This is a genomic window from Bacillus paramobilis, from assembly GCF_038096195.1.
GTDB lineage: Bacteria > Bacillota > Bacilli > Bacillales > Bacillaceae_G > Bacillus_A > Bacillus_A mobilis.
Genome location: NZ_CP151108.1, coordinates 4,901,029 through 4,958,699 on the forward strand (window position 1 = coordinate 4,901,029; position 57,671 = coordinate 4,958,699).

The 57,671-nt window shown below is 36.8% G+C and carries 51 protein-coding genes and 2 riboswitches (2 of these 53 only partly in view); of the genes, 19 read left to right on the forward strand and 32 right to left on the reverse strand.

The window, feature by feature from the left end:
• Nucleotides 1-500, forward strand: the 3' portion of a protein-coding gene (locus tag AABL52_RS25060; protein ID WP_341518656.1) for a FecCD family ABC transporter permease. 541 nt of this gene lie to the left of the window's left edge; only the last 500 of its 1,041 coding nucleotides appear in the window; its start codon lies beyond the left edge, outside the window; the stop codon is at nucleotides 498-500.
• A complete protein-coding gene (locus tag AABL52_RS25065) occupies nucleotides 497-1,504 on the forward strand; it encodes an iron chelate uptake ABC transporter family permease subunit (protein ID WP_144565283.1) in 1,008 nt (335 codons plus the stop codon). Before AABL52_RS25060 ends, AABL52_RS25065 begins: the two co-directional genes overlap by 4 nt.
• 45 nt (nucleotides 1,505-1,549) lie before the next feature.
• Here AABL52_RS25065 and AABL52_RS25070 read toward each other — a convergent pair whose 3' ends face one another.
• The 3 genes from AABL52_RS25070 to mtnK are packed head-to-tail and all read right to left on the reverse strand — an operon-like array spanning nucleotide 1,550 to nucleotide 4,531.
• A complete protein-coding gene (locus AABL52_RS25070; protein ID WP_000926556.1) occupies nucleotides 1,550-2,191 on the reverse strand; it encodes an L-fuculose-phosphate aldolase in 642 nt (213 codons plus the stop codon).
• A 54-nt stretch (nucleotides 2,192-2,245) separates the two neighbouring features.
• Nucleotides 2,246-3,289, reverse strand: a complete 1,044-nt coding sequence (gene mtnA, locus AABL52_RS25075) for an S-methyl-5-thioribose-1-phosphate isomerase (protein WP_341518657.1) — start codon at nucleotides 3,287-3,289, stop codon at nucleotides 2,246-2,248.
• 12 nt (nucleotides 3,290-3,301) lie between these two features.
• Nucleotides 3,302-4,531: an S-methyl-5-thioribose kinase gene (mtnK, locus tag AABL52_RS25080; protein ID WP_341518658.1), complete on the reverse strand. Its 1,230-nt coding sequence runs from the start codon at nucleotides 4,529-4,531 to the stop codon at nucleotides 3,302-3,304.
• Nucleotides 4,532-5,119: 588 nt separating this feature from the next.
• On the opposite strand from mtnK, the gene ahpC reads away from it, so the two are divergent.
• Entirely contained in the window at nucleotides 5,120-5,683 is a 564-nt protein-coding gene (ahpC, locus tag AABL52_RS25085) for an alkyl hydroperoxide reductase subunit C (RefSeq protein WP_000924420.1), read from the forward strand.
• Nucleotides 5,684-5,697: 14 nt separating this feature from the next.
• Complete coding sequence (gene ahpF, locus AABL52_RS25090) at nucleotides 5,698-7,224, forward strand: alkyl hydroperoxide reductase subunit F (RefSeq protein WP_341518659.1); 1,527 nt, start codon at nucleotides 5,698-5,700, stop codon at nucleotides 7,222-7,224.
• A gap of 48 nt (nucleotides 7,225-7,272) precedes the next feature.
• Here ahpF and AABL52_RS25095 read toward each other — a convergent pair whose 3' ends face one another.
• Complete coding sequence (locus AABL52_RS25095; protein ID WP_341518660.1) at nucleotides 7,273-7,881, reverse strand: SAM-dependent methyltransferase; 609 nt, start codon at nucleotides 7,879-7,881, stop codon at nucleotides 7,273-7,275.
• A gap of 214 nt (nucleotides 7,882-8,095) precedes the next feature.
• Nucleotides 8,096-9,211 carry a M20 peptidase aminoacylase family protein gene (locus tag AABL52_RS25100; RefSeq protein ID WP_341518661.1) on the reverse strand — a complete coding sequence of 372 codons (1,116 nt, stop codon included), beginning with the start codon at nucleotides 9,209-9,211 and terminating at the stop codon, nucleotides 8,096-8,098.
• Between the two features lie 276 nt (nucleotides 9,212-9,487).
• On the opposite strand from AABL52_RS25100, the gene nhaC reads away from it, so the two are divergent.
• Nucleotides 9,488-10,909, forward strand: a complete 1,422-nt coding sequence (gene nhaC / locus AABL52_RS25105; protein ID WP_000711531.1) for a Na+/H+ antiporter NhaC — start codon at nucleotides 9,488-9,490, stop codon at nucleotides 10,907-10,909.
• On the opposite strand, the gene AABL52_RS25110 is transcribed toward nhaC, so the two are convergent.
• A complete protein-coding gene (locus AABL52_RS25110; protein WP_341518662.1) occupies nucleotides 10,898-12,169 on the reverse strand; it encodes a transcriptional regulator in 1,272 nt (423 codons plus the stop codon). The two genes, nhaC and AABL52_RS25110, sit on opposite strands and share 12 nt — an antisense overlap.
• Before the next feature lie 92 nt (nucleotides 12,170-12,261).
• Between AABL52_RS25110 and AABL52_RS25115 the strand changes: the two genes are divergently transcribed.
• The gene (locus AABL52_RS25115) at nucleotides 12,262-13,371 is read left to right on the forward strand and encodes a mandelate racemase/muconate lactonizing enzyme family protein (RefSeq protein ID WP_098872616.1); all 1,110 of its coding nucleotides are present in this window, start codon (nucleotides 12,262-12,264) and stop codon (nucleotides 13,369-13,371) included.
• A gap of 14 nt (nucleotides 13,372-13,385) precedes the next feature.
• Nucleotides 13,386-14,081: an N-acetyltransferase gene (locus tag AABL52_RS25120; protein WP_098872617.1), complete on the forward strand. Its 696-nt coding sequence runs from the start codon at nucleotides 13,386-13,388 to the stop codon at nucleotides 14,079-14,081.
• Between the two features lie 160 nt (nucleotides 14,082-14,241).
• On the opposite strand, the gene AABL52_RS25125 is transcribed toward AABL52_RS25120, so the two are convergent.
• Both AABL52_RS25125 and AABL52_RS25130 read right to left on the reverse strand, forming a co-directional pair.
• Nucleotides 14,242-14,949 (reverse strand): M48 family metallopeptidase, encoded by a 708-nt coding sequence (locus AABL52_RS25125; protein ID WP_341518663.1) that lies wholly within the window; start codon nucleotides 14,947-14,949, stop codon nucleotides 14,242-14,244.
• 94 nt (nucleotides 14,950-15,043) lie between these two features.
• Nucleotides 15,044-15,562 carry a DUF1456 family protein gene (locus AABL52_RS25130; protein WP_001251724.1) on the reverse strand — a complete coding sequence of 173 codons (519 nt, stop codon included), beginning with the start codon at nucleotides 15,560-15,562 and terminating at the stop codon, nucleotides 15,044-15,046.
• Nucleotides 15,563-15,922: 360 nt separating this feature from the next.
• On the opposite strand from AABL52_RS25130, the gene AABL52_RS25135 reads away from it, so the two are divergent.
• Nucleotides 15,923-16,552: a hypothetical protein gene (locus tag AABL52_RS25135; protein WP_340422585.1), complete on the forward strand. Its 630-nt coding sequence runs from the start codon at nucleotides 15,923-15,925 to the stop codon at nucleotides 16,550-16,552.
• Between the two features lie 56 nt (nucleotides 16,553-16,608).
• Here AABL52_RS25135 and AABL52_RS25140 read toward each other — a convergent pair whose 3' ends face one another.
• The 4 genes from AABL52_RS25140 to rlmD all read right to left on the reverse strand — a co-directional run bounded on the left by AABL52_RS25140 (nucleotide 16,609) and on the right by rlmD (nucleotide 24,100).
• Nucleotides 16,609-18,249 carry a thiamine pyrophosphate-binding protein gene (locus AABL52_RS25140; RefSeq protein ID WP_341518664.1) on the reverse strand — a complete coding sequence of 547 codons (1,641 nt, stop codon included), beginning with the start codon at nucleotides 18,247-18,249 and terminating at the stop codon, nucleotides 16,609-16,611.
• A 13-nt stretch (nucleotides 18,250-18,262) separates the two neighbouring features.
• Nucleotides 18,263-21,061 carry a bifunctional diguanylate cyclase/phosphodiesterase gene (locus AABL52_RS25145; protein WP_340422589.1) on the reverse strand — a complete coding sequence of 933 codons (2,799 nt, stop codon included), beginning with the start codon at nucleotides 21,059-21,061 and terminating at the stop codon, nucleotides 18,263-18,265.
• A 576-nt stretch (nucleotides 21,062-21,637) separates the two neighbouring features.
• Nucleotides 21,638-22,627: a tRNA dihydrouridine synthase gene (locus tag AABL52_RS25150; protein ID WP_341518665.1), complete on the reverse strand. Its 990-nt coding sequence runs from the start codon at nucleotides 22,625-22,627 to the stop codon at nucleotides 21,638-21,640.
• 96 nt (nucleotides 22,628-22,723) lie between these two features.
• Nucleotides 22,724-24,100, reverse strand: coding sequence for a 23S rRNA (uracil(1939)-C(5))-methyltransferase RlmD (rlmD, locus tag AABL52_RS25155; protein WP_341518666.1), 1,377 nt, complete (start codon nucleotides 24,098-24,100; stop codon nucleotides 22,724-22,726).
• Nucleotides 24,101-24,221: 121 nt separating this feature from the next.
• A riboswitch (purine riboswitch) is annotated at nucleotides 24,222-24,323 on the forward strand.
• Between the two features lie 202 nt (nucleotides 24,324-24,525).
• Here rlmD and AABL52_RS25160 point away from each other — a divergent pair.
• The 4 genes from AABL52_RS25160 (at nucleotide 24,526) to AABL52_RS25175 (ending at nucleotide 29,817) form a co-directional block, all read left to right on the forward strand.
• The gene (locus tag AABL52_RS25160) at nucleotides 24,526-25,722 is read left to right on the forward strand and encodes a NupC/NupG family nucleoside CNT transporter (RefSeq protein ID WP_001200509.1); all 1,197 of its coding nucleotides are present in this window, start codon (nucleotides 24,526-24,528) and stop codon (nucleotides 25,720-25,722) included.
• A gap of 281 nt (nucleotides 25,723-26,003) precedes the next feature.
• On the forward strand, nucleotides 26,004-27,083 hold the full coding sequence (locus AABL52_RS25165; RefSeq protein WP_341518667.1) for a polysaccharide deacetylase family protein: 1,080 nt from the start codon (nucleotides 26,004-26,006) through the stop codon (nucleotides 27,081-27,083).
• Between the two features lie 305 nt (nucleotides 27,084-27,388).
• Nucleotides 27,389-28,471, forward strand: a complete 1,083-nt coding sequence (locus tag AABL52_RS25170) for a polysaccharide deacetylase family protein (protein ID WP_341518668.1) — start codon at nucleotides 27,389-27,391, stop codon at nucleotides 28,469-28,471.
• A 116-nt stretch (nucleotides 28,472-28,587) separates the two neighbouring features.
• Nucleotides 28,588-29,817 carry an aminopeptidase gene (locus tag AABL52_RS25175; protein WP_000007353.1) on the forward strand — a complete coding sequence of 410 codons (1,230 nt, stop codon included), beginning with the start codon at nucleotides 28,588-28,590 and terminating at the stop codon, nucleotides 29,815-29,817.
• 40 nt (nucleotides 29,818-29,857) lie between these two features.
• Here the strand turns inward: AABL52_RS25175 and AABL52_RS25180 are convergent, their stop codons facing one another.
• From AABL52_RS25180 to AABL52_RS25225, 10 genes are all read right to left on the reverse strand, one after another.
• Nucleotides 29,858-30,181, reverse strand: coding sequence for a DMT family transporter (locus AABL52_RS25180; RefSeq protein ID WP_000263259.1), 324 nt, complete (start codon nucleotides 30,179-30,181; stop codon nucleotides 29,858-29,860).
• A gap of 47 nt (nucleotides 30,182-30,228) precedes the next feature.
• Nucleotides 30,229-31,680, reverse strand: a complete 1,452-nt coding sequence (gabD, locus tag AABL52_RS25185; protein WP_000358097.1) for an NADP-dependent succinate-semialdehyde dehydrogenase — start codon at nucleotides 31,678-31,680, stop codon at nucleotides 30,229-30,231.
• Nucleotides 31,673-33,040: a sigma-54 interaction domain-containing protein gene (locus tag AABL52_RS25190; protein ID WP_000225128.1), complete on the reverse strand. Its 1,368-nt coding sequence runs from the start codon at nucleotides 33,038-33,040 to the stop codon at nucleotides 31,673-31,675. Before AABL52_RS25190 ends, gabD begins: the two co-directional genes overlap by 8 nt.
• A gap of 115 nt (nucleotides 33,041-33,155) precedes the next feature.
• Nucleotides 33,156-34,520 carry a 4-aminobutyrate--2-oxoglutarate transaminase gene (gene gabT, locus AABL52_RS25195; RefSeq protein ID WP_033656286.1) on the reverse strand — a complete coding sequence of 455 codons (1,365 nt, stop codon included), beginning with the start codon at nucleotides 34,518-34,520 and terminating at the stop codon, nucleotides 33,156-33,158.
• A gap of 154 nt (nucleotides 34,521-34,674) precedes the next feature.
• Nucleotides 34,675-35,421: an HAD family hydrolase gene (locus tag AABL52_RS25200; protein WP_341518669.1), complete on the reverse strand. Its 747-nt coding sequence runs from the start codon at nucleotides 35,419-35,421 to the stop codon at nucleotides 34,675-34,677.
• A 137-nt stretch (nucleotides 35,422-35,558) separates the two neighbouring features.
• Nucleotides 35,559-36,464 carry a diacylglycerol kinase gene (locus AABL52_RS25205; protein WP_000977668.1) on the reverse strand — a complete coding sequence of 302 codons (906 nt, stop codon included), beginning with the start codon at nucleotides 36,462-36,464 and terminating at the stop codon, nucleotides 35,559-35,561.
• 470 nt (nucleotides 36,465-36,934) lie between these two features.
• Entirely contained in the window at nucleotides 36,935-38,362 is a 1,428-nt protein-coding gene (gatB, locus tag AABL52_RS25210; protein WP_046958896.1) for an Asp-tRNA(Asn)/Glu-tRNA(Gln) amidotransferase subunit GatB, read from the reverse strand.
• A 14-nt stretch (nucleotides 38,363-38,376) separates the two neighbouring features.
• Nucleotides 38,377-39,834 (reverse strand): Asp-tRNA(Asn)/Glu-tRNA(Gln) amidotransferase subunit GatA, encoded by a 1,458-nt coding sequence (gene gatA / locus AABL52_RS25215; RefSeq protein ID WP_000051449.1) that lies wholly within the window; start codon nucleotides 39,832-39,834, stop codon nucleotides 38,377-38,379.
• A gap of 15 nt (nucleotides 39,835-39,849) precedes the next feature.
• Nucleotides 39,850-40,140, reverse strand: coding sequence for an Asp-tRNA(Asn)/Glu-tRNA(Gln) amidotransferase subunit GatC (gatC, locus tag AABL52_RS25220; RefSeq protein WP_000086999.1), 291 nt, complete (start codon nucleotides 40,138-40,140; stop codon nucleotides 39,850-39,852).
• A 141-nt stretch (nucleotides 40,141-40,281) separates the two neighbouring features.
• Nucleotides 40,282-40,518: a YiaA/YiaB family inner membrane protein gene (locus tag AABL52_RS25225; RefSeq protein WP_001254393.1), complete on the reverse strand. Its 237-nt coding sequence runs from the start codon at nucleotides 40,516-40,518 to the stop codon at nucleotides 40,282-40,284.
• 231 nt (nucleotides 40,519-40,749) lie between these two features.
• Here AABL52_RS25225 and AABL52_RS25230 point away from each other — a divergent pair, with 231 nt between their 5' ends.
• The 4 genes from AABL52_RS25230 to AABL52_RS25245 all read left to right on the forward strand — a co-directional run bounded on the left by AABL52_RS25230 (nucleotide 40,750) and on the right by AABL52_RS25245 (nucleotide 43,203).
• Nucleotides 40,750-41,232, forward strand: coding sequence for a MarR family winged helix-turn-helix transcriptional regulator (locus tag AABL52_RS25230; RefSeq protein ID WP_000942464.1), 483 nt, complete (start codon nucleotides 40,750-40,752; stop codon nucleotides 41,230-41,232).
• A gap of 76 nt (nucleotides 41,233-41,308) precedes the next feature.
• Entirely contained in the window at nucleotides 41,309-42,490 is a 1,182-nt protein-coding gene (locus AABL52_RS25235) for an ArsA family ATPase (RefSeq protein ID WP_098258340.1), read from the forward strand.
• Nucleotides 42,483-42,674: a DUF3926 domain-containing protein gene (locus AABL52_RS25240; RefSeq protein WP_001206439.1), complete on the forward strand. Its 192-nt coding sequence runs from the start codon at nucleotides 42,483-42,485 to the stop codon at nucleotides 42,672-42,674. The genes AABL52_RS25235 and AABL52_RS25240 overlap by 8 nt, the downstream gene beginning before the upstream one ends.
• Before the next feature lie 58 nt (nucleotides 42,675-42,732).
• Complete coding sequence (locus AABL52_RS25245) at nucleotides 42,733-43,203, forward strand: HXXEE domain-containing protein (protein WP_097844157.1); 471 nt, start codon at nucleotides 42,733-42,735, stop codon at nucleotides 43,201-43,203.
• A gap of 167 nt (nucleotides 43,204-43,370) precedes the next feature.
• Here AABL52_RS25245 and AABL52_RS25250 read toward each other — a convergent pair whose 3' ends face one another.
• Genes AABL52_RS25250 through AABL52_RS25260 form a run of 3 tightly spaced genes read right to left on the reverse strand, consistent with a single transcriptional unit; the run spans nucleotide 43,371 to nucleotide 45,909 of the window.
• On the reverse strand, nucleotides 43,371-44,213 hold the full coding sequence (locus tag AABL52_RS25250) for a MetQ/NlpA family ABC transporter substrate-binding protein (RefSeq protein WP_341518670.1): 843 nt from the start codon (nucleotides 44,211-44,213) through the stop codon (nucleotides 43,371-43,373).
• Between the two features lie 21 nt (nucleotides 44,214-44,234).
• On the reverse strand, nucleotides 44,235-44,900 hold the full coding sequence (locus AABL52_RS25255) for a methionine ABC transporter permease (protein ID WP_001261881.1): 666 nt from the start codon (nucleotides 44,898-44,900) through the stop codon (nucleotides 44,235-44,237).
• On the reverse strand, nucleotides 44,890-45,909 hold the full coding sequence (locus tag AABL52_RS25260; RefSeq protein ID WP_000622990.1) for a methionine ABC transporter ATP-binding protein: 1,020 nt from the start codon (nucleotides 45,907-45,909) through the stop codon (nucleotides 44,890-44,892). Before AABL52_RS25260 ends, AABL52_RS25255 begins: the two co-directional genes overlap by 11 nt.
• A 123-nt stretch (nucleotides 45,910-46,032) precedes the next feature.
• A riboswitch (SAM riboswitch) is annotated at nucleotides 46,033-46,137 on the reverse strand.
• A gap of 392 nt (nucleotides 46,138-46,529) precedes the next feature.
• Between AABL52_RS25260 and AABL52_RS25265 the strand changes: the two genes are divergently transcribed.
• On the forward strand, nucleotides 46,530-47,093 hold the full coding sequence (locus tag AABL52_RS25265; RefSeq protein WP_097844158.1) for a cysteine hydrolase family protein: 564 nt from the start codon (nucleotides 46,530-46,532) through the stop codon (nucleotides 47,091-47,093).
• Nucleotides 47,094-47,325: 232 nt separating this feature from the next.
• Here AABL52_RS25265 and AABL52_RS25270 read toward each other — a convergent pair whose 3' ends face one another.
• The 7 genes from AABL52_RS25270 to AABL52_RS25300 all read right to left on the reverse strand — a co-directional run bounded on the left by AABL52_RS25270 (nucleotide 47,326) and on the right by AABL52_RS25300 (nucleotide 56,415).
• Entirely contained in the window at nucleotides 47,326-47,475 is a 150-nt protein-coding gene (locus tag AABL52_RS25270; RefSeq protein ID WP_000521652.1) for a hypothetical protein, read from the reverse strand.
• Nucleotides 47,476-47,661: 186 nt separating this feature from the next.
• Nucleotides 47,662-49,209 (reverse strand): L-glutamate gamma-semialdehyde dehydrogenase, encoded by a 1,548-nt coding sequence (pruA, locus tag AABL52_RS25275; protein ID WP_000259556.1) that lies wholly within the window; start codon nucleotides 49,207-49,209, stop codon nucleotides 47,662-47,664.
• A gap of 152 nt (nucleotides 49,210-49,361) precedes the next feature.
• Complete coding sequence (locus AABL52_RS25280) at nucleotides 49,362-50,132, reverse strand: TSUP family transporter (protein ID WP_098258197.1); 771 nt, start codon at nucleotides 50,130-50,132, stop codon at nucleotides 49,362-49,364.
• Nucleotides 50,133-50,228: 96 nt separating this feature from the next.
• Nucleotides 50,229-51,422, reverse strand: a complete 1,194-nt coding sequence (locus AABL52_RS25285; protein WP_120449394.1) for a CamS family sex pheromone protein — start codon at nucleotides 51,420-51,422, stop codon at nucleotides 50,229-50,231.
• Between the two features lie 16 nt (nucleotides 51,423-51,438).
• A complete protein-coding gene (gene ligA, locus AABL52_RS25290; protein WP_000031462.1) occupies nucleotides 51,439-53,448 on the reverse strand; it encodes an NAD-dependent DNA ligase LigA in 2,010 nt (669 codons plus the stop codon).
• A 15-nt stretch (nucleotides 53,449-53,463) separates the two neighbouring features.
• Nucleotides 53,464-55,713 (reverse strand): DNA helicase PcrA, encoded by a 2,250-nt coding sequence (gene pcrA / locus AABL52_RS25295; protein ID WP_341518671.1) that lies wholly within the window; start codon nucleotides 55,711-55,713, stop codon nucleotides 53,464-53,466.
• Between the two features lie 12 nt (nucleotides 55,714-55,725).
• The gene (locus tag AABL52_RS25300; RefSeq protein ID WP_000272095.1) at nucleotides 55,726-56,415 is read right to left on the reverse strand and encodes a heptaprenylglyceryl phosphate synthase; all 690 of its coding nucleotides are present in this window, start codon (nucleotides 56,413-56,415) and stop codon (nucleotides 55,726-55,728) included.
• A gap of 338 nt (nucleotides 56,416-56,753) precedes the next feature.
• Here AABL52_RS25300 and AABL52_RS25305 point away from each other — a divergent pair, with 338 nt between their 5' ends.
• Both AABL52_RS25305 and AABL52_RS25310 read left to right on the forward strand, forming a co-directional pair.
• A complete protein-coding gene (locus AABL52_RS25305; RefSeq protein ID WP_000812333.1) occupies nucleotides 56,754-57,131 on the forward strand; it encodes a YgaP family membrane protein in 378 nt (125 codons plus the stop codon).
• A gap of 220 nt (nucleotides 57,132-57,351) precedes the next feature.
• Nucleotides 57,352-57,671 carry the beginning of an SPFH domain-containing protein gene (locus AABL52_RS25310; protein ID WP_000660678.1) on the forward strand. Its footprint extends 526 nt past the window's final position, so 320 of the gene's 846 nt are visible here — the first part of the coding sequence; the start codon lies at nucleotides 57,352-57,354; its stop codon lies beyond the right edge, outside the window.

Genomic DNA, 57,671 nt, shown 5'->3' on the forward strand with positions numbered 1-57,671 from the left:
TCGGCATTTATTTTAAAATTTCACAAGAGGTATCACTTTGGACTGCTGGGGGCGTAATTGGAACAACTTGGGGCCAATTAAAAATTATTATTCCAGTCATTTCAATTAGTATCTTTATCGCTATCTTATTTGCAAGAAAATTGACAGTACTTAGTTTCAGTGAAGAAGTTGCTGTTGGGCTAGGTCAAAAAATTATTGTTATTAAAACCATTCTCTTTATCATTATTATCTTACTTGCTGGTGCTTCTGTAGCTCTTGTCGGAAATATGGCATTTATCGGTTTAATGGTGCCTCATATGGTACGTCCAATTGTTGGGCCGGACTACCGATTTGTTATACCGATGTCAGCAATTGCTGGAGCTTCCTTTATGCTACTTGCAGATACAGTCGGACGTACTATTAACGCTCCGTACGAAACACCAGTTGCCGCTATTGTCGCAATTGTTGGACTGCCATTCTTCCTATTCGTTGTAAGTAAAGGAGGAAAAACATTCTCATGATGCAATCTATTCTAAGAAAACAACGTCTTATTATACTCGCTTTACTAATACTGACCATCACCACCATTGTAGTTGGAATGGGACTTGGTTCAGCATCTTTATCTTATGATCGACTACTCCCAACATTAATGGGACAAGGGACTTTTAAAGAGGAGTTTGTTTTATACTCTTTACGACTACCTAGAATTATTATTACATTATTAGCTGGTATGGCTCTCGCTTTATCAGGTGCTATCCTGCAAGGTATTACCCGAAATGATTTAGCGGAACCTGGTATTCTCGGAATCAACTCCGGGGCTGGTGTTGCTGTTGCTATTTTCTTTTTATACTTTCCAATAGATGTAGGTTCATTTCTTTACTTACTACCTGTTGTTGGATTTATCGGCGCATTTCTGACAGCTGTTCTAATTTACGTATTTTCTTATAGTAAATCAACTGGACTTCAGCCAATCCGACTAACATTAACTGGTATTGGTTTTTCATTTGCACTATCTGGAATGATGATTGTCCTTATTTCATCCGCTGATCGTATGAAAGTGGACTTTATCGCCAAATGGATTGCCGGAAATATTTGGGGAGATGACTGGGTCTTCGTTTTAGCAATGCTCCCATGGTTAATCGTATTAATTCCGTTCGTTTTCTATAAAGCAAATCGATTAAACATTCTAGCATTAAACGAACCAGTCGCAATCGGCGTTGGAATTGAAATTGAAAAAGAACGCCGATACTTATTAGTTGCAGCCGTTGCGCTTGCTGCTGCAGCTGTTTCCGTAACAGGAGGAATTAGCTTTGTCGGACTAATGGCTCCTCATATCGCAAAATCTTTAGTAGGTCCAAGACATCAAATTTTCATGCCGATTGCTCTTTTAATCGGCGGATGGCTATTGTTATTAGCAGACACAATTGGCCGAAACATCGTTGAACCTAATGGCATCCCAGCAGGTATTGTTGTTGCTTTAATTGGCGCTCCTTACTTTATGTATTTGTTGCTTAAAAAGGCGTAAGAAACACCCCCAAGATTTTTTCTTGAGGGTGTTTTTTATTTCATTCTACTGCTGCCCATATCCTTCAAACTTCTTCGCCAAATTCGCCATCTCATCTTCTGGCAATAGCTTCGGCTCTCCGACGCTTTTCGTTTGATAATAAATTTGCGCACAAAACTCAATTTCTTCGGCAACAGTAAACGCCATTTTTATGTTATTTGCACCTGCAATTAAACCGTGGTTCTCAAGTAAAACGGCACGACGATCAATCATGCCTTCAAAAGCAGCATCTGCTAATTGCTTCGTACCAAATGTTTCATACGGTGCACAGCGTACATTCGGGCCTGCGAAAGCAATTAAATACGATACTGCAGGAAGTTCCCATCCTAATGATGCAATCGTCTTCGCGTAAGGAGAGTGTGTATGCACAAGCGCATTTATATCTTCACGCTTTCTATAATAAATAAGGTGCATATCGAGCTCACTTGATGGTTTTCTCTCTCCCTCTACCACTTCTCCATCTAAGTTTAATATAACTACATCTTCAGGTTTTGTTTCATAATACTCTAAACCACTTGGGCTAATTGCAACAAGACCTTGCTCGCGATTGAAAATACTAATATTGCCGCCTGTCCCCTTTGTTAAACCGCTAGAAATCATTTTCTTTCCATACGCTACAATTTCTTCTCTTTCTTTTTGTAATAACATATACATCCCCCTAAGTATGAAGCTTATGATGACTGACTTTTTAAATCTACCTACTTATTGAAATAGATTTTTTAAGTTCTCCGTAAACGATGCTTTTACAATCCCTTTTTCCGTAATAATCGCTGTTACATTTTCATGTGGTGTGACATCAAATGCCGGATTATATACTTTACTTTCTTTTGGAGCAGAATATTGTCCGAAACGATCAATCACTTCAGAGGCATCTCTTTCCTCAATCGGAATTTCTTTTCCTGTCGGTGTTTTTAAGTCGATTGTCGGTGTTGGTGCTGCTACATAAAACGGAATGTTGTAGTATTTCGCCAAAATAGATACGCCTAATGTCCCAATTTTATTTGCTACATCACCATTTGCTGCCACACGGTCGCATCCAACAATCACCGCATCAATCTTTCCTTGTGACATGACCATAGCTGCCATATTATCCGTAATAACAGTAACATCAATCCCTGCTCGCTGTAGTTCTAATGCTGTTAACGTTGAACCTTGTAATCTAGGGCGTGTTTCATCTGAATAGATTTTTAAGTCCCAGCCTTTTTCTTTCGCTAAGTACATTGGAGCTGTCGCAGTACCATACTTAGTCGTCGCTAACGCACCAGCATTACAATGTGTTAATACCCCCATTCCATCATGGAATAATGTTAGTGCATGTTCTCCAATTTGACGGTTAATTTCTTCATCTTCTCTATGAATCTCTTTTGCCTCTTCTAGCAATCTATCTTTCAACTGGGCGATTGATAAGTGTGCGTTCTCTGTCGCGACTGCCTCCATTCTTTCAAGTGCCCAAAATAAGTTTACTGCTGTCGGTCTTGATGTTGCTAAGTATGCACATACCTTTTTTACTTCCTCTATCAATTCTTCCACTGTATTTTGAGTAACTTCCTTGGCTCCTAAATACACACCATAAGCTGCCGAAACACCAATCGCTGGCGCCCCTCTTACTTTCATTACTTGAATGGCATCCCACACACTTTCAGCTGTCTTGAAAGATTCATAGACAATCTCATTCGGTAGTAATGTTTGATCTAATAAAACTAAAGCATCATCTTTCCACTGAATTGGTATTAATTGTTCTTCCATCATCTTCTCCCCTTACTTCGCATAGTGCATTGACTGTTCTTTTAACGTTTCTACAAAGCTTGTGCCTGTTTTATATTGATTCGCCTGTAAAATGAATTTCTTCGCTACTTGAAGACAAATGCGTTCTGCTCTAGCACGTGCTTCCTCATTCTCAATACAAGTAATATCTTTTACTTTCGCTAGCCCAACAATACGACGAATTAACTCAAGGCCCGTCACTGCAGCTGTATCCTCTAATACAGATTGTAAATATACTTCGTTAAAGCCTTCTTCCTTCGCCATAATTTCTGTCACATGAATATTCCAAGCATCTAAAAACTTCTTCTTAAATAAATCAATTACCTCTACCATTGTGGATTGTAGCCAATCCATATACGTATCTTTCTCAGCACCGGGCGGCATGGTTGCATCTGCATTTGCCCAAGCAAACATTAAATTCGCCATTACATTCCCAACGTCATATCCCATCGGTCCATAAAAAGCAAACTCAGGATCAATAACCTTTGTAGAATCATCTCTTACAAAAACAGAACCAGTATGTAAATCACCGTGAATAAGCGCCTGTGCATTCGTCATAAAAGAAAATTTAAGTTTTGCTACTTCCATACGAAGCTCTTTATCACTATAAATATGCTCTCTAATCCATCCTTCATTTAACGGAAACAACTCATTACGCTTATTATGATTTGTAAATGGCTCAGCGTATACGAGGTCCTCTGTAATCTCACATAATTCAGGATTTATATAATTTTTCACAAGCTCCTTCTTCTCTTTATGATTCATTACAACATCCGATGTTAATAAAAGTGTATTTACTAAAAAGGTCGTTAAATCATTCGCAAGCTTTGGAAACATTTGATGATTTATAAGTGCTGTACGCAATATTGCGTGATCCGATAAATCCTCCATTACGCAACAATTCATCACACTATCAAACAAAAACACCTCTGGAACAAGCCCAGGTGCTAACTCCTCCTCTAACTGTAAAACATCTGATTCTATACGAATACGATTCGTCGACAACTTAAACTCATCTGAAATCCTTGCTGTATGCCCAGCTTGCTTTACAATGACAGAAATATTCTTCTGTTCATCCCAAACGCGGAATACATAATTTAAATTACCATCGCCTATTTCTTTACACTGTAACCCCTTTGCATCCTCAAACTTACATAATTTCTCTTTCACATATACAATTACATCATTAGCTTCCATTAAAAAATACTTCGTGAACTTAGACATGGTTTCCCCTCCACACTAATTGTAAGCGTTTTCTAAAAGCTATAAAAAATAATAGGTTGAAATTTTTTCATCCTATATTATATCTTCTTCTTTTTGAAAGGTATATCTAGGTTTTATTATATCTTGTTAGCACCTTGAGTCAATGTTTCTATATCATTGCAATATACTTCCTAATTATATATTTGAGATGACAAAAATTGTTCAAAAAGATTCTAATTCATTTTATTTTATTTATCACACAATTCTTTGTAAAATAGAAATAAGCAATCCTTTTCAACTCCACAACTTCTAAGAAGTATTCTCTTCCTAACAATTTATACTTACACCATGTCTCTAACATACACACTACTCTTTTATATACTCATTGAAAATCGATTACATGAAAACTACCTTTTCATTCTCTAACAACCTTAATTGAGAATAAATATTAATTAAATTGATATAAAGTTGGTTTATTCTCTTGACAAAATAACCACTTCTATATGATAATTAATATCGAATTAGAATTATTATAGTTAATTAAAAAATATATTTTATGAGCACACTATTTTTTGATGCTCAAAACCAACATTTAGGAGGAATTTTAATATGTTATTAATCGGCACAGAAGTAAAACCGTTTAAAGCTAATGCTTACCATAATGGAGAATTTATCCAAGTTACTGACGAAAGTTTAAAAGGAAAATGGAGTGTAGTTTGTTTCTACCCAGCTGACTTCACATTCGTTTGCCCAACTGAACTTGAAGACTTACAAAACCAATATGCAACTCTAAAAGACTTAGGCGTTGAAGTATACTCTGTATCTACAGACACTCACTTCACTCACAAAGCATGGCACGATAGCTCAGAAACTATCGGCAAAATCGAATACATTATGATTGGTGACCCAACTCGCACAATCACTACAAACTTCAACGTTTTAATGGAAGAAGAAGGTCTTGCTGCTCGTGGTACATTCATCATCGATCCAGACGGCGTTATCCAATCTATGGAAATCAATGCTGACGGTATCGGCCGTGACGCAAGCATTCTTGTAAACAAAATTAAAGCAGCTCAATACGTACGTAACAACCCAGGTGAAGTTTGCCCAGCTAAATGGCAAGAGGGTTCTGCAACACTTAAACCAAGCCTTGACCTTGTAGGCAAAATCTAAGGAGTTCGATCAAAATGATACTAGATGCAGATATAAAAACACAACTATCCCAATACCTTCAGTTAATGGAGAACGATATTTTACTTAAAGTAAGTGCTGGAGACGATGACGTATCTAAAGATATGTTAGCTCTAGTAGACGAATTAGCTACTATGTCATCTAAGATTACAGTAGAAAAAGTTGAATTAGAGAGAACACCAAGCTTTAGCGTAAATCGCCCTGGTGAAGACACTGGTGTCGTATTCGCTGGTATTCCATTAGGACACGAATTTACTTCATTAGTGTTAGCTTTACTACAAGTAAGTGGACGCGCTCCAAAAGTTGAACAAAAATTAATCGATCAAATTAAAAGCATTCAAGGCGAATATCATTTTGAATCTTATATCAGCCTAAGTTGTCATAACTGTCCTGATGTTGTACAAGCTCTTAACGTAATGAGCGTTCTAAACTCTGGTATTACACATACTATGATTGATGGAGCTGCATTCAAAGAGGAAGTAGAAAGCAAAGACATTATGGCAGTACCAACAGTTTTCCTAAACGGCGAATCTTTCGGAAGCGGTCGTATGACTCTTGAAGAAATTTTAGCTAAAATGGGTAACGGTCCAGATGCATCAGAGCTTTCTGATAAAGATCCATACGATGTTCTTGTTGTTGGTGGCGGTCCTGCTGGTGCAAGTGCAGCAATTTATGCAGCACGTAAAGGCATCCGCACTGGTATCGTTGCTGAGCGCTTCGGTGGTCAAGTAATGGATACTATGGGTATTGAGAACTTCATCAGCGTAAAACGCACTGAAGGTCCTAAGCTAGTAGCAAGCCTTGAAGAGCACGTAAAAGAATACGACATCGATGTAATGAATCTACAACGTGCAAAACGTTTAGAGAAAAAAGAACTTATTGAAGTGGAACTTGAAAACGGCGCTATTCTGAAAAGTAAGAGCGTAATCGTTTCAACAGGTGCTCGCTGGCGTAACGTTGGCGTACCAGGTGAAGCTGAGTTCAAAAATAAAGGTGTAGCATACTGCCCACACTGTGACGGTCCATTATTCATTGGAAAAGACGTAGCAGTTATCGGTGGAGGTAACTCTGGTATTGAAGCAGCTATCGACTTAGCAGGTATTGTTAAGCACGTAACTGTTCTTGAATTCATGCCAGAATTAAAAGCTGATGCTGTATTACAAGAGCGTCTTAACAGCTTACCAAACGTAACTGTTCTGAAAAACGTTCAAACGAAAGAAATCACTGGTACTGATAAAGTAAACGGTATTTCTTACATCGATCGTGAAACTGAAGAAGTTCATCACGTTGAATTACAAGGTGTATTCGTACAAATCGGTCTTGTTCCAAACACAGACTGGTTAGGCGAAACAGTTGAACGCGCTCGCGGTGAAATCGTAACAGACAAGCACGGCGCTACAAACGTACCAGGAGTGTTTGCTGCAGGTGACTGTACAAATAATCCGTACAAACAAATCATCATCTCTATGGGTTCAGGTGCAAACGCAGCTTTAGGTGCATTTGATTACTTAATCCGTAACTAATTATATAGACGTGAGTAAAGAAAAGCAGGTGCCCAGGCACCTGCTTTTTTATAATCTTAATGTATAAACTAAAAACCTCTCATTCCCATTCTTCTCATAAGCCCCAGGCAACCTTACTTCCCTCTTCAGCTCAAACGCAGTCTGATTCTCCAAGAAGAAAATATAATCTTCAGAAGGATAGTATAAAATAATATCCACTTCTCTCGCTGTTTCCTCTACCGAAAGTAAAATGTTATTTACTACGTTCATAAATACTTGTACAGAAAATGGATTGAAGAAATAAAACCGATTATCACGCGGATCAATCTCATATTCCTGCGCTAAACAACATTCAAACCCAATTTTATCCTTACTGTTTCTTACCTTTCTTGCATAGCGCTCTAGATTATCCATTGCTTCTTTATAAAACTCTTCATTCATTTCAATTCCAACCGCTGAAGTACCACACTTATGGTGCATGTAAAAGTTTAACCGTCCTTTTCCGCATCCAAAGTCTACAACTCGGTCGCTACTTCTTATTTCATATTGATTTAATAGTTCATCTAATCCGTTATATGGCGTCGGTTCATAACGGTGATAATGCATAGATTTATTAAAGCCCTTTTGCTCACCGACAGTTTTTATATGTAATACAGCATCGTAATATTGTTCGTTCATTCGTCTGCTCCTATTAGAAAATGGTACTTATTATTATACACCATGTACTAGAGAGGAATTTCCTATGGAATTAATTGGTACGTGAAATTATATCGACGATTTTCTGAATATATCTATCGTAACTTCAAATATATCAACGATTCTTTCAATATATCGACGTTTCGACAAGGAATATCGACTTACCGACAAATTCCTACAAAAAAACAGGAGCTATCTAGCCCCTGTCCTCTAATACTTTCCATACAGTTTGTTTCAATATTTCTACTCCATCCATAATACAACTATGATCGAACTTCATATACGGATGGTGTAATCCAGGTTGTAGGTTTGCCCCTAGTCCAAGCATGACAGCTTTTAAATGCGGTCTCTTCACTGTGTAGTAATGGAAATCATCGCTTCCTGTCGTATACAGTGGTCCAGTGCATCCCTCTTCCCCGTATACTTCAAGAATGCCTTTTCGCATAAAGCGCTCAGCTTCTTCTGAAACTTCAGCTCCTGGTGCGAGATCGATCCACTCATAAGATACTTTAGATCCCATTGATTCAGCCGACAGAATTACTCGCTCTATTTTTTGCTTCAATTCATTTAGTAATATGTTATTTTCTGCCCTTACATCTAAACTAAAATGCCCGTTACCTGGAATGATATTTAGATTATCCCCACCAGCTTGGCACCTCGTCATCTTCACTGAATATGAACTTTGCGGTGGTAGCCATATATTTTTTAAACCGATATTGATCATAGAAATGACATCAATTGCATTTATCCCTTGATGCGGGCGTGCCCCATGTGCATCATCTCCATGAATTGTTCCTTCTAAAAATCCTGCTGCTCCGTGACGAATAGATGGGGCAGCTTGTTTCAAAGGTAGTTCTTCAATCGGGCGCAAATGAACACCGAATAGGAAATCTGCATCATCCACGGCACCCTTCTCTACCATCTTTAAAGAACCATTTCCTTTTTCCTCTGCCGGCTGAAAAATAAATCTAACCGTTCCACTATCCCATCTCATATTTTTCAATTGTAAAATAAGCCCCATCACAATTGTCATATGAGCATCGTGACCACATGAATGATTCGCTTTAAACTCTCCGTCCACTTCTTGCCAAAGTGCATCCATATCGGCACGAATCGCAATAACTGGATTTCCGCTTCCAATTTCAGCAATCACACCTGGGCAATCATCAAATATTTTATATGAAATTCCTTCGTCTTTTAAAAAGTTAGTAATATACGCCGTCGTTTCATACTCTTTCCAACTCACTTCAGGGTTTTCATGTAAATGCTGAAAAATTTCAGTTAACCTCTCTTGTAGTTCTAATGTTTTCAAAGCTACATTCTCCTTCCCAAATTCCAAAACCATTCAGGTTAATTATACTTATGAAAAACAGATGTTTTTATGAACATATTGAATTTTAAGAAAAAAGTCAATTATTTATTTTTAAATATGATCGACAACTTATTTCCACTCACTTTATAACGATAGAACATTCCTTATTTTCTGTTTTTTATTGACGCTCATATCAGTTTTTAGTTATTATAATTTAATAACGTCTATTTTGCGACAATTCTAAAAATACAAACATACATAATGAGGAGGCATTTTATGAAAAAAGAAATACCTTTTGGCGTAGCAATAATCCCTATTATCATTACAGTTGCAGTTATGATGGTTACCATTGTTGTATTAAAACAAAGTCCTCACGTCCCACTTATTATTGGTACAACCGTTGCTTCTATCGTCGCTTGGCGTTACGGTTACAAATGGCACGATATTGAAGAAGCAATGTATAAAGGAATTCGCCTCGCATTACCCGCTATCGTTATCATTATCCTAGTAGGTTTAACGATCGGTGCTTGGATTGGCGGCGGAATCGTCGCAACAATGATTTATTACGGTTTAAATCTTTTAACTCCATCGCTCTTTTTAGTTTCAATTACAATTATTTGTTCTATTGTTGCATTAGCTATCGGTAGCTCTTGGTCTACAATGGGAACAATTGGTGTTGCAGGAATGGGAATTGGCCTAAGTATGGGAATCCCAGCTCCAATGGTTGCCGGTGCTATCATTTCCGGTTCTTATTTCGGCGATAAAATGTCACCGCTTTCAGACACGACAAACTTAGCCGCAGGATTAACAAATACAGATTTATTCACACATATTCGTCATATGTTATTTACTACAATTCCAGGTTTAATTATTACTCTTATCGTTTATGCATTCTTAGGAAAAAACTTCGGCGCTAACAATATTGATGCAAAAGGTATCGATCAAACGTTACAAGTATTGCAACAAAACTTTGTTATCTCACCTTTCCTATTAATCATACCTGTAGTCGTTATGGTATTGGTCGCTAAAAAGGTTCCTGCTATCCCAGCTATTCTCGTAGGTATTATTTTAGGATTTTTATCACAAGTCTTTATTCAAGGCGGTTCTGTCTCCGCTTCTGTCGGTGCACTCCAAAACGGATTTGTTATAGACACTGGCAACAAGCTAGTAGACGAACTCTTTAACCGCGGTGGCTTAGATTCGATGATGAATACCGTTTCTATGACAATTGTCGCTATGACTTTCGGAGGAGTACTAGAGCATACTGGTATTCTTCGCTCAATTGTAAATCAAATTTTAAAATTAGCGACATCAGCAAAAGGACTTATCGCTTCTACTATCGCATCTTGCTTTGCAACAAACCTTACTTGCTCTGAACAATATATTTCAATTGTTGTTCCTTCAAGAATGTACGCAAATGCATATACAGAAAAAGGACTACATTCTAAAAATTTATCCAGAGCATTAGAAGATGGCGGAACATTAACTTCCGTTTTCGTACCTTGGAATACATGTGGTGTATTTATACTCGCAACACTTGGAGTTGGCGCATTCGAATATGCTCCTTATGCTATATTGAATTTCATCGTACCTATTATTTCAATTATTTACGGCATAACTGGTCTCACAATTACGAAACTATCTGATATTGAAAAAGCAGAACTACTCAAAAAACAAAAAGCTCAACTAGAAGCTTAAAGATAATGGTAAATTCAGTTCGTATATTGCGCGAGGGCGCCCTTGTTGATAGGGCATTTCCTCGCCGCAAATATGAGCATACCCATAATCAACTAGTTTCTTTAATAGCCTTTCTGTTGATCGGCGAGTCACTTGTAAGTATTCAGAAAGATCTGCTGCTGTGAACTTCAATGACGGATGTGATTGACTAAATTGAATAATTTTTGATAAGTTTGCTGGACTAAGTTTCGTTTCCTTCGCTATTTTCATGAGTTCCGGGTTTTCATTCTTCAAACTTTGTACTCTCTGTTCTTTCGGGAACGGACCAAATAGTTCTTTATCACTTGTTAGTATATAAAAGCAGTGGTCTATTGTATGATTCTTCGCGAAACTTTGAGCGATTTTAGCATTTTGCTCCGCTTCTTTCACAGTTTTTCCGTAACCAAATCCAATAGCTATCGTTCCTTCTATACTCGCAAATAAATTATTTATCACATTTGTTTTTATAATCGATTCAATATCACCACGAGTCGTATACAAAATGAACGTCATTTCATCAACTCTTTTAAATGAACCACGCAATTCTTTTGAAATGACATCTAATTGCGCAAGCAAACCTTCTCGTAAGTCTAAAGAAGAAATCATACAAGCACCAACAGTAGCTGAATGGCTTTTTGCTAACTCAGCTTTTATTTTCGCATCTTTTAACCCATGTATAATGGATTGCTTCGGATCTATCATACGCTCTGAAGGAATACCTATTTTTTGAAGTTCATCATAGACAGCATGAATACTAGTTAAAGCTAAATGAGCTTCTCCAGATTGATATTTAGCTACATGAAAATCAATCACTCTATTTATTTCATCTTTACTCCACAGCATATTTTCATAATCAAACACTTGTGGACTTTCTTTTATACCAATATCATGGAACACATTTGTAATGAATGAGCGGTCTACTAAATCAATTGAAATTTTATGTGGTTGAATACCTTGGTGATACATGACAGAAAGAATAGAAGATACGACAGTTGTCTCATCTTGCTGTAAATACGTACTTGGAATTCGTAATTGTTCTCTTATTTCTTTTGCCATATAATAAGGTAAAGCACCTGAGAAAAAGATGAAGTCACAAGGCTTTAAACGCTTTAATAGTTCAGAAGATTCTGCAGGATGAAGGTAAATATATGGATCAATCTCTATTTCTTCTAGTTTATGAGCAATAGGTAAAAGTGTCTCCATAAACTCTTTTGAACCGACGACTGCAATTTTTATCATCATTTCTCTAACTCCTTATCATTAATTAACGACTATTTAACGTCAACTATATCAAATGTACAAAACTATTGTAAACAGGAAGGGGTCTCTACCTAATGAAAATTACAGCTATTCATCTTTATGCAATTCGTTTACCACTTCGCGATCCATTTGTTATTAGTTATGGTTCTTATTCTGATATGCCTTCTATTATCGTCAAAATGGAAACAGATGATGGCATTATCGGTTACGGTGAGGGCGTTGCTGATGATCACGTTACAGGCGAATCATGGGAAAGTACTTTCCATACTTTAAAACATAGACTTGCTCCTGCGCTCATCGGGCAAAATCCAATGAATATCGAGAAAATACACGATATGATGGACAATACAATTTACGGTGTGCCTACAGCGAAAGCCGCGATTGATATTGCTTGTTTTGATATAATGGGCAAAAAACTAAATCAACCTGTATATCAATTAATTGGCGGACGCTACCATGAAGACTTCCCTGTCACTCACGTCTTAAGTATCGCCGAACCTGAAGACATGGCTGAAGAAGCTGCTTCCATGATTCAAAAAGGGTACCAATCTTTCAAAATGAAAGTCGGTACAAATGTAATAGAAGATGTAAAACGAATTGAAGCGGTACGTGAACGTGTAGGAAATGATATTGCGATTCGTGTTGATGTAAACCAAGGGTGGAAAAATAGCGCCAACACATTAACAGCACTTCGTTCATTAGGTCATGTAAACATCGACTGGATTGAACAGCCTGTTGTCGCAGACGATATTGACGCAATGGCTCACATTCGTTCTAAAACAGACCTTCCGCTTATGATTGATGAAGGATTAAAAGGTTCTCGTGAAATGCGCCAAATCATTAAATTAGACGCGGCTGATAAAGTAAATATAAAACTAATGAAATGCGGTGGCATATATCCCGCTGTAAAACTCGCTCACCAAGCAGAAATGGCCGGCATTGAATGCCAAGTTGGATCCATGGTCGAATCATCCGTTGCCTCTTCCGCAGGATTCCATGTCGCTTTCTCGAAAAAAATCATTACGAGCGTTGAACTTACAGGCCCATTAAAGTTCACAAAAGACATCGGAAACTTACATTACGATGTACCATTTATTCGCTTAAACGAAAAGCCAGGACTCGGCATTGAAATAAATGAAGATACATTACAAGAACTAACCGTCTTTCAAGACGTTGTACGCTAAAGGAGGACTAACGCATGACAGTTCTATACAAAGGATCATTAAAACAAAATAACGATCCATTTCACGTTACATTACTATCACTAGAGCACATCGATCAAATCTTATCACTACAAAACGTTGTAGTTGAAGCGCTAGAGGATAAAAGTCGCTTACAACCACTCTCGTTAGAAGAATTTCAATACATTCTAGAAGGAAACGGCATGATGATCGGTGCTTTTATCGAAAACGAACTTATAGCATTTCGTGCCCTACTCGTCCCTCCTATCGACGATGAACATTTAGGACTTGATATTGGCATACCAGAAAGCGAACTACATCGCGTCATCTATCAAGAAATCTCAAATGTTCATCCGAACTGCCGAGGAAATGGGATGCAAAAAATATTAGCGACAGTTATTATGAACGAATTACAAAAAGAAGATAGCAAATACGATTATGTTTGCTGCACCGTTGCCCCTTTTAACATTCCGAGTTTGAAGGATAAATTTGCGCAAGGGATGAAGATTGCTGCGCTGAAAGAGAAGTATAGCGGAAGTATGCGGTATATTTTTGTGAAGGAATTACGCGGGGACAAAGAGAAAAATTGGATGGATATTAAGAGCATTCCGATGAGCGATGCTGGTGGACAGCAGGCGTTGCTTTCGGAGGGGTATCGCGGGTATGAAATGGAGAAAGTGGACGGAGATTTTGTTGTGAAGTTTGGGCGATGATTGCTACGTAAGAAAAAAGGAGATGTCTACTGTGACATCTCCTTTCACTTTCTCTTCATTGAACATATCGATTGCAACTCCAAATATATCAGCGATTTTTGAGATATATCGACTTAACGACAAGTATTGACAATAACCGCAAACTATATAAAGCGCACTACTAAACCGTCATCTTCCAACTAGATAACGCTAACCAATTCTCCATTTCCTTATAATCCGGCATTATCTTCCCGACAAGACGCCAAAAAGATCGATCATGATTTAAATGAACCATATGACACATTTCATGAACAACTACATAATCAATTACTCGCTGCGGTGCCATCGCTAGTTTCCAATTGAATGTTAGCTGTAAATTTGAATCACAAGTGCCCCATGTGCGGCTACTATCTGTAATACGAATAGAACGCGGTTTTGTTTTGAAGTTACTTTGATGCACTTTAATACTCTTCTCTACTAATGACTTACACTGCTTATAATAAAATCGTTTTAACGCTTGTTGTATTTTCTCGTCCTTGAGCTCTTTTACATAAATGTGTAGCTTATCTCCTTCAATCACTGCGCTGTCTTGTGCAATACTTGCATCTTGAGAAATCTGTATCGGATACATATTCCCTAAATACAGAAAACCCTCTCCTTGATCATAATCCTTTTCCTGTGGCCCAAGCGCTCGCTCTTGCATTTCCTTACGGGTTTTCTGAATCCAATCCCATTTCTCCTCTAGCAACTGGACTAAGTATTCAACAGGGGTTCCCTTTGGAGCCTGCACTTCTACATTTCCGTATGAATCTACAAAAAGACGCACCGACTTTTTCTTTTTATACGTTATATGAAAATTAATCGTTTCACCTAAATATGTATGTACCATTTCATCACCTAGTGTATTATTTTACAAATAAAAAAGAGTAGGATACGAACGCCCTACTCTACCTATTATATCATTTACCGCTTTAGCAAACTCATTACCCTCTATACTTTACACCTAATCCCTTAATGAAGTTCCTTGCATATCTATCGCCGCACTCTTTGTAATTTTTATGGCCTTTCTTTCTTAATAGAGCGCCTAGTTCTCCCTTAGTTACCGTAACGCCTACACTATCTAATATATCAAGTACATCCTCACTCGTTAAAGATAGTGCGATTTTCATTTTCTTTAGCAGAAGGTTATTCGCACTCTCTTTGCTTTGTACAGGTGCCGGTTGTCCTGGTTTCGGATCTTGCTTCCCTCTTTTTAAAGTAATAAATCCATTGAAAAATGCCTCTAACATCATCATATCGCATGTTAATACGTACTCATCTTCAGCCACATCATCATTTTCAGCTTCATGCTGAGGAGCTCTCTTTATTTTTGTAAGCATATCAACTACGTCTTCTTTCGTTACTTCCATTCCGCCAAGTTTAAAGATTTCTACCATATCTATATCTCTTATATCTAAAGCGTATCTTACTCTTTTTAATATATCGTTGTTGCTCATTGCCATTGTTTTGCCTCCTGAAATGTTGATTATAGTAATGCTTTTAGCATGTGTAAATGAATGTCGTCAAGTTACTACTTTAACATTTTAAAGGTAGGTTTTGTAGTCTTAGGTGGATTAATGCTCGTTAGGATTAAACCTAACAAGAGATTTGAATGCTTTTCGAGTCACCTTTACCTATATTATTTTTTTATAACAATACACAGATATTAATTAGTATAATAGAGTAACAACATTTTAAGGGTTTTCAGTTGAGTGGAGAATATCCAGCTTATATTTTCGGCGGACGGGCAATTAATTTGTAAGCTCTTTCTATGTTATGGATAAAAAAGCATACTTTATTTTTAAGATTGGAGTTTGTTACTCATGTTAGAAAAAGGTTTAGACCGAGTAAAAAAAGTAGAATTAATGGACAAACACCTTGATTCTTATCAAGGAAAAATAACCAGTACCGAGATTTGTAACATTGTAATGTCCATTTTTAAATTTGATTTAACAACTAAACCTGTCCTATCAAAGGAATGGATAATGGCAGGAGCGGTTTCCTCAACTGAGAACATTGCTAAAATGGCCATAGATTCTACCCTCGCTCATTACGGAGAAAAGGTGACAGGAATAGAGATTCGCCAACTTATCAATCAAATTTTTGGCATTAACTTAGATGCGATATCCTCTTTAGAGGGAGCAAGAATTTCTTTATTTTCTAAAGAGCAGTGGGTTGTTCGAGATGAACAAGACTTATTTGTTGTTCATACTGGATTAGGAGATGTTGATGTGAAAATTTTCGCCACTGACTATTTTACTAAACAAACTGGATTAGAGGAGTTGCCAAAGACCCTACAGCAATCATTAACAAACTTTGGGTTCTCTTGCGATAAAGGAAACGGATATTATTATTACTCAAATCCATCTGAAGAAGCAATTCCAGATGCCTTTAAGGGGCAGATCATCGGAACAATCCTTAAGGTAATTCACGATTCATATCAGTCTTTATAAAAAAAATCATATAGGGAAACCCTATATGATTTTTTTAATCGGTGAATACAACAACTTTATTTTCCAAAAGACGATAAAAATTTAACTCTATCTCCCATAGGAGGAGTATTGTTATCGACTAAAGCAACCTCTAGAACTGCTGGTCCATTTGAATTCATTAAGGCATTTATAACATCTTGATTGATATCTTCTAATTCAGTGATTCTGTAACTTGGGATATTCATAGCCGCCGCCATTGCACTAATATGAATGGATTCCTGTTCGAAGGATGGATGAGTCCTACGGAACTGTAGCGAATGACCATGATATACCATCCCTAAACGGGCATTATTCATCACAACAAATAAAATTGGCAAATTATATTCCTTTGCCGTCAGTATTTCCATTCCGTGCATGAAGAAACAACCATCACCCGTAATACATACAACAGGGCGCCCCGGTTCAGCCAGTTTTGAACCAATCGCTGAACCAATCCCGCTTCCCATTGCACCAAAATGCACATTAATATTATAAGTATCAATATCTACTACCTTCATGTGATGGATGACATACGCCATAAATTCACCAATATCAATGGTATATCTAGTAGTTGACGGTAAACATTTTTGAAGGGTTAGGAGAACATTTTTCGTATTATATTCCTCCGCATCCTCTTCCTCTTTCTTCTTTTCAGCGGTAAGCGCAGCGCTCCCCTTTTGCAATCCTAAAGCTTTTAATTCTTCTATTAACAATACTAAACTTAAATTTATATCACCTAGTACTGGAATATCCACTTTGTACTTCCGATTAAAGACAGATTGGTCAAAATCCATTTGAACAGAGAAGCGATCTTTTATTAAGTTTCCATTATAATTATTTGTCGCAGTTTCTCCCAAGCTGGAGCCTACAATCAATAATGCTTTTCCATCACCCTCATTAATCAATGCGGAAGCAGCCTCATGACCAGCAAATCCAAACACCCCGACTAAAAGCGGATGTTCCTCAGGGACATATCCCTTTGCTTGTGGAGTTGTTATAATCGGCCAATTCAGCAGTTCTGCCAACTCTATTAATAACTCAACAGAATTTCTTATTCCCTGTCCTGCAAAAATATAACCCTTATCCCTTTTTACCAGCTCTCTAGCTGTTTCTTTTATTGTGCCTAGGTCAGGAACAATCGGAAGTCTTTTAGGAAGTGGTGGCATTTCAACACTTTCTATATTTTCATGTTGAATATCAATCGGTATCGCAACATGTACAGGTCCTGGTACTCCTGATATAGCAATTTCGATAGCTAACGCGACTTCTTTAAGTACATCCTTTACATCATTAACCGTAACGCTATATTTTGTAACAGACCTGAAGACTGGTTCTACATCTAATTCTTGTGATGCATTCAGGCCTACGGTATTCATGGGTACAGCACCTGTAATGAATAAAACGGGTAAATGCTCCCGCATAGCATTGGCAGCGCCTGTTACAAGATTTGTGGCACCTGGTCCGCTACAACCAATACATACACTTAGCTGATTTGTATATTTCGCATAAGCGGCAGCCATGTAGGATGCTGCTCCTTCATGCTTTGCTACAATTGGTGTTAATTCAGGCATATCATACAACTCATCGAAAAACGCATTTACAGAACCGGCTGGAATACCAAATATATGTTGAACCTCATTAGCTATTAAATATTCTAATACATTTCGAGCTGCTCTCATGTTTATTCCCCATTCATTTAAAATTGATTTCTCTATTAAAAAGTTTTTCTATGTCTTCAGCCTTTATAGGACGGCTGAAAAAATACCCTTGCATCAAATAACAATTTCGTGCAGATAGAAATTCGACCTGCTCCTTTGTCTCAACACCTTCAGCAATAACGTCAAGATTCAAATTCTTAGCCAGCGTAATAATAGTATTCGTAATGGCTGCATCATCTTTTGTCATATCACGCACAAAAGATTTATCAATTTTCAATGTTGAAATAGGTAAGCTTTTTAAATACCCTAAAGATGAATAACCAGTGCCAAAATCATCAATAGCGAGGTTTATTCCTAGACCTTTTAATTTCTTCATTGTTTTTAAAGTCGATTCTGTATTTTTAACAATTAAATTTTCCGTGAGTTCTAGTTGTATATACTTCGGTGATAGCTCTACTTTCTCTAAAACATTTTTTACGACAGCAAATAAATCACTTTGTTCAAATTGACGTGCAGATAAATTCACCGACATACTAATTAATGGAAATCCTTGATCGTGCCATTTTTTTAATTGCTTGCAGGCCTCTTCCAGAACCCATTCACCTATCGGAACTATTAATCCGGTTTCTTCAGCTATTGGGATAAATTGATCAGGCGATATCATCCCATGTTCTCGATGGTTCCACCTAATTAAAGCCTCTACTCCCTCAATCTTATTCGTTTTACCATTTATTTGAGGTTGGTAATAGATTTCCAGTTCCTCTTGTTCCAAAGCCTTATACAAATCATTTTCTAGCTTGACGCTTTCAAAGGTTCTGGTATCCATCCCTTCACTGAAGAAATGATAGCTACTTCCTGATATTTCTTTAGATTTGTACATAGCTGTGTCTGCATTTTTAATTAAGATTTCAGTCGTATCACCGTTATCAGGAAATATACTAATACCAATACTTGTTTTCATATAGATTTCATTGTCTACTAACTGAAAAGGCCTTGAAAAAGAATCAATGACACGATTTACTACCTTTAACACTTCTTTTTCACTTTTGATATTAGGTAAATAAATGGTAAATTCATCCCCACCCTGCCTCGATACCGTAGCACTTTTGGAGACGCAAGCACTTAATCGGTTTGCAACTTCTCGTAGTAATAGATCACCGAAGCTATGTCCAAGTGTGTCATTCACAAATTTAAACCTGTCTAAATCCAAATACAGAACTGCTAATTTTTCAGCATTTAATTGAGCATATGTCAGCCCTTGGGTTAGCCTGTCCTTTAATAGAACTCTGTTAGGTAAATCCGTTAAACTATCAAAATAGGCATGATATTTTATTTCTTCCTCCATTTGTTTCCGTTGCGTTACATCTTTAAATGTAATAACTTCTCCAACAATCTCGGCCTCTTCTTTTATAGAAGAAATGACATATTCCACCGGAAAGCGGGATCGATCTTTTCTAAAAAATTGCTCGGTTTTATCGTACAGACTCCAATTCTCATCGCAATCGGAAGCAGCCTGCTTTTTCTTTTCTGTTTCAATTCCGTTGAAAACCATACTGGATGGTTTTCCTATTAGTTCATTTTCCATATCATAACCTAACATGGAGGCACCTGCTGGGTTACAAAAGGTTATATTCCCTTCAAGGTCTAAACCAAAAATCCCTTCCCCGGCAGAATTGAGAATCAATTCTTTCTCACGGCTAAGCTGCTGCAATTCCGTTATTACTCGTTCCAGTTCCTTATTTTTCACAGTAATTTCTGAGGTTCTTTCTTCAATAATGACTTCCTGCTTTTCCATATATAAAAGGTTTGATAGCGTGGAGGCAGTTGCATCGACAATAGATTGTGACAGCTGTATTTGCGCTTCAGAATAATTGAAATTACTATCACCTAGATTGACTACAGATATTTGCCCTAATACCTCTCCCATTGAAACCAATGGCAGCATCAAGAGTCCCTTCATGTCAAAATTACGACAAACATCATGGTTTGGCCGCGAATCTGCATACACATCCGGAATCCAGATTGGTTTTTTTGTTTTAATAACCTCTTGCGTGACTCTATCATTGCTTTGATCAAATTGTATCTTATCGTGTGTCTTCATCCAATCTTCTTCTGTCCACTCGGAATCCTTACTTAATTTCACTGGTCTAATTCTTTTCTCAGCTAAAGGCTCTAGTAAATGAACTCCGATATTATAATTATCTAAAACCCTTCCTAGGTAGGAAAAACAAGTGTCAAGACTCTCCTGCATGGAGGAACACATAGATAGATCCCTTGTCACATCAAGCAAAAGCTGCTTTTCAGCAATAAGGTTTACCTTATGAGTTAAATTGTTCGCATTTTGAATGGCAACAGCCGCCATATTCACATATGCCTCAACTGTTTGAATTTCTGACTCTGTTAAATTCATTGGAATTCCATAATCAAATAAAAAAACTAGACCAAATAACTCTTCTTCAAAAGAGATAGGAAGTACGAATAAAGATTTAATTCGAAACCCTTCCACTGCTCTCGGATCCGGCCTACTATCCTTTGATGTATCCGGTATATAGATGGCTTTTTTTGTTTCAATTACTTCTTTCGCCAGCAGATCAATATCTGTATCAATGACATGCATATCCAGTGTCCATCCATTAATAACTTCCGGTTTTCCTACATACCCCCTAAACGTCCCATCTTCCTGCGGCAAATATATACCAACCGAATCGCATTGAACGATTTCTTCAGAAATTGCTATTGTGACTTGCTCTAAAACTTCACGTAAATCTAACTTTGTATTAATCATTTTAGTTATATTCGCAAGTCGAGAATACCTTGTTTGTTCCTTCAACATAAAAACGAACTCCATTTCATTGAAAATATATATTTATATTCAAACTTAAATTCTTATTTAAAACTAATCAATACTATAAGTTTGCTATGTAATTATTGTTAATTCGACAAAATATTTCATATTTCTCACTATTATAATGTTTTTTATAGATTTAATATAGGAATTGTTTGCATAATCATTTAATATTTTTATTACTCAGTTGCGAGATACATACATTGTCATTACTAAAGGTCATACAGCCACAAAAATTCATTTACTTATGATACAAATCAGCTTACCTAAAATAAAACAAACACCACTCCAGTCAGGCAACAATGTACAATATTACTTATTGATTTTTAATATATTAAAACAAAAAAACAGATGGGAATCCCTGCTCATCTGAGTCAAGATTACCATCTGTCTATTCAAACTATCTCTACATGCCAGTCACAAACTCCACATACACAGAGTATATGCGGAAATACAAAAGTGCTGGTTGGTTCAATACGTTTATAAAACTGTTTTCTTTCTATTGCAATCTACAACAGAAGTCAAAACTAAATAAATAAAATCCAGCCCCTCTACTTCAGGAAGTTACACCGTTTCACTACCTTCTACCACATTCACACTCGCCTCAAATTTATCAAGTAATGCGCGTACTTCATCAGTTGATTTTGTACTCATCAATTGATTTCTTAGTTCAGCAGCTCCTGGGAAGCCTTTTACATAAATTTTGAAGAAGCGATGTAATCCTGTGATAGAGCGTGGTAATACTTCTGCATATTGATCTTGCAGATTAAGTTGTAGTCTTAAAAGATCTAAATGTTCTTTACTGCTATGCTCTCTTGGCTCTTTTTCGAAAGCAAACGGATTTTTAAAGATACCTCGTCCAATCATAACACCATCAATGCCGTATTTTTCAGCAAGTTCCAGTCCGACTTTACGGTCAGGAATGTCTCCGTTGATTGTTATTAGCGTATTTGGTGCGATACGGTCACGTAATTTTTTAATTTCCGGAATTAGTTCCCAATGCGCATCCACTTGGCTCATTTCTTCTCTTGTACGTAAGTGAATAGAAAGGTTTGCAATATCTTGTTTGAAAATATGCGTTAACCAATCCTCCCATTCGCTTAACTCTCTAAAGCCCAGTCGCGTTTTTACGCTGACAGGTAGCCCACCCGCTTTTGCTGCTTGAATAAGTTCTGCCGCAACGTCTGGACGTAGAATAAGGCCACTACCTTTTCCTCTTGATGCTACGTTCGGTACAGGGCACCCCATATTAATATCGATGCCTTTAAATCCTAACTCTGCCATACCAATACTCATTTGGCGGAAGTATTCAGGATTATCTCCCCAAATATGCGCCACGATCGGTTGTTCATCTTCTGTAAAGATTAAACGGCCACGTACACTTTTCATACCTTCTGGATGACAATAGCTATCCGAGTTTGTGAACTCTGTGAAGAATACGTCTGGGCGACCAGCTTCACTTACTACGTGACGGAACACAACGTCTGTCACATCTTCCATTGGTGCAAGTACGAAAAATGGTCGTGGTAAATCACGCCAAAAATTATCTATCATTTCAAATTCAAATCCTCTCAATATGAATGCAATTTCAAACTCTCAATAAACCAAAAAGCAGGTGGTATAGATTTTCCTATATCAACTGCTTTCCTATTATACCAACTTAAGCCAAGCCACACACTCTACATGAGTCGTATGCGGGAACATATCAACAGGTTGTACTTCCTGCGTTTTATATCCGCCTTCTTCTAGTACTTTTAAGTCACGTGCTAATGTTGCTGGATTGCATGATACGTATACGACGCGTTTCGGTTTCATGTCGATGATTGTGTTTAGTAGTGCCTCATCACAACCTTTACGCGGTGGATCTACGACCATTGTGTCAGCGATTACGCCTTCTTTGTACCATTTTGGAATGACTACTTCTGCTTCTCCTACGCCAAATTCAGCGTTTGTCATGTTGTTTAGTGCTGCGTTTCGGTTTGCGTCTTCGATTGCTTCTGGGACGATTTCAACACCGTACACTTTTTTCGCTTTTTGCGCTAGGAATAAGGAGATTGATCCAATTCCACAATAGGCGTCAATTACTGTTTCGTTGCCATCTAATTTTGCATATTCTAACGTTTTATCGTATAACACTTTCGTTTGTTCTGGATTTACTTGATAGAATGAACGTGCTGAAATTGCAAACTTAATGTCACCGATAAAGTCATAAATGTATTCTGATCCGTACAGTACTGTCGTTGTGTCTCCGAAGATTACGTTTGTACGTTTCTTGTTTACGTTTTGAACAATCGATTTTACTTCTGGGAATTTTGCAGCAATTTCTTCAATGATTGCTTTCTTGTTTGGTAATTCTGCTGTACGAGTAATGAAGACAAGCATAATTTCTCCTGTTACTTGTCCGTAACGAGCCATTACATGGCGAAGTGTTCCTTTATTACGCTCTTCGTTGTATGCCGAAATACCGTGTTTTTCACAAATACGTTTTACTTCCTGGATTAATGTATCGTTTTCTTCTGCCTGAATTAAACATGATTCCATATTAATGATGTCATGTGTTCCTTGGCGATAGAAACCAGCGACAAGTCCACCTTCACGTTCTCCAATTGGTACTTGTGCTTTGTTACGGTATACCCATGGGTTCTTCATGCCAAGTACAGGGTGCACAGGAACATCGCTTAGTCCGCCAATGCGCTGCATAACGTCACGTACTTGTTTTTCTTTTGCTTGTAATTGTCCTTCATATGTTAAGTGCTGAAGCTGACAACCGCCGCACTGATTGTACACTGGGCATTCTGCATCTTTACGATACGGGCTCTCTGTATGAAGCTTCATTAAACGACCGAATGCGAAGTTTTTCTTCACTTTAATAATTTTAATTTGTCCTTCTTCACCTGGTAATCCGTTTTTAACGAAAATAGGATAGCCTTTTACTTTCGCAACACCGGCACCATCATGTGTTAAATCTTCAAATACTACATCTATAAACTCGTTTTTCTCAACTGGTGGCGTCATTTTTGTACTCATTTTCCGACCTCTCTTTTTCATAACACTGCGTTACATTTTATCATACTTATATGGTCTATTTCTATCGGAAGAAAAAAAGCTATTGACGATAGTTCTCTGTTAATGTTACGCTACTACTAATTTAATACGGACGATGTTACCTCATATATATTCGATAATATGGATCGAGAGTTTCTACCCGGCAACCTTAAATTGCTGGACTATGGGGAAAACTAATGAATATTAGCCTATGTGCAAAAAAGGACTCATATTGATTAGCTTTCTCTCATAGATGAAAGTGAATCCATATGGGTCTTTTTTTATTTTTATTTTTCTAAAAGGTCAGACATCTTACGTATGACATAAAACCTCTTTGTTTTATTTTTAGTAATATAACGAGCGTTTTATGTACAAACTTTATACGAACTTCTGAAAGGGGCAACTACATGCAATATGTAATGAGCATTATCGGTATTCTTGTCGTTTTAGGTTTATGCTTTGCTTTGTCAAACAATAGAAGTAAAATCAACTTCCGTGCAATTGCTATTATGATTGGTTTTCAAATTTTAATCGGTTGGTTTATGTTTGGCACAAAGATTGGTCAACAAATCATTATTTTCATTGGTAAAGTTTTCAACAAACTAATTAAACTTGGTACGACAGGTGTCGATTTTCTCTTTAACGGAATTCAAAGAGATTTTGTCTTTTTCTTAAACGTACTATTAATTATCGTATTTTTCTCAGCACTACTTTCTATCTTTAGTTATTTAGGTGTTTTACCATTCATCGTTCGCGTTGTCGGCGGTGCAATTTCAAAAATTACTGGTTTACCACGCGTCGAGTCATTCCACGCAGTAAACTCTGTATTCTTCGGTTCAAGTGAAGCGTTAATCGTTATAAAAAACGATTTACAGCATTTTAACAAAAACCGTATGTTTATCATTTGTTGTTCTGCGATGAGCTCAGTTTCTGCTTCTGTTACAGCATCATACGTAATGATGTTAGATGCGAAATATGTACTAGCAGCTCTTCCGCTAAACTTATTCTCAAGCTTGATTGTTTGTTCGCTATTAACACCCGTTGATACGAAGAAAGAAGATGAAGTGATTCAAAAATTTGATAGAACTTTATTCGGAGACAGCTTTATCGGCGCAATGATTAACGGTGCGCTTGATGGTTTAAAAGTAGCTGGTATCGTTGCCGCATTAATGATTGCCTTCATCGGTGTGATGGAAGTTGTAAACTACGTAATTAGCGCAGCTTCAGGTGCAATGGGATATGCTGTTACTTTACAACAAATCTTCGGTTATATACTTTCTCCATTCGCATTCTTAATGGGTATTCCAACTCAAGATATTATCCCAGCTGGTGGTATTATGGGTACGAAGATTGTATTAAACGAGTTTGTAGCAATCCTTGATTTAAAAGATGTTGCATCAACATTATCTCCACGTACAGTTGGAATCGTTACTGTATTCTTAATTAGTTTCGCAAGTATTAGCCAAATTGGTGCGATTGTTGGTACAATCCGTGCCCTTTCTGAAAAACAAGGAAGCATCGTTTCTAAATTTGGTTGGAAAATGTTATTTGCATCAACACTTGCTTCTATTTTATCTGCAACAATCGCTGGATTGTTTATTTAATAAAAAACTCCACCTTACTTCTCCTTTCCCAAAAGGAAATTCAGGTGGAGTTTTTTTACTTTCTTCTATATGTATTTTTATGTAAACCCCACCAGAAAAATATAAGTTATTATTTCCGAATTATCCCAAAAATGTATTCCCCTATATATTCTATAGTGATATGATGTACAAGGGTATAATTCAAATTTTTAAAATCGAAAATTTGAGTTAGTGTCACTTATACGAATGATGATTGCATGACATAATTGATGATAATTAAAACACAATAGAAGGATGATAGAATGAAAAAATATACATATATCGCTTTACTTTCTTCTGCTATTCTCGTAGGTTGTAACACTAGTAGCACTAGTGATAAACAAATAAAAGAAGCAACAGCGAAACAAACAGTTGAACTTCCTTTAACACAAGGGATTATTACATGGGATCCGTATGAATATAACGCACAAAACACCACGCTTTATACAAAGGATTTAAGAGATTCATTCACACAAGTACGTTACAATATTTGGCGTACTGCTGATGGTCCTGAAAGCAAACAAACTTTTACTTCACAAGAAAAAGAACGTGACTTTGCCCTCCCACTACATTTAAAATCATTTCATTTAAAACGTGGCGAATTCCAAATTGAAACAGTAGGAATCAAAGAAGATAATACTGAAACAAATCTAGTAACATCTAAAATTACATTCCAGCAAAGTGTACCCGTATTAATGTACCATGCAATTGAAAAATACCCTGGACCAAGTGATGGGGATTACGGTTTATACGTACCACCTGAGCAATTCGAAAAACATATGCAATATTTAAAAGATAACGGTTATACGATGCTTACATTTGAACGTTGGAATGATATAAATCGTGTAAATAAACCTGTTTTTGTAACAATGGATGATGGTCGAAAAAATAATATGAACGCTCTTCATATTTTACAAAAATTAAAGGATGATAGATTTCAACCTACAGCTACTGAATTTCTTACTGCAAATGAGATAGACAAACCTAATCGTCTATCAACAGATGAGATAAAACAAATGATGGATTCAGGCATTTTTTCTATTCAATCGCATACTGCTAATCATACGATGATGGCTTATTCTAGTAATTATGATGAGGAATTACGTAGTTCGAAAGAAAAAATCGAAGCCCTTACTGGTAAAAAGGTCATCGCTCTCGCCTATCCAGTAGGTTCTTATAATGACCTAGCTGTTCAAGAAACAAAAAAACATTATGAGTTCGCAGTAACTACTGATCACGGTAATCACATTACAAAAGGGATGCCAAACGAACAATACTTAATTAAACGCCATTTTGTAGGGCCTAATACATCAATGGAAAAATTCATATCTCTTATAAAGTGAAACTTTAATTAGTGGGGGTTTTGTTCACTCCCACTGATTATTAGCCCTCACCAATCGGGCTTTTACGGGCAGTTGATCCCCCTTACCTAACCTCTTTGCTTTTGCTGAATTCTGAGGTGGAGTCTTACTGCCCACAAATAGTGGGATAAAGTAAACCTTACTAAAAGATGGTAGAAATAACTCTATTAAAAACCTACCTCATTACGAAAATGATATGATGAACAAGGGTATATCCCCACCTCTCTAACAGCGGTGGGGATTTTAAATATAAGCATGCAACATAATACACAATAGAAGGTGATTCTATGAGAAAATACGCAGCAATCGCTTTATGTACGTCTGCCATTTTAGCTGGCTGTAACAGTAGCAATGTAAGTCCTGAACCTAAAAAAGAGAAAAAGGTTCAAGAGACTAAGAAACAAGAAGTGGTCGTACAAGAACAAGGCAAAATTTCTTATCATCCAATTACACACGAATCTACAAATACTACTATTCATATGACAGATATAAAGGATACTTTAACTGAGGTACAATATAAAATTTGGCGCACCGCTGATGGAAAGGAACACACTAAATCTTTTTCTTCTAAAGAAAAGGAAAAGCAATTTTCACTTCCTTTTGACATAAAAGAATTTGAAGGAAAACGCGGTGAATTCCAAATTGAAGCAATAGGATTGAAAGAAGATGGGAAAACCATTCCACTCACAAAATCTGCAATTACTTTCGAGCAAAAGGCTCCCGTTCTTATGTACCATGCAATCGATGATTATCACGGACAAGGCATTAAAGATTTATTCGTATCCCCCACTAACTTTGAAGCCCAAATGAAATATTTAAAAGACAACAGCTATACATTACTAACTTTTGAACGCTGGGGCGATATAAATAAAGTGAATAAACCTATCTTCGTTACATTTGATGACGGTATGAAAAATAATATGAATGCATTTCATATTTTGCAAAAGCTAAAAAATGATACGTTTAAACCAACAGCAACGGAATATATGATTGTTAATAATGTTGATGCTGAAGGATCTCTTTCTACATCTGACATAAAAGAAATGGTTGATTCCGGCATTTTCTCCATGCAATCTCATACTGCAACACATGCAGACTTACCGAAGATTACAAACTATGAAGAAGAATTAAAGGGATCGAAAGAAAAGCTAGAAAAAATAACAGGTAAGCCCGTTATCGCAGTTGCTTATCCATTCGGTCATGTAGATGATAAAGTCGTTGCAGAAACGAAAAAATATTATCAATTTGCGACGACAACAAAACCCGGAAAGTTCATCACAAAAGGTGAACCCGATGAGTTGTTAAAAATGAAGCGTGTTCGCATACACAATTCGACGACTATAGAACAATTTGCTTCTTCGATTAAATAACGATGAGAGCTCAATATATTTTGAGCTCTCTTTTTACGCTATATTTATATATATTTTTTGAATTTTCTTGTATTATATATAGTAAGAAATCTTTCAAATTAAAGGAGATTATACATATGTCATTTGAACAAACGTTAGAGAAATATGCTGCCCTTGCAGTCAATGTTGGTGTTAATATTCAACCAGGACAAACATTATCAATTAGTGCACCTCTTGAAGCTGTACAATTTGTACGCCTCGTTACAGAAAAAGCATATAAATCTGGTGCAAAACACGTATATGTGGATTGGAATGATGAGACGTTAACACGCTTAAAGTTCGATCTAGCTCCTGAAGAAGCATTCGCTGAGTTCCCATCTTGGAAAGCACACGCTCGTGAAGAATTAGCAAAAGAAGGCGCTGCATTTATGTCTATTTATGCAGAAAACCCTGATTTATTAAAAGGTGTAGAAGCAACGCGTATCGCAACAGCTCATAAAGTAGCTGGTGAAGCAATGAAAGTATACCGTGATTACGTACAAGCTGATAAAGTAAGCTGGTGTGTCATTTCTGTCCCTACGAAAGAATGGGCTGCGAAAGTATTCCCTGACGTTGCACCAGAAGAACAGGAAGCAAAACTATGGGATGCTATTTTCAAAGCTACTCGTGCTGATTTAGAAAATCCTGTGGAAGCATGGAAAGAACACGATGAAACATTACATACAAAAGTTGATTACTTAAACGAAAAGCATTATAAAGCTCTTCACTATACAGCTCCTGGAACAGATTTAACAATCGAACTTCCAGAAAAGCATGTATGGGCTGGTGCTGGTAGCTTAAATGAAAAGAACGTACCGTTTATGGCGAATATTCCAACTGAAGAAGTATTTACAATGCCACTTAAAACAGGTGTAAACGGCCAAGTATCTAGCACAAAGCCGTTAGCATTTGCAGGTAACATTATCGATAACTTCACGTTAACATTTGAAAACGGACGTATCGTAGACTATAAAGCAGAAACTGGTGAAGAGGCTCTAAAACATTTAGTAGAAACAGATGAAGGTTCTCACTTCTTAGGAGAAGTGGCTTTAGTACCTCATGACTCACCAATTTCAAACACAAATATTTTATTCTACAATACGCTATTTGATGAAAACGCATCTTGCCACCTTGCAATCGGAAGTGCTTATGCATTCAACTTAGTTGGTGGAAAAACAATGTCTAAAGAAGAACTTGCTGAAAATGGAGCAAACACTAGTATTACACACAACGACTTTATGATCGGATCAGCTGAGCTTGATATCGATGGTATTACAGATGATGGAAGACATGAACCAATCTTCCGTAAAGGTAACTGGGCATTTTAATAAAAACAAAAGGCTATCTTCCACACCGGAAGGTAGCCTTTTATGATGCTGATGAAACCTTAAGCCCAATTACTCCTAAAACAATAAAGAGAATACAAAATGCTTGAAATAAGTTAATGTGCTCTTTGAAGAAATACACGCTAATGATTGTAATAAGTAATGTTCCTACACCAGACCAAATGGCATAAGCGATACTTAAATGAATTTTTTTGACAACGATAGCAAATACGCTGAAACAAATTCCATAAAATACGAAAATAAGTACACTGGGAACAAGCTTTGTTAAACCATTTGATAGTTTCATCGCAATTGTTCCAGCTACTTCAAAAATAATTGTTACGAGTAATAATAGCCAATATACCATACTAGAATCTCCTTCTCTGTTACCTTATAGAGATTCTAGTATACTACTTATAGTCCTAATGAAATATATTTAATTTCTAAATATTCCTCGATACCGAAATGGCCTCCTTCACGGCCAATACCACTTTCTTTAAAGCCACCGAATGGTGCTTGTGCAACTGATGGAAGTCCATCATTTAATCCGATAATGCCGTACTCTAATGCTTCGCTAATTTGGAATGCTTGACTAATATCTTTTGTGAAAATATAAGCAGCCAATCCATATGGTGTATGATTTGCACGTTCAATTACTTCTTCAACCGTTTTAAATTTCGCAACTGGCGCCACTGGTCCGAATGTTTCTTCATTCATACAAAGCATCGTATCGTTCGCCAATCCAATTACAGTTGGTTGCATAAAGTGTCCATCTAACTCCGCAACCTTTTGGCCACCAAATAAAACTGTTCCCCCCTTTTGAATAGCATCTTCAATATGTTCCTGTACTTTCGAAACTGCATTCTCGTCAATAAGTGGTCCTACAGTCGTTCCGTCACCGAAACCATCCCCTACTTTCAACTGCCCTACTGCCTTTTGGAACTTCTCTACAAATGCTTCGTACACTTCTTCCTGAACAAATACTCGGTTTGTACATATACACGTTTGTCCTGCGTTACGGAATTTCGAACCGATTACCGCCTCTACCGCTTTATCTAAGTCCGCATCATTCATAACAATAAACGGTGCGTGACCACCTAACTCAAGTGAAACCTTTTTCATCGTTTGTGCAGCACTGGCCATTAATTCTTTCCCAATTTCCGTTGATCCTGTAAAGGAAACCTTTCGAACACGTCCATCTTCCATCCACGTATCAGCAATTGCTTTCGCACTGCCTGTTACAATATTTATTACGCCTTTTGGAATATCCGCTTCATGAGCTAATTCAGCTAATTTTAACGCAGTTAACGGCGTTTGACTTGCAGGTTTTACAACCGCTGTACATCCTGCTGCAAGCGCCGGAGCTACCTTTCTCGTAATCATAGCAGCCGGGAAATTCCAAGGTGTAATAGCTGCCATAACTCCAACTGGTTGCTTCATAACTAAAATACGTTTATTCGGATGAGAAGCAGGAATCATTTCACCGTATACGCGTTTTCCTTCTTCTGCATACCATTCAACAAAGCTATTTGCATAATTCACTTCACCAAGTGCTTCTGCAAACGGCTTTCCTTGTTCTCTCGTCATGATTGCTGCAATCTCTTCCTTATTTTCATCAATAAGTGTGAACCATTTTTTCAACTTCACTGCACGGTCTGCTGCTGTTAACTTAGACCATGATTTAAAAGCTTCATGGGCCGCATCAACAGCTTGCTTTGCCTCTGTTACCCCGCCCTTTGGTACCGTCGCAAATATTTCCTTCGTTGCTGGATTATTTATTTCGATTTGTTCTTGCAACGTAATCCACTCACCATTTATATACATCGCCTTTTTCTCTACATTTACAAATGTCGCTTTTTTATCCAATGTTTTCTTCCTCCTCTATAAGTTTCTTTATTTTCCTAGTGGCAGCAGATTGACTTATTTTTAAAAACTCCGCTACTTTATAACTCGACCCATATGTTTTATACGCCTTCAAAATAATATTCCGTTCTACTTCTTCTAACATTTTATAGAGACTTTGACCGGACTGTTCAACCGTTGATTCTTGCATCGCTATTGGCAAATCTTCTATCGTAACGATATCGTCAGCAGTTATAACAATTCGCTCAATCACATTTTCAATTTCTCTATTATTTCCTTCCCACGGGTAACTAACAAACATTTGCAATGTGCTAGGTGCTAATTTTACATTCCGGCCATATTTCTCGTTAAAGTGCTGTAAATAATGATAAATGAGTGGCAAAATGTCTTCGGTTCTTTCCCGGAGTGGCGGAATTACAATTGGAATGACATTCAGACGATAATATAAATCTTTCCGGAATGTTCCTTGTTTCACCATCATACTTAAATCCCGATTTGTTGCCGCTACAATTCTAACGTCCACCTTTTTTAATTCCCTTCCGCCTATAGGGCGAAACGTTTTTTCTTGTAACACTTGCAAAAGCTTCGCCTGAATTTCAAGCGGCATTTCGCCAATTTCATCTAAGAAAAGAGTTCCTCTATGCGCTGACTCTAATAATCCCTTTTTCCCTTCACGATTCGCACCTGTAAAAGATCCACCTGAGTATCCAAAAAGCTCTGATTCAATTAAATTCGTTGGCAATGCCGCACAGTTAATTTCATAGAAACTTTCATTCTTCCGGTTACTCACTTCATGTAAATGACGTACTAATCGACTCTTCCCTACTCCTGTCTCGCCTAAAACGAGAACTGTACTATCTACCACGGATACTTTCTTGATTGTCTCGACTATTTTTTGCATAGCGATACTTTTAAAAATAAGTCCTTCATGCTCATACGTTTCTCTTAATTCTTTTTTATATGTTTTTAACTGATTATCCATTTCCTCTACCTTTTGACGTAATTGGTAGAGTTCTGTAAGATCACGAGAATAACTAATTACTCTTCTTAAATTTCCCTCATCGTCAAAAACAGGCCTTGTACGAACGTGTAAATACTCTCCTGATTTTGTCGTTTGAACGAGTTCAATCGGCCTCTTTTTTTCAATTACTTCTAACGTTGCCGATGGATAAAAGATACCATCCTTCTGCAATTCTTTTACATGCTTACCTACTAACTCTTTAGCAGCTAATTGATAGTGCCCTTCACATGTACTATTTACACGCACAACGATTCCCTTTTCGTCAGTTACAAAAATTTCGTCAAACGCATATTCAAATACATCTTGTAAATCCATTAACATTCGTTCCTTTTCTGCAACCATCCTAGCCACCCCTAACTTCCAATCCATCGATTCACTTCACTACCTTTATTATAAAGTGAATTTTCTGCGTTTTATATAGAGTCTGCTAGAATGTTTGCGATTTATTATTTAGCTTTTAAACATGCGCAGTATTTGCTTTCTCATAACAGACTTGCAATGATTCTTCAATGATTGTTAATCCTTCTTCAAGTTGCTCATCTGTAATAACTAATGGCATTAACACACGAATAACATTACCGTATGTCCCTGCTGATAGTAGAAGTAATCCGCGTTTGTTTGCTTCTGCGCACAAGTTAGCTGTTAACGTTTTATCAGGTGCTTTCGTCTTACGATCTTGAACGAGCTCGAATGCACACATCGCTCCTAAACCACGCACATCACCGATGCAATTATATTTATTTTTCATCTCTTCGAATCGGTTCATTACGACTTTTCCTAATTCTATCGCTCTATCATTTAAATTCTCTTTTTCTATTACATCAAGTACTGCTAATGCTGCTGCACATCCTAGTGGGCTTCCTGCATACGTTCCACCAAGCTCTCCCGGCGCAGACTCATTCATAATTTCCTTGCGCCCAATAACACCACTAATCGGTACACCAGCACCTAATGATTTAGATACCGTAATTAAATCTGGAACGACATCATAATGATCAATGGCAAAGTATTTTCCTGTACGACTAAATCCTGTTTGAATTTCATCCGCTACAAATAAGATGCCGTGTTCTGAACAAATATTGCGTACTTCTTGCACAAACTTCTTACTTGGAACGATAAATCCGCCTTCCCCTTGAACAGGTTCCATTACAACGGCTGCAATTGTTTCTGGTGCTACTTCTGATATGAAGAAATTCTTAAACTCTTCAATCATAAAGTCATCGTACTGCTCTTCCGTTAATCCTTCTGGACGGCGATATTCGTACGGAAACGGCGCTTTATATACTTCTGGAGCAAATGGGCCAAATCCAAATTTATATGGCTTTACTTTACTTGTCATCGTCATTGTCATTAATGTACGCCCATGGAACCCTTTAGAAAATGCGATAATACCAGGTCTTTTTGTATATTTACGAGCGATTTTCACCGCATTTTCAACCGCTTCTGCACCACTATTTAAAAATAGTACTTGCTTATCAAAACTTCCTGGCGCTAATGCCGCAAGTTTTTCTGCTAATTCAATATATGGCTCATACATCATGACATTAAATCCAGTATGAATGTATTGATCTACTTGTTTATGAAGCGCTTCTTTCACAGCTGGATGACAATGTCCTACGTTAATTGTTCCGATTGCTCCCGCGAAATCAATGTACTGATTGCCATCAACATCTGTTACAAGAGCACCATTTGCAGATTGTACAAACGTTGGGATGCCGTTACTTACTCCTTTTGGTACTATATTTTGGCGGCGTTCTAATAAAGACGCTGCTTTCGGTCCAGGAATTTTTTCATTTACTTTAGCAAATTTTTTTGTGTTCATTACGTACCCCATCCTTTTCTTTACATTGTTTTCTTTTTTCATTGCAAAATGTATGCCAACATTCTTTTCCAGCATTCATCCTACATACCTTCTATGTCGACATAAAAAATAAGTCTATAAAGACTCATCAAGAGTCCTTATAGACTTATTTTTCTTACACATTAGACTTTCCTTGTTCCCAAATGAACTCACCCGAATGAGAAATAAACTCCCCAACAGATTGTACTACTAAATCAGCAAGTGGTTCTAACGTTTGACGATCTCCTGTACCAGATAGTACTCCAATCGCATAGCAATCACCGCCATTTTTCGCTAAATGCAAATCAGTTGGAGTATCCCCAACGACGGCTACTTCACACGCCTTTAAATGAAACCTTTCACAAAACGACTCTACAATTCTTTTATCTGGTTTTTGTGCCGGAAACGTATCTGAAGCTACAACATAATCAAAATAAGACTCTAATTGATACTGTTTTAAAAATAATTCCGTCGGTGCGAAATCATCAGCTGTAACAACACCTAAAATAAATCCTTTATCCTTTAAACTTTGTAAAATTCTCGGTAAATCCGCCGTCATTCTCATATAGGAACGGTACTCGTACATAAGGGAAAATAATTTTTCACTTACCCACTCATGCATCTCTTCTTCCTTAGATGACGTAATATACTTACAAAGCCCTTTTGCAACATCAAGGCTTGTTCCTGCCGCTATTGCGCTACGAGGGTTCACAAATACCCCATCTACACCGATCTCTTTTAATAAAGTAGGCTGCATTGACTTTGGAAGTTGATATAAACTTATACATTCTGCCACCAGTTCTTCAGCTACTTTTATCCAAATTGAGTGAAAATCCATTAACGTCCCGTCTTTATCAAATAGTATTGCTTTTACCTTCTCCATAGCATCCTACCTCTCGTTTCTTATCTCCTCCAGTGTAGCAATAAAGTATGGATATAACATAAACGAATTGTAAAAATACCATAAAAATCAAACTAACTTCCAATTTACAATTCCTCTATATAATAAAAAGGATGCCTTTATAGGGCATCCTCTTGATGTTCAGGAACAAATAGTTCGAGACAATGATATATATTTTCGAATTCCATCGGTGCATCTCCACCGTATTCACCATCTAAATTAATCATTAGTTTATCTGGTGAATGCACTTTAATTCGATTTGCTTGTGTGTATAGCACTTTTGGATTGTTAATATGTTCACCACGCTGTGCTTGTGTTGCAGCTTTAATTAAGTCAGCGATAGAACCTTTTTTCAGTACTAATAAATCAAATAATCCATCGTTAATTGATGCATATGGTGCTACCTTTTCAAAGCCGCCCACTGAACGAGTATTCGTAATTAAAAACATCGTAATTTCTTCTTGTAGCAACTTTCCATCATACTCAATTTCAACATATGTTGGATGTAATGATGGTAACATTTCGATTCCTTTTAAATAGTAAGCAAGTTGGCCTAATACTGTCTTTAGCTTACTAGGTACTTCATATGTTAATTCTGTAATACGGCCGCCACCAGCGATATTAATGAAATATGTATCATTCGCTCTACCAAGATCTAACGGAACTGTTTTCCCTTCACAAATAATATCCGCAGCCTCTTCAATAGCACGAGGTACACCGATCGCACGTGCAAAATCATTTGTCGTTCCAACTGGAATAATTCCAAACTTCGGACGATGTTCATGTCCTACTAAACCGTTCACCACTTCATTTAATGTACCATCACCACCAGCTGCGATAACAACATCAAATTTACGATCCGCAGCTTGCCTCGCTGCCACAGTCGCATCTCCAGGACCAGTTGTCGCATGACAAGACGCTTCATATCCAGCTTGTTCTAATTTTTGTAATACTTCCGGTAAGCTCTTCTTAAATAGCTCACGCCCAGAAGTAGGATTATAAATAATTCTTGCTCGCTTCATCATTTATTAGCACAGGAAATTTCTTTATGTATCGAAAAAGAACATACCGAACTTCTATTCAGTATTCCCATGCCTACCTCCTCTCATCTTCCTATCCTTCTTTTATCTCGCTCAAACAGGCAGTAAGAACCCGATTCGTGTAGTCCATCAAAAGTAAATATTCATTTCAATGGTTTTGTTTTATTTGACAAAAAATTTATGTCCATCTATTTCCTCACAACAATTTACATATAACGAATAATGATTATCTATTATTTCATGAGATGAAAAAAACCTCTATGTCTAGATTTATCATTATTCCCACCTTTTTGCAACTATCATACCATAGTTGCTATACAAACATTTTTCCACTTTTGACAGTTAATCAAACGTTTGTTTAAACGATCTTCTCTCATTTAAACAAACGTTTGATTAACCTAGAAAAACACCCATGTACGGGTGTTTTTCTGCTTAATCTTTAAAAGTTATTACTATTATCGCTTATTAATCTCTTCAAGTAAGATTTTGTTAACAAGCGGTGGATTTGCTTGTCCTTTTGTAGCCTTCATAATTTGACCAACTAAGAAGCCAATTGCACGGTCTTTACCGTTTTTAAAGTCTTCGATAGATTGCTCATTATTATCAAGAATTTCTGTAACAACTTTACGAAGTGTACCCTCGTCAGAAATTTGAACAAGACCTTTCGCTTTAACGATTTCTTCTGGGTCTCCACCTTTTTCAATTAATTCGTTAAATACTTTCTTCGCGATTTTAGAAGAAATTGTACCTTTTTCAATTAATTGAACCATTTTAGATAAACCAGCAGGCGTTAATGCAACGTCTTTTAATTCTTTTTGTTGCTTGTTTAAGTATGCAAGCACTTCACCCATTAACCAGTTTGATGTTAATTTCGCATCAGCACCGTCTGCAACAGTTGCCTCAAAGAAATCAGACATTTCTTTCGTTAATGTTAATACGTGTGCATCATAAGCCGGTAAGCCAATTTCTGCAACGTAGCGAGCTTTACGTGCATCTGGAAGTTCTGGAATCGAAGCACGAATTTCTTCTTTCCACTCATCATCGATGTAAAGTTCAACTAAGTCTGGCTCTGGGAAGTAACGATAATCGTCAGATCCCTCTTTCACACGCATTAAGATTGTTTTCTTCGTTGCTTCATCATAACGACGTGTTTCTTGTTGGATGATACCACCAGATAACAATTCTTTCTCTTGACGCACTTGCTCGTGCTCAAGACCTTTTTGTACGTAAGTGAATGAGTTTAAGTTTTTCAGTTCCGCTTTTGTACCGAACTTCTCTTGTCCAACTGGACGAAGGGAAATGTTCGCATCACAACGCAAGGAACCTTCTTCCATCTTACAATCAGATACGCCAGTGTATTGAATGATTGATTTTAACTTCTCTAAGTATGCATATGCTTCTTCTGGCGTACGCATATCTGGCTCAGATACGATCTCGATTAAAGGCATACCTTGACGGTTGTAGTCTACTAATGAACCATCAGCTGTATGCGTTGATTTACCAGCATCTTCTTCTAAATGAAGACGTGTAATACCGATACGTTTCTTTTTACCGTCTACTTCAATTTCAATCCAACCATTTTCACCAATTGGCTTATCGAATTGAGAAATTTGGTAAGCTTTCGGATTATCTGGGTAGAAATAGTTTTTACGGTCGAACTTCGTTTCCGTTGCGATTTCACAGTTTAATGCCATTGCAGCTTTCATTGCAAAGTTAACTGCTTCTTTATTTAAAGTAGGAAGTACCCCTGGGTATCCTAAGTCAATTACACTTGTTTGTGTATTTGGCTCCGCTCCGAATTCTGTTGGACTCGCAGAGAAAATTTTCGAATTTGTTTTTAACTCAACGTGAACCTCTAAACCAATAATTGTTTCTAAATTCATCTATGCTCGCCTCCTTACAGACTTGCTTTTTTTGTATGATAGTCTGTTGCTTGCTCAAACGCATGTGCAACGCGGTAAATTGTCGCTTCATCGAAGTGTTTACCAATGATTTGTAGACCAAGTGGCATGTTGTTAGCACCGAATCCACATGGAACAGAAATAGCTGGAACACCCGCTAAGTTTACCGGGATTGTTAAAATGTCGTTTGCATACATTGTCATTGGATCATCAACTTTTTCGCCCACTTTAAATGCCGGAGTTGGCGTTGTTGGTCCAATAATAACATCGTAGTTAGCAAATACATTTTCAAAGTCGTTTTTAATTAATGTACGTACTTGTTGTGCTTTCTTGTAATATGCATCATAGTAACCAGAGCTAAGTGCAAATGTACCAAGCATAATACGACGTTTTACTTCATCACCGAAACCTTCGCTACGTGTGTTTTTGTAAAGATCTAATAAATTATTTACATTATCAGAACGAACACCGTAACGTACGCCATCAAAGCGTGAAAGGTTAGCAGATGCTTCAGAAGAAGATAATAAGTAATACGTTGCTAGAGCGTATTTAGAGTGTGGAAGAGATACTTCCTCCCAAGTTGCGCCCATACCTTCTAATACTTTTAAAGCAGCTAGTACTGACTCACGAGCTTCTTCGCCAACACCTTCTCCTAAGTATTCTTTCGGTACAGCAATACGTAAACCTTTAACGTCACCTGTTAAACCAGCTAAGTAGTTTCCTACTTCAACGTTTGCAGAAGTTGCATCCATACGGTCAATACCTGAAATAGCTTGTAATAAGTATGCATTATCTTCTACTGTACGTGTAATCGGTCCGATTTGGTCAAGTGAAGATGCGAATGCAACTAATCCGTAACGAGATACACGTCCGTAAGTTGGTTTTAAACCTACAACGCCGCAATATGCAGCTGGCTGACGGATAGAACCACCCGTATCAGAACCTAGAGAGAATAATACTTCCCCTGCTGCTACAGCTGCTGCAGAACCACCACTAGATCCGCCTGGAACGTAATCTAAGTTCCATGGATTTTTCGTAGCGTAGAAACCTGAGTTTTCATTTGAAGAACCCATTGCGAACTCGTCCATATTTAATTTACCGATTGTAACTGTGTCAGCAGCTTTTAGCTTTTGCACAACTGTTGCATCATAAATCGGATCAAAGTTTGCTAACATTTTGCTCGCACAAGTTGTACGAAGACCGTTAGTTACAATGTTATCTTTTACACCAATTGGCATACCGAATAATAAACCATTATCTTCAGCACCAATTTTTGCGTCTAATTCTTTCGCTTTCGCGCGTGCGTTTTCTTCATCTAATGTAAGAAAAGCTTTTACGTTATCTTCAACATCCGCAATACGTTTGTAAGATTCTTCTACTAAATCCGTAACGGAAATTTCTTTGTTGTTTAATTTCTTATGTAACTCTGATACGGAATGATCAAATAATGACATCGAAATTCCCCTCCTCTATTCTAATACTGCTGGAACACGGATTTGATTATCTTTGTGATCCGGTGCATTTTTTAATACTTCTTCAACTGGTAAACCTTTTTCTGGTACATCTTCACGCATAACATTTTTCATAGTTAATACATGAGTTGTTGGTTTTACATCTGTTGTATCTAATTCATTTAACTGTTCTGCAAATGTAACGATTGCATCCAGTTGTTTTTGAAATTTTTCTGCTTCTTGATCAGTAATTGCAAGACGTGCTAAATGTGCTACGTGCTTTACATTCTCAACGGAAATTCTTGACACGGCTAGGCCACCTCCATAATATATCGTTCAATCTACAATACTATTGATGATACCAAATTTTCAGTACTTCAAGCAAGTCAACACACGGCACTTACGGCATTTTTACATAAAAAAAGAAAGGCAAACGCCTTTCTTTACAATTTACTCTTTATCTAACGGTTTATTTTTCGGAAATCTCTCGTTATCTTCTTCATTATCACGAATTGTTTTTTGTAATACAAAACAAGACATCGTTAAAAATAATGTTCCAATTAAATAATATCCTTTTACACTAAGCGTTTCATCTAACGTATAAATTCCAATTAGCATACCTGAAAGCGCGCAAACAAATGAAGTCCATGCTAAAAACGTGAACGCTTGCGTATTACGTCTTCTCATCGTTCTCCCCCTCGTTAGCTGTACATCCATTATAGATAAGTATATTTATCATGATGGATTTTTATGTAAATTCTAGTTTTATATTTATAAATCTATCATAAAATAATACTATTTTAAAGTTAGTTTTCTGTCTAATCTGAAAAAACAGTTAAAAACATTGACATTTATTTCAATTCTACATAAAATAAAAACAAATATTACGAACCTCGAAATATACGGGAGTGGAATTAATTGTTGCAATACGAACATTTTTTAGACTTACTGCTAGATAACGCCAAGAAACTTTTCTATCCTGAGGAATGGGTAAGCCTAGATTTAACACTTTCTAAGACAGAAGTATTTTGTTTACTTTGGATGGAACGAAATACAGATATTACAATGACAAAAATAGCTGACCTTCTCGATATACCGATGAGTACAACGACAGGTGTTGTAAATCGCCTCGTAAAAAAGGGATATATTGAAAGGTACCGTGATGAAAACGACCGACGCATTGTATTAATTCGTTTAACAGAAGACGGTGTAATGCTCGTTCAAGAAGTAAAACAAAATGCAGCCCATTACTTTAACCTAGTGACAGAAGCATTATCAGAAGAAGAAAAAGCATTCTTACTACAAATATTCCAAAAGATTATGAATCACATTGCTACGTCACAGCAAAAAACTGAAGAAAAGGTTTCTACACCTAAAATGAAAAACATTCCGATTGAATAAAAACCCTATTAGGGTTTTTATTCAAAAAATTATTTCGTTACTCGTAATATTCGACATTCGAAACAAAGGGGATAGAATGATGAGAATTATTTTGTATACAGGTAAAGGCGGCGTAGGGAAAACTAGCATTTCAGCAGCAACAGCACTTCAAAGCGCAAAACAGGGATTAAAAACATTAGTAATGAGCACAGACCCAGCCCATAGTTTAGGAGATTCATTTGGTATAAAGTTATCTTCTGAGCCACTAGAAATTCGTAAAAATTTGTGGGCACAAGAAATTAATACAATTTATGAGATGGAAAAAGGCTGGGGAAAATTACAGAAATATATTACACTACTCTTCACTTCCAAAGCAGCTGATGATATTACAACAGAAGAATTAACAATGTTCCCTGGTATGGAAGATTTAATTAGCTTACTTCGCGTACTCGATTACTATAAACAAAACACTTACGACGTCATCATTATTGATTGTGCTCCAACAGGAGAGACATTAGCAATGCTCAGCTTTCCAGACATGCTCGGCTGGTGGATGGAAAAACTCTTTCCTATTAAAAGAAAAGTTTTAAAAGTTGTTCGTCCTGTAGCTCAACCACTTCTTGGTGTCCCCCTTCCAACCGATGATATTATGGACGAATTAACGAGTACACTTGAACAGCTTGGGGAAATGAGAGATATTTTATCAAACCGAGACGCAACAAGTATCCGCATCGTTGTAAATCCCGAAAAGATGGTCATTAAAGAGGCTCAGCGTAGCTTTACTTATTTAAACTTATATGATTATAACGTAGATGCGATTATGATCAACCGCGTCATCCCTAACACTGTCACCGATCCTTATTTTCAAGCATGGAAAGATACTCAAAAGAAATATAAAACATTAATTCAAAATAGTTTTGATCCACTTCCTATTTACGAAGCCCCTATGTTTGAACAAGAAGTTGTTGGTTTGTCTATGTTAGAGCGTGTAGGAGATGCTTTATTTAAATCAGATTCTTCTCCTACGGAAGTGAAATTTAACGGTCGCACTCAATATGTAAAAAAAGATGGTGATGAATATATTTTCGTTCTGTCCATTCCCTTCTCTAACAAAAGTGAACTTGCATTAAATCAAAAAGGTGATGAGCTTATCATTCGTGCTGGTTCCGTTAAGCGGAACATCACATTACCCAAAACTTTAACACACCTTTCTATTCAAGGAGCAAAATTCGAAGATGATGTACTAAACATTCGGTTTGGAGGTGTAGTGCATGCGTGAGGAACTACTAAGAAAGGTGATTCATGCAAAAATAAAAGTCGGTATGAATATATTAGAAGAATTACCTGCCCCAATTCAGCAATCAGCTAAGCAAATGTTAAATATTTTACAAGAGGAGCTAGCTGCTTATCCCCAAGAACAAGAGCATCATAAAGATACTTTAAAAAGTATCATAATTGAATGAGCATCTCTGGATAGAGGGCCTTTGTAGGCTTTCTATCTCCATATTGGAGTGATCTAAGTTGTTGAAAAAACATTCCACTATTATGCTTTGGATTATTCCCTTGTTATTTTTCATTCATAACCTAGAAGAATCTTTCCAAATGCCACAATATCTTGCTAATCAATTTTCAATTCATTTTATAACAAGCCAACAATTTTTCATTGCCATTTCCGCATTAACAATCTTTGTCTTACTTATCGTCTTTCTATATCAACTAAACTTCTTGTCTTCTATATACTGGGTTATTTTTATACAAGGGGCTATATTCTTCAACTCCGTTCAACATATTATTTTGTTTTTCATTTACCGTTCCTATAACCCTGGCGTAATATCGGCAGCTTTCATTATGATCTTTTCTATTTTCTTTTTTTCATTCGAAAAACACCTCATTCATAAAAAACAATTTATAATTACACTCATTTTCAGCTTATTTTCTTATCCTTTTATAATTTGGATTACTTTACTATTCGCTAGCTACTTTCATTCATAAAAAAAGACCAGGAAAGCTCCTGGTCCATCACTCTACTTAACAAACATTGGATTCTACATTATACAAAATTGGAAGGTACAGAATTAGGGTTTTGTTTGTTAAGTAGATTATATGTTGAACGAGCTAACAGCGGAGGGGTTCCTACTGTTAATCGTTAAACCCGATAATTATTTTACGATTTTTTCAAGCTCCTCAAGTGAAAGATCTACTGAAATGGAACCATCATTTGTTTCTTTCTTAATTGCATCTGTTACTTCTTTTGAATGATAGAGTTCAATTACTTTTTTCAGTGTTGGATCATCTTTATCTTTCGTACGAGCTGCGAAAATATTAATATATGGCTTCGCATTTTCATTCTTTGGATCTTCTAAGAAAATTGGATCCTTCGCTGGATCTAATCCAGCTTGACCAGCAACACCGTTATTAATAACTGAGGCTGCAACATCTTTTAATACACGAGGTGTTTGCTGTGCGATAACCGGTGTAATTTTTAACTTCTTCGGATTTTCAGCAATGCCGCTTGGATCTCCGAATAAGCCAAAGTCTTTCTTAAGCTTTAATAAACCTGCTGCATCAAGAAGTTTTAATGCACGAGCTTGGTTCGTTGGATCATTTGGAATCGCAATTTCTGAACCATCTGGGATTTCACTTGCTTTCTTATGTTTTTCAGAGTATAAGCCCATTGGCGCAATTTGCGTTGTACCGACAGCTGTAATATCTAACTTATGCTCTTTTTTAAATTGCTCTAAGAAAGCAACGTGCTGGAATGAGTTTAGTTCAATATCTCCATCAGCTAACGCTTTATTCGGCGTTGTATAATCAGAGAACTCAATCAGTTTAACTTTAATCCCTTCTTTTTCAGCTTTTCCCTTTACAATTTCCCAAGCGTTTCCATCCGTTCCAGTTACACCAATGCGGACTGTTTTCTCTTTTGCTCCTGCATCCGAGCAGCCGCTTAACACTGAAATCCCTACAATTGTTGATAATGCAAATGCTAAAATTTTCTTCATTTCTTTTTCCCCTCTTTCCTTTTATGATCTGCGTAAAAAGACTTTCGCAAAGTAGTTTCCTAAGTTTTGAGCTACCTGTACGAGAATAATAAGTAAAACGACCGTTACGAACATAACTGATGTATCAAAACGTTGATAACCATATGTCATTGCCAAGTCACCAAGACCGCCACCACCGACAAGCCCAGCAACTGCAGAAAATTCAATTAAACCAACTGTCATAAACGTAACACCTAAAATCAATGGCGCTAACGCTTCTGGCACAAGGATTTCAAAAACAATTCTAATTGGTGAAGCCCCCATCGCTTGAGCTGCTTCAATGACTCCCTTTGGAACTGAAACAAGATTTGTTTCAACCATTCTAGCAATACCAATTGATGCAACTAACGTCATCGGAAAGATTGCTGCTGCTGTTCCAATCGTCGTTCCGATAACACTTCTTGTTAGTGGGCTTAAAGCTACTAAGAAGATAATGAATGGAACCGGACGAATTGTGTTAATAATGATATTAAGAATAGAAAAGACCCATTTATTTTCTAAAAAGTTCCCTTTTCTCGTTACATATAACAGTAAACCTAGAGGTATACCAAGAATTGTAGCGAATATAAGGGTTACAATTACCATTAAGAGGGTATCCCCCGTCGCATCTACTATGCGGGGCCAAAATATACTCCAATCAACTCGCATGAGCTTCTACCTCCTTCAGCTGCACTTGCAGTCTTAGATGTTGTAATGCTTTTTGAATTTCTTTTTGCTCACCTTGCAGTTCTACAAGTAGATTTCCAAATAGCACATTTTGAAGTTCAATAATATTTCCGTAAAGCACGTTTACATCGACGTTATAGTTTTTTGCGATATATGATAGTACTGGTTGCCCTGTCTCCTCACCAGTAAATGTTAAGCGATAAATCTGTCCTCCGTTTTGAATTTTCGCTAGAACACTTTCTGGTAAATGATCATTAATAATAGAACGTACAAAGTTTTGAGTCGTCTTTGTTTTCGGTTGTGTGAAAACGTCAAACAGTTTTCCTTCTTCAATAACTTTCCCCTTCTCCATAACAGCTACACGATGACATACTTCTTTCACAACGTGCATTTCATGTGTAATAAGAAGAATTGTTACATTGTATTCTCGATTAACTTTCCTTAATAAGTTTAATATCTCTGTCGTTGTTTCTGGATCTAAAGCTGATGTTGCCTCATCACATATAAGAATATCCGGTGATGTTGCAAGTGCTCTTGCAATACCAACACGTTGTTTTTGACCACCCGATAGTTGCTCTGGATAATAGTCTGCTTTATCTTCTAATCCTACAAACTTCAGCAGTTCATTTACTCTTTCTTTTATCTCATTCTTTGGTACTTTCGCTAATTTTAATGGATAAGCAATATTTCCAAACACTGTTCTTGAATTAAATAAATTAAAACTTTGAAAAATCATCCCGATTCTTTGTCTTAGCTTCCGTAATTCTTTCGTCGATAACGATGTAATATCTTTATCATCTATTGAAATCGTTCCAGCTGTTGGTCTTTCTAGCATATTTACTAATCGTAACAATGTACTCTTTCCAGCACCACTAAAACCGATAATACCGAAAATTTCACCTTTCTTAACGGATAATGTTACGTCCTCCACCGCATGAACTGATTGCCCACCTGATTCATATACTTTACTTACATTGTTAAAAGAAATCATTTTTTCCCCTCCTATACGCTGTAAAACCTTGAAGTAGAGCTTTCGAGGTAAAATAAAAAGTGCTCTCCTTCTTATCAACCATAAAGATAAGAAGGAGAGCACTTATATGTACTCGTTCACATCTTCTCATCTTCCAAGCCTTTATAGGCTTGCTGGAGTTAGCACGGTATTAAAAAACCCGTTGCTGAGGTATCGTAGGGCCAGTCCCTCCACCTCTCTGGATAAGAATGTATCGATTTAATTGTCGTTTAATTAATTCTCATTATAGAACTCAGAATAATAAGAGTCAATACATTTTTTAGAAAAATATTAATTATTTCTCTATTAAAATTTTCAAATAAAAAATCACATACAATAGTAATTTTTAAAGTTATGTTAAATTCCCTTCCCTCATATTTTTTAAAAGGAGAATCCTCTCTATAAAGTGAAACTATAATCAGTGGGGGTTTTGTTCATCCCCCACTGATTATTAGTTGAACCAATCGGACATTTACGGACAGTTGATCTCCCACCTAACTTCTTTGCTCCAGCCGAATTTTGAGGTGGGAGTTTTACTGCCCGTTAATGTCGGATAAATTGAATACCATTATTTGAATATGAAATCGGAGGAAGATAAATATATGAAAACAGCTCTTTTACTCGTTGATATTCAAAATGATTATTTTCCACATGGAAAAATGGAATTGCGTAATCCAGTAGAAGCAAGCGAATATGCTAGTCAGTTACTACAATTCTTTAGAAAGAAAAACGAACCTATTTTTCATATCCAACATGTAGCAATTAAAGATGACGCTACTTTTTTCCTACCCAATACAGAAGGTGTACATATTCATGAAAGCGTACGCCCACTTAGAGAAGAAACCGTTATACTCAAACATTATCCAAATAGTTTTCGCGAAACCGATCTTCTAGAACGATTACAACGTTTAGATATTGAGCACGTCGTCATATGCGGGATGATGACCCATATGTGCATTGATGCTACCGTAAGGGCTGCTTTTGATTTCGGCTTTCCATGTACCGTTATACATGACGCTTGTGCTACAAAAGATCTTTCTTTTAAGAATGCTACGATACCAGCCGTTTATATTCATAACACAATTTTGGCTAGTTTAAATGGAGTATATGCAAATGTAATGAGTACAGAGGAGTTTTTGGCTACAAAAAAACACTCCCTTCAGTGAGCAAAACCGAAAAGAGTGTTTCTTGTCAAACCATAGATTTTCTTTCAAATTGTATTATACAGGAAATCCTTAAAATGAATACTAAAAAATATGACTAATAAGTCAACTTTTCTCGTTGTTTTGTTTCTATTTACATGTTTATCCCGATATTAATAGGGTTTAGCTAGTTCTAATTACCAAAAGGTAATATGTGGTAATTAGAACTGGTTTCTCCTATCAAAAACGTAACATATTATTTATCTGTTTGTTTTTGCTTCTTTTTCAAATACTCCGCACGCAAATTTTCAATTTGCTGCTTTTTATCAAATTTGGCAGGCGTCTGTTTTTCATGAAACTTTGCCACAGCTACCTGACTCTTGTAATCCAATTGATATTTTCCCACTTTGTTCACCTACTTTTCTTGTCCTTAAAGAGAATCTATTCAACAAATATAATATATCTTATTTACTGAAGTAAACCTTATTACCTTATTAGTTTTTCTAAGTATATCTATCTTAATCCACATATAGAAAGTTTTTCAAAAAAAAAAGAGATCTTCGCAGACTGCGAAGATCTCTCCTACTATTTCTTATAAAGTTTCAGAAGTAGTTTTTGCTTGCATGTGAAGTGCTAAGTAGTCAGGGCCACCAGCTTTAGAGTCTGTACCAGACATGTTAAAGCCACCGAATGGTTGGTAACCTACGATTGCACCAGTACATCCACGGTTAAAGTATAAGTTACCCACATGGAATTCTTCACGTGCTTTTTCAATATGGTCACGGTTATTAGTAACAACAGCACCTGTTAAACCGTATTCTGTATTGTTTGCAATTGCTAGTGCATGATCAAAGTCTTTTGCTTTACAGAATGCTACTACTGGTCCGAAGATTTCTTCTTTCATTAAGCGAGCATCTTCTGCAACGTCAGCAACGATTGTTGGTTGGATGAACCAGCCTTTAGAATCGTCTCCTTCGCCACCTGCTAAGATTCTACCTTCTTCTTTACCAATTGCAACATAGCTCATTACTTTATCGAATGCAGCTTGGTCATTAACAGGACCCATGTTTGTACCTAATACAGCTGGGTTAGCAACTGTTAATTCTTTCGTTAATTCAACAGCACGATTTAATACGTGATCGTATACATCTTCATGGATTACTGCACGAGAACATGCAGAACATTTTTGTCCTGAGAATCCGAATGCTGATGCAACGATAGATTTAGCTGCTAATTCAAGATCTGCTTCTTTATCAACAACAATTGTATCTTTACCACCCATTTCAGCGATAACGCGTTTTAACCAAATTTGGCCTGGGTTTACTTTCGCTGCACGCTCATAAATACGGATACCTACATCACGAGATCCAGTGAAGCTCACGAAACGTGTACGAGGGTGATCTACTAAGTAGTCACCAACTTCAGAACCATTACCTGGAACGAAGTTTACTACGCCAGCTGGTAAGCCAGCTTCTTCTAATACTTCCATGAATTTCGCTGCTACTACAGGAGTTGTACTAGCTGGTTTTAGTAATACTGTGTTACCAGAAACTAAAGCAGCTGTTGTCATACCTGCCATAATTGCGAATGGGAAGTTCCAAGGAGAAATGATAACACCTACTCCTAATGGAATGTAAGAGAAACGATTATATTCAATTGGACGGCTTTCTACTGGAATACCGTCTTTTAATTTTAACATTTGACGACCATAATATTCCATAAAGTCGATTGCTTCTGCTGTATCAGCATCTGCCTCATTCCATGGTTTACCTGCTTCTTTTACAAGAATAGCAGAGAATTCATGCTTTCTGCGACGAACGATTGCTGCAGCGCGGAATAAAATGTCTGCACGCATTTCTGGCTTTGATTTTCTCCAAGTTTGGAATGTTTCATCCGCTACTTGCATTGCTTTTTCAGCTAACTCACGGCTTGCTTTTGAAACGCGACCAACAAGTTCCTCTTTATTTGCAGGGTTTACAGAAACAATTTTGTCTTCTGTAGTGATTTTTTCTCCCCCAATAATTAATGGATAGTCTTGTCCAAGATAAGATTCTACTTTCTTTAAACCTTCTTCAAACGCTAATTTGTTAGCCTCCACTGAAAAATCTGTAAATGGCTCATGTTTGTATGCTACTACCATTTTTTTAGCCTCCCCTTAGAAAAACGTTTACATTTTACAACATTATTCTACACGATAATTTAGATTTATTCAAATATTCCTAGACTTATATTTTAAAAATTAATTAATTTTTAAAATATAATAAAAAAATAGAGTTATACATACGTATAACTCTACAAAATATGAGTATATTCCAAAATGTTTTTTCCAATCAATAAAATAGTTACTAATAAAAATAAAGTTCTTACATATCCAACACCTTTTTGGACTGCAAACTTTGATCCAAAATAAGCGCCAAAAATCATCGATAATCCCATAATAATACCGTATTCAAAATGAATTACGTCTAAAAATAAAAAAGTAATTAAAGATACGATATTACTAACAAAGTTCAAAAGTTTTCCAGATGCTGCTGCTTGAATAAAATCCAAACCAATTAATAAAAATGCAAAAATTAAAAAGGATCCTGTCCCTGGTCCAAAAAATCCATCGTAAAACCCTATCATTAAAATAACAAAGAAAAATATTAATGTTTTTCTTTTCGTCATCTTCTTATAGGTAGATACACTTCCCCAATCTTTTTTTACAATAATATAAATAGCAATACACACCAACATCACAAGCACTAACGGACGTAAAATATCCGGCGGAATAAACTTTACTACTAAAGCACCTGCGACCGCCCCTATAATAGTTAACGGGATTAACTTTCCTACAATTTTAAAATCGACCTTTCCTGATCGAATAAAATAAATTGCACTCGTAAACGTCCCCATCGTTGCCGCTAATTTATTTGTTGCAATTGCCGAAGCTGGTGGTAAACCAACAAACATAAGTGCAGGAAGCGAAATTAATCCTCCACCGCCAACAACTGAATCAATAAAAGCTGCTAAAAAGCCGAATGCAATTAATAAAATAATGACTTGAAAACTTAATTCATCCATGTGCTTTACCCCTTACCCCCATTATTTATAACATTTTAAATTATAACAAAATTATTCAAGAAAAAAAGCCGTTCCATAAAGGAACGGCCCTCCTATTTAATCTAAAATTTTCACAAACGGTTCATCTTGCTTCGCTTCACGTATAATAATTGCTTCTGGGCGTTCTACAGATTTAATCGTTACTTGTACTTTCATATAATTCGGGAAGTATTCCGTAACAAGCCCGGCTACGTATTGTGTAAAACCAATTATTTCTGCTTTCCCATTAAATTGGACAGGAATATCAAGCTTTATTTCTCTTAATTCATCGTCTCTATACATACCAGTACCGATAACAGCTGTATAGTCGCCTTGGAAATAATCGCTTAGTTTTGCTTTAAAGTTCGATACTCTTGCAAGGTCTTCACGTTTATTATCTGTTTTCGCTTGTTCAGATGGGAACAAATAATATTTCTCATTAATTTGTTTCCAATCCTCAACCGTTTCACTGCCTTTTTCAACATTCGCATAAGAAACAAAGTTACCTGGCACGAGTGAAGCCTTTGGAGCCTGACGATAAATTGCAAATGTTATCGGAAGGGTTTTTGTTTCAGGATCTTCTTTATGCATAACTTTTATGATTTCTTGCGCCATTTTTTTCCCTTCAGCTAACATTTTTTCTTGTTCAATTTTAGCCTCACGCGGATAACCATGCTCTTCCTCGTAATAATGAACCGAATTCATCGCTAAACCAACTACAATGCCTTGGCGCTCATCTGTTTCGCCTTTTTTCACATAATAATCATGCTCTAAAATATTCGAAATATATATTGGATTTTTCTTGTTTTTTTCCTCTAACGGTTCAGATCCTTCACCTAACGCTGGATTTAACCCTATGTTTGGAAAATTAACTGCATCCTTTTTTAATTTATCCTCTAGTTCCTTTTGTTCAGCATCTGTACGCTTTCTTTTAACAAGCATCTGCACAGTTTGAGTTTTTAGAGTTTTTCCACCTTTAAAGAAATGATCTTTCGTACTAAAGGATTCTTTTGCAATACGCATTAATCCTGTTTCAAATTCATCTATATCAAGACGATTACTTACTCCTTGTACAACTAAACCACGTGCAGCTCCTGCGTTAAATGGAATAGTCGTCTTATAATATTCATCCGAAATAGAGTACTTCGGAACGATTGCTTGTTCTTTTGCTTTCCCCGATTTCTCAACCACTTTGTCATCTTTGTCGGCACCTGCACTACATCCACTTACAAGTAGACCAAGGCTTAATACCGCTAATGCTATTTTTTTCATGGTAAGTTTGCACCTCTTACTTATTTAGCTCTTGTAAGAACCTCTCTTCATTCCAAACCTCAACATTATGCTTCTCTGCTTGTGCTAATTTCGAACCTGCTGCTTCACCTGCAACAACTAAATCCGTACTTTTACTAACACTTCCTGTTACTTTTCCACCTAATGCCTCAATCTTCTTCTTCGCTTCACTACGTCCCATAACTTCTAATTTACCTGTTAAAACGACAGTTTTTCCTGCGAAGTACGACTCAACATTTTGTAAATCAGCAATTTTTATACCTTTGTATGCCATATTCACGCCATACTCTTTAAATTGTTGTAATAACTCTAATACGTCTTCATTATCAAAATACGTCACGACAGATTGAGCCATTTTTTCACCAATCTCATTAATTGCTTTTAGTTCTTCTTCCGTTGCTTTCACAAGCGCATCCATCGTTTCGAAATGCTCTGCAAATGTACGTGCTGCTTTTGCTCCGACATGGCGAATGCCAAGGCCAAATAATAATCGCTCTAATGAGTTTTCTTTAGAATTCTCAATTGCTTGCACTAAATTCGTTGCTGATTTTTCACCGAATCGTTCTAGCTGCAATAATTGCTCTTTCGTCAACGAATATAAATCAGCAAATGTACGAATATAATCCGCATCAAAGAGTTGTGTAATGACACGTTCTCCAAGTCCATCAATATTCATTGCATTTCTTGAAACGAAATGAATTAACCCTTCTCGAATTTGAGCTGGACAAGTTGGATTTATACAACGAAGTGCTACTTCTTCTTCTAAACGAACTAGTTCACTCTCACATGCTGGGCAATGCGTTGGCATATGATATTCTTCTTCCTCACCAGTACGCTTATCGAAAATAACGTTCACAACTTCAGGAATAATATCTCCGGCCTTCTTCACTACAACATAGTCACCAATTCGAATGTCCTTTTCACGAATTAAATCTTCGTTATGTAAAGAAGCACGACGAACGATAGTACCAGCCACTCGCACTGGCTCTAACTCTGCTGTCGGTGTTACAACTCCTGTGCGACCAACACTTAATTCAATGCCTGTTAATCTTGTTACAACTTCTTCAGCCGGGAATTTATAAGCAATTGCCCATCTTGGACTCTTTGCTGTAGTTCCTAAACTTTCTTGAAGAGCAACATCATCTACTTTTATAACGATTCCATCAATCTCATAATCAAGATGCGGGCGTTTTTCTTGCCATTCTTCTACATAAGCTATAACTTCTTCGATTGTTTCACATGTACGACGATTTGGATTTGTTTTGAATCCAAGTTCACCTAAGAAATCAAGCGATTCACTATGCGATGGAATTGTTTTTTCTTCTACATTCGCAAGACCATACACAAACATAGATAAGTTACGCTTCGCTGCAATTTTCGGATCAAGTTGGCGTATTGAACCTGCCGCCGCATTACGCGGATTCGCAAATACATCTTCACCATTTTGTTCTTTTTCTTCATTTAACTTAACGAATGAACGCTTCGGCATATAAGCTTCGCCTCGTGCTTCTAATGTTACTTCTTCATTTAAACGGAGCGGGATCGCTTTAATCGTTTTTAAATTTTGGGTAATATCTTCACCTGTTACACCATCACCACGTGTTGCCCCTTGAATGAAGCGTCCTTTTTCATAATGAAGTGAAACAGCAAGTCCGTCAATTTTTAATTCGCATATATATCTTACATTCGCATCATCAATTCCTTGGCGTACTCGTCGGTCAAAATCACGTAAATCTCCTTCGTTAAATGCATTTCCTAAACTTAACATCGGTGACTTATGTGTTACTTTTTCAAATATATCAAGAACAGTTCCCCCAACACGAATGGAGGGAGAGTCTTCACTCATAAACTCTGGATTCTCTGCTTCTAATTTTATAAGCTCCTGCATATTACGGTCATACTCCGCATCAGAAACAGAAGGATTGTCTAATACGTGATACTGATAGTTAAATGTATTTAACAAATCGCGCAGTTCTTCTATACGTTGTTTTGCTATCTCTTTTGACATATCCTCATTCCTTTCCTATTGTTTCGTCACAGGTGCAAATTTTGCTAACAAACGTTTAACACCAATTGGGCTTGGGAACGCAATATCTAATTCTTTTGCATCACCTTCACCTTTTACACTGACAACTGTACCGACTCCCCATTTTTGGTGGGACGCTTTATCACCTACTGCCCAGCCAATTTGCTCGCCGCCTGTCGTCTTAGCTGCAGGACGCGCGAAAGCTGAACGAGAGCGTGTTGTGGTTGTAGTTGTCATTTTACTTGTACTTGTCGCTCTGCCTTTTGCACCAAACGAAGTTTCACGCTTTGGCGCTGTTTCATTTAACGATTCTACTAGCTCTGCCGGGATTTCTGTAATAAATCGAGAGGCAGCGTTCATACTTGTTCTACCAAATAAAGTACGCATTTGTGCATTAGATAAATATAACTCTTCTTCTGCACGAGTAATACCTACATAAGCAAGGCGACGCTCTTCTTGCATTTCATCTTCTTCCATTAGAGAACGAGTATGCGGGAATATTCCTTCCTCTAACCCAACAATAAAGACAACTGGGAACTCTAATCCTTTCGCTGAGTGCATCGTCATTAAAATAACTTCCTCACCCGCAGTTGGATCTTCATCGACACGATCAATATCAGCAACAAGCGCTAAGTCTGTTAAGAATGCAACAAGGCTCTTATCTTCGCTTTGTGATTCAAATGTTTGCGTAACAGATAAAAACTCATCTAAGTTCTCTAAACGACCTTCTGCTTCTAAAGTACGCTCGTTTTTCAACATATCGCGATAGCCTGTTTTTTCAATAACTTCTTCTACCAATTCTGTAACAGATAAATACTCTTGCATATTTACCCAGTTGTGTAATAAACCAGCGAATTCTTTTACTGCCTTTGTAATTTTTGCACTTACTCCAACATGCTCAATCTCATCGAATACAGCAGTTAATGAAATTCCATTTTGTACACCGTAATTAATAATTTTATCGATAGAAGTCGCACCAATTCCGCGCTTTGGCATGTTAATAATACGTGCGAAACTAATCTCATCATCTGGATTCCCAATTAAACGTAAATACGCCAAAATGTCTTTAATCTCTTTACGATCGTAGAACTTTGTACCGCCGACAATTTTGTAAGGAATATTAGATTTCAGGAAAATCTCCTCGACCATACGAGACTGCGCATTTGTACGATATAACACTGCAAAATCAGTATATTTTCGTTTTCCCATTTGAATATCGTCACGAATTTTTTTCGCAACAAAATATGCTTCGTCTTTTTCCGTTGCAGCACGGTAATATGAGATTTTGCTTCCAACTTGATTATCTGTCCATAATTTCTTCGGTTTACGGTTTGAATTTTTTTCAATAACAGCATTCGCTGCATTTAAAATATTTTGTGAAGAACGATAGTTTTGTTCTAACAGAATAACTTGCGCATTCTCATAGTCTTTTTCAAATGACAAAATGTTAGAAATGTCAGCCCCGCGCCAGCGGTAAATAGACTGATCTGAGTCACCTACAACACATAAATTTTTAAAACGTGCTGCTAAATGCTTAACAAGAAGGTACTGCGCTTTGTTCGTATCTTGATACTCATCCACGTGAATATATTGGAATTTGCGCTGATAAAACTCTAGTACTTCTGGAACACGTTCAAATAACTGAATCGTTGTCATAATTAAATCATCAAAGTCTAATGAGTTATTTTTCAGAAGACGTTTTTGATATTCTGTATATACATCGCTCGTTAATTTTTCATATGGATCAGCTATTGTAATTTTCTTTGCATATTTATCTGCAGATAACAATTCATTTTTCGCATTACTAATACCCGCTAAAATAGAGCGCGGCTCAAATTTCTTCGGATCAATATTACGTTCTTTCATGATTTTCTTCACAACCGTTAACTGATCGCCTGAATCTAAGATTGTAAAGTTACGATTAATACCAATACGATCGATATCACGTCGTAAAATACGTACACACATAGAGTGGAACGTAGAAATCCAAATATCTTCTGCTTCTGGTCCGACAAGTGTATCAATACGCTCACGCATTTCACGAGCCGCTTTATTTGTAAAGGTAATAGCTAGTACATTCCATGGTGCCACACCTTTTTCACCAAGTAAATACGCAATACGATGTGTTAACACACGTGTTTTACCACTACCTGCACCTGCCATTAATAGAAGTGGTCCGTTCGTTGTTTGTACTGCTTTTTGTTGCTGCGGATTTAAACCATTTAATAACCTGTCTGTCTTACTCATATACGCCTGCACCTACTCTCCTTTTACTGCTTTAACTGTTTTTAACGCGGATTTTATATCATCATAAATAATATTTCCAACAACTACTGTATCAGCGTATTGCGCCATTTCCTTCGCTTGTTCAGCATTAGAAATACCGCCGCCATAATACAACTTCGCTTGTTCTAATTCTGTTTTTACATTTTTAACAAGTTCAACATCTCCATACGTACCGCTATATTCTAAATAAAATATCGGTAAACGTAATAGCTTGTCTGCTAAACGCGCGTATGCAATCACATCATCTTCTGTTACATCACATTTCGCATCTGTAAGCTGGGCTACTTTCGCTTCAGGATTTAAAACACAATACCCTTCCATGAAAATTTCGTCCCAATCCATAATATCCCCAAATTCTTTCAAAGCCTCATGATGAACGCCTGTTACCCATTCTACTTTTCGGCTATTTAAAACGCTTGGGATATAATAAAAATCAAATCCTGGTGTAATTGCTTCCACATCAGAAACCTCTAACACACAAGGAACCGCATATCTACGAATGCTAACTAGCATGTGTAGTACATTATCAATTGTCACCCCATCACTTCCGCCTACAATAACAGCATCTGTTCCAGACTCACAAATCATTTCTAAATGTTCATCACTTAACTCCTTATTCGGATCAAGCTTAAATACATGTTTCCACCCGGAAATATCGTACATGAAAACACCCTTTCTTTTCTCTATTTATATATATTTCTGTTCAAAATAACAGTTTATTTTCATTAGGATTTTTTAACTTCATCTTAAATATTTGTTTAAAACGGAGAATTAAGTTTGGAATTCCCTCTTCCACATTTTTTCAAACTAGAGGATTTAGTTTTGAACTTCCTTTTTATGCATTCTTTCATTATAACAAAAAAAGCTACTTACACACACGCACATTCCAACATCTTTTTCAACGTCAAATGTTGGATTACATATCTCAAAAATCACACGGGATACTAATAAGAGAAATAGTATTATCTATTTCAACTTTCATAAAAAGGAGTGTTTTTCTAATGAAGCAAAACATCGGTACAATAAATGCCCTAATTCGAATTACACTCGGACTTATCCTCTTCGGCTGTAGTAGCGCTAAACTTGTACGCAAGCCGTGGTGCACTTGGTCTAACGTCTTGCTATGGATTGGTGCAATGAAAATTGCAGAGGGAATTGTCCGTTTCTGCCCTGTTGTTGAAATGTGGAAATTCGGAAAATACATGAATATGGGGGCATTTAAAATGCCTAGCATGAATTTTACTGAAAAGGGACATGCTAAAGAAGAAGTGAATCAAACTTCCAATCACGACAAACCACGGTCAAATGGAAGTTTTGACGCTTCTGACAAAGAGATTGAGTCAGCGATTGAAGATATAATCCTGGCAAAACCGCTTTGAATCATTTGTCACGATGCAAGATGCTCTCAAAGAGACTTAGCTGCTGCAGTGGGCGGTTAAGTCTTCTTTATTTTACCATAAATCAGAACGTACATTCTCATTTTAGACCTTAAAATATACATAAGCGGTACCCAATCAATAAAATTCAGAAAATTAGGTGTAAACCCCTTGCTTAAAGTGATATAAAAGTGATATCATTTTTATATCAGGAGGCGATCATATGAAAGAAAAACAAGTATTTTATGTTAATGGTTTTCTTGGGATTATTGGAATTTTGATTTTAGCCGCTATCGGTGTATTTTTCCTTATACAAGAAATTTTCATAGGAGCAGCATTAACTATTATTTTAGCCGCAGTTCTTGCTACAGGTATTGGTATTGTTCAACCCAATCAAGCGAAAGTCATTACGTTTTTCGGTAATTACTTAGGAACAATTCGTCAAAATGGTTTATTTTTAACGATTCCGTTCGCATTCCGTCAAACTGTATCGTTACGTGTTGAAAACTTTAATAGTAAGAAATTAAAAGTAAATGATGTTGA

Excerpts from the sequence above, each read along its gene's own strand:
- AABL52_RS25065 (WP_144565283.1), top strand. The coding sequence starts at position 497 with ATGATGCAATCTATTCTAAGAAAACAACGTCTTATTATACTCGCTTTA.
- AABL52_RS25070 (WP_000926556.1), bottom strand. The coding sequence starts at position 2,191 with ATGTTATTACAAAAAGAAAGAGAAGAAATTGTAGCGTATGGAAAGAAA.
- mtnA (WP_341518657.1), bottom strand. The coding sequence starts at position 3,289 with ATGGAAGAACAATTAATACCAATTCAGTGGAAAGATGATGCTTTAGTT.
- mtnK (WP_341518658.1), bottom strand. The coding sequence starts at position 4,531 with ATGTCTAAGTTCACGAAGTATTTTTTAATGGAAGCTAATGATGTAATT.
- ahpC (WP_000924420.1), top strand. The coding sequence starts at position 5,120 with ATGTTATTAATCGGCACAGAAGTAAAACCGTTTAAAGCTAATGCTTAC.
- ahpF (WP_341518659.1), top strand. The coding sequence starts at position 5,698 with ATGATACTAGATGCAGATATAAAAACACAACTATCCCAATACCTTCAG.
- AABL52_RS25095 (WP_341518660.1), bottom strand. The coding sequence starts at position 7,881 with ATGAACGAACAATATTACGATGCTGTATTACATATAAAAACTGTCGGT.
- nhaC (WP_000711531.1), top strand. The coding sequence starts at position 9,488 with ATGAAAAAAGAAATACCTTTTGGCGTAGCAATAATCCCTATTATCATT.
- AABL52_RS25110 (WP_341518662.1), bottom strand. The coding sequence starts at position 12,169 with ATGATGATAAAAATTGCAGTCGTCGGTTCAAAAGAGTTTATGGAGACA.
- AABL52_RS25115 (WP_098872616.1), top strand. The coding sequence starts at position 12,262 with ATGAAAATTACAGCTATTCATCTTTATGCAATTCGTTTACCACTTCGC.
- AABL52_RS25120 (WP_098872617.1), top strand. The coding sequence starts at position 13,386 with ATGACAGTTCTATACAAAGGATCATTAAAACAAAATAACGATCCATTT.
- AABL52_RS25125 (WP_341518663.1), bottom strand. The coding sequence starts at position 14,949 with ATGGTACATACATATTTAGGTGAAACGATTAATTTTCATATAACGTAT.
- AABL52_RS25130 (WP_001251724.1), bottom strand. The coding sequence starts at position 15,562 with ATGGCAATGAGCAACAACGATATATTAAAAAGAGTAAGATACGCTTTA.
- AABL52_RS25135 (WP_340422585.1), top strand. The coding sequence starts at position 15,923 with ATGTTAGAAAAAGGTTTAGACCGAGTAAAAAAAGTAGAATTAATGGAC.
- AABL52_RS25140 (WP_341518664.1), bottom strand. The coding sequence starts at position 18,249 with ATGAGAGCAGCTCGAAATGTATTAGAATATTTAATAGCTAATGAGGTT.
- AABL52_RS25145 (WP_340422589.1), bottom strand. The coding sequence starts at position 21,061 with ATGTTGAAGGAACAAACAAGGTATTCTCGACTTGCGAATATAACTAAA.
- AABL52_RS25150 (WP_341518665.1), bottom strand. The coding sequence starts at position 22,627 with ATGATAGATAATTTTTGGCGTGATTTACCACGACCATTTTTCGTACTT.
- rlmD (WP_341518666.1), bottom strand. The coding sequence starts at position 24,100 with ATGAGTACAAAAATGACGCCACCAGTTGAGAAAAACGAGTTTATAGAT.
- AABL52_RS25160 (WP_001200509.1), top strand. The coding sequence starts at position 24,526 with ATGCAATATGTAATGAGCATTATCGGTATTCTTGTCGTTTTAGGTTTA.
- AABL52_RS25165 (WP_341518667.1), top strand. The coding sequence starts at position 26,004 with ATGAAAAAATATACATATATCGCTTTACTTTCTTCTGCTATTCTCGTA.
- AABL52_RS25170 (WP_341518668.1), top strand. The coding sequence starts at position 27,389 with ATGAGAAAATACGCAGCAATCGCTTTATGTACGTCTGCCATTTTAGCT.
- AABL52_RS25175 (WP_000007353.1), top strand. The coding sequence starts at position 28,588 with ATGTCATTTGAACAAACGTTAGAGAAATATGCTGCCCTTGCAGTCAAT.
- AABL52_RS25180 (WP_000263259.1), bottom strand. The coding sequence starts at position 30,181 with ATGGTATATTGGCTATTATTACTCGTAACAATTATTTTTGAAGTAGCT.
- AABL52_RS25190 (WP_000225128.1), bottom strand. The coding sequence starts at position 33,040 with ATGGTTGCAGAAAAGGAACGAATGTTAATGGATTTACAAGATGTATTT.
- gabT (WP_033656286.1), bottom strand. The coding sequence starts at position 34,520 with ATGAACACAAAAAAATTTGCTAAAGTAAATGAAAAAATTCCTGGACCG.
- AABL52_RS25200 (WP_341518669.1), bottom strand. The coding sequence starts at position 35,421 with ATGGAGAAGGTAAAAGCAATACTATTTGATAAAGACGGGACGTTAATG.
- AABL52_RS25205 (WP_000977668.1), bottom strand. The coding sequence starts at position 36,464 with ATGATGAAGCGAGCAAGAATTATTTATAATCCTACTTCTGGGCGTGAG.
- gatB (WP_046958896.1), bottom strand. The coding sequence starts at position 38,362 with ATGAATTTAGAAACAATTATTGGTTTAGAGGTTCACGTTGAGTTAAAA.
- gatA (WP_000051449.1), bottom strand. The coding sequence starts at position 39,834 with ATGTCATTATTTGATCATTCCGTATCAGAGTTACATAAGAAATTAAAC.
- AABL52_RS25225 (WP_001254393.1), bottom strand. The coding sequence starts at position 40,518 with ATGAGAAGACGTAATACGCAAGCGTTCACGTTTTTAGCATGGACTTCA.
- AABL52_RS25235 (WP_098258340.1), top strand. The coding sequence starts at position 41,309 with ATGATGAGAATTATTTTGTATACAGGTAAAGGCGGCGTAGGGAAAACT.
- AABL52_RS25240 (WP_001206439.1), top strand. The coding sequence starts at position 42,483 with ATGCGTGAGGAACTACTAAGAAAGGTGATTCATGCAAAAATAAAAGTC.
- AABL52_RS25250 (WP_341518670.1), bottom strand. The coding sequence starts at position 44,213 with ATGAAGAAAATTTTAGCATTTGCATTATCAACAATTGTAGGGATTTCA.
- AABL52_RS25255 (WP_001261881.1), bottom strand. The coding sequence starts at position 44,900 with ATGCGAGTTGATTGGAGTATATTTTGGCCCCGCATAGTAGATGCGACG.
- AABL52_RS25260 (WP_000622990.1), bottom strand. The coding sequence starts at position 45,909 with ATGATTTCTTTTAACAATGTAAGTAAAGTATATGAATCAGGTGGGCAA.
- AABL52_RS25265 (WP_097844158.1), top strand. The coding sequence starts at position 46,530 with ATGAAAACAGCTCTTTTACTCGTTGATATTCAAAATGATTATTTTCCA.
- pruA (WP_000259556.1), bottom strand. The coding sequence starts at position 49,209 with ATGGTAGTAGCATACAAACATGAGCCATTTACAGATTTTTCAGTGGAG.
- AABL52_RS25280 (WP_098258197.1), bottom strand. The coding sequence starts at position 50,132 with ATGGATGAATTAAGTTTTCAAGTCATTATTTTATTAATTGCATTCGGC.
- AABL52_RS25285 (WP_120449394.1), bottom strand. The coding sequence starts at position 51,422 with ATGAAAAAAATAGCATTAGCGGTATTAAGCCTTGGTCTACTTGTAAGT.
- ligA (WP_000031462.1), bottom strand. The coding sequence starts at position 53,448 with ATGTCAAAAGAGATAGCAAAACAACGTATAGAAGAACTGCGCGATTTG.
- pcrA (WP_341518671.1), bottom strand. The coding sequence starts at position 55,713 with ATGAGTAAGACAGACAGGTTATTAAATGGTTTAAATCCGCAGCAACAA.
- AABL52_RS25300 (WP_000272095.1), bottom strand. The coding sequence starts at position 56,415 with ATGTACGATATTTCCGGGTGGAAACATGTATTTAAGCTTGATCCGAAT.
- AABL52_RS25305 (WP_000812333.1), top strand. The coding sequence starts at position 56,754 with ATGAAGCAAAACATCGGTACAATAAATGCCCTAATTCGAATTACACTC.